54 protein-coding genes and 2 tRNA genes (1 of these 56 only partly in view) are annotated in these 56,757 nt (G+C 62.1%); 38 read left to right on the forward strand and 18 right to left on the reverse strand.

Annotated features, from left to right (window positions below; all coding sequences use genetic code 11):
• Positions 1–960: 960 nt before the first annotated feature.
• The 4 genes from AC1D10_RS32885 to AC1D10_RS32900 form a co-directional block, all read right to left on the reverse strand.
• Positions 961–1,164, reverse strand: coding sequence for a hypothetical protein (locus tag AC1D10_RS32885; protein ID WP_477279085.1), 204 nt, complete (start codon positions 1,162–1,164; stop codon positions 961–963).
• Between the two features lie 493 nt (positions 1,165–1,657).
• Positions 1,658–2,152, reverse strand: a complete 495-nt coding sequence (locus AC1D10_RS32890) for an N-acetyltransferase family protein (protein WP_477279087.1) — start codon at positions 2,150–2,152, stop codon at positions 1,658–1,660.
• 160 nt (positions 2,153–2,312) lie between these two features.
• Positions 2,313–2,525, reverse strand: coding sequence for a hypothetical protein (locus tag AC1D10_RS32895; RefSeq protein ID WP_477279089.1), 213 nt, complete (start codon positions 2,523–2,525; stop codon positions 2,313–2,315).
• Between the two features lie 11 nt (positions 2,526–2,536).
• A complete protein-coding gene (locus AC1D10_RS32900; RefSeq protein WP_477279091.1) occupies positions 2,537–2,728 on the reverse strand; it encodes a hypothetical protein in 192 nt (63 codons plus the stop codon).
• Positions 2,729–3,364: 636 nt separating this feature from the next.
• Here AC1D10_RS32900 and AC1D10_RS32905 point away from each other — a divergent pair.
• The 11 genes from AC1D10_RS32905 to AC1D10_RS32955 all read left to right on the forward strand — a co-directional run bounded on the left by AC1D10_RS32905 (position 3,365) and on the right by AC1D10_RS32955 (position 18,036).
• Entirely contained in the window at positions 3,365–3,553 is a 189-nt protein-coding gene (locus AC1D10_RS32905; RefSeq protein ID WP_477279093.1) for a hypothetical protein, read from the forward strand.
• A 161-nt stretch (positions 3,554–3,714) separates the two neighbouring features.
• Entirely contained in the window at positions 3,715–3,912 is a 198-nt protein-coding gene (locus AC1D10_RS32910; protein ID WP_477279095.1) for a hypothetical protein, read from the forward strand.
• 2,181 nt (positions 3,913–6,093) lie between these two features.
• On the forward strand, positions 6,094–6,525 hold the full coding sequence (locus tag AC1D10_RS32915; protein ID WP_477279097.1) for a hypothetical protein: 432 nt from the start codon (positions 6,094–6,096) through the stop codon (positions 6,523–6,525).
• Between the two features lie 425 nt (positions 6,526–6,950).
• Positions 6,951–7,024, forward strand: a tRNA-Cys gene (locus AC1D10_RS32920).
• A gap of 89 nt (positions 7,025–7,113) precedes the next feature.
• A complete protein-coding gene (locus AC1D10_RS32925) occupies positions 7,114–7,782 on the forward strand; it encodes a protein-L-isoaspartate O-methyltransferase family protein (protein ID WP_477279099.1) in 669 nt (222 codons plus the stop codon).
• Positions 7,783–7,958: 176 nt separating this feature from the next.
• Entirely contained in the window at positions 7,959–9,350 is a 1,392-nt protein-coding gene (locus AC1D10_RS32930; RefSeq protein ID WP_477279101.1) for a TolC family outer membrane protein, read from the forward strand.
• A 213-nt stretch (positions 9,351–9,563) separates the two neighbouring features.
• Positions 9,564–10,391, forward strand: coding sequence for a PopZ family protein (locus tag AC1D10_RS32935; protein ID WP_477279103.1), 828 nt, complete (start codon positions 9,564–9,566; stop codon positions 10,389–10,391).
• A 414-nt stretch (positions 10,392–10,805) separates the two neighbouring features.
• Positions 10,806–13,589: a valine--tRNA ligase gene (locus tag AC1D10_RS32940; protein ID WP_477279105.1), complete on the forward strand. Its 2,784-nt coding sequence runs from the start codon at positions 10,806–10,808 to the stop codon at positions 13,587–13,589.
• 357 nt (positions 13,590–13,946) lie between these two features.
• Positions 13,947–15,194 carry an outer membrane protein transport protein gene (locus tag AC1D10_RS32945; protein ID WP_477279107.1) on the forward strand — a complete coding sequence of 416 codons (1,248 nt, stop codon included), beginning with the start codon at positions 13,947–13,949 and terminating at the stop codon, positions 15,192–15,194.
• Positions 15,195–15,485: 291 nt separating this feature from the next.
• Positions 15,486–17,210: a dihydroxy-acid dehydratase gene (gene ilvD / locus AC1D10_RS32950; RefSeq protein WP_477279109.1), complete on the forward strand. Its 1,725-nt coding sequence runs from the start codon at positions 15,486–15,488 to the stop codon at positions 17,208–17,210.
• The gene (locus tag AC1D10_RS32955; protein ID WP_111547387.1) at positions 17,197–18,036 is read left to right on the forward strand and encodes a tetratricopeptide repeat protein; all 840 of its coding nucleotides are present in this window, start codon (positions 17,197–17,199) and stop codon (positions 18,034–18,036) included. Before ilvD ends, AC1D10_RS32955 begins: the two co-directional genes overlap by 14 nt.
• Positions 18,037–18,084: 48 nt before the next feature.
• On the opposite strand, the gene AC1D10_RS32960 is transcribed toward AC1D10_RS32955, so the two are convergent.
• The 4 genes from AC1D10_RS32960 to erpA all read right to left on the reverse strand — a co-directional run bounded on the left by AC1D10_RS32960 (position 18,085) and on the right by erpA (position 20,027).
• A complete protein-coding gene (locus AC1D10_RS32960) occupies positions 18,085–18,402 on the reverse strand; it encodes a hypothetical protein (protein ID WP_477279111.1) in 318 nt (105 codons plus the stop codon).
• A gap of 80 nt (positions 18,403–18,482) precedes the next feature.
• Positions 18,483–19,277, reverse strand: coding sequence for an exodeoxyribonuclease III (gene xth / locus AC1D10_RS32965; protein WP_477279113.1), 795 nt, complete (start codon positions 19,275–19,277; stop codon positions 18,483–18,485).
• A 7-nt stretch (positions 19,278–19,284) separates the two neighbouring features.
• Positions 19,285–19,677: a VOC family protein gene (locus AC1D10_RS32970; protein ID WP_477279115.1), complete on the reverse strand. Its 393-nt coding sequence runs from the start codon at positions 19,675–19,677 to the stop codon at positions 19,285–19,287.
• 2 nt (positions 19,678–19,679) lie between these two features.
• Positions 19,680–20,027, reverse strand: a complete 348-nt coding sequence (gene erpA / locus AC1D10_RS32975) for an iron-sulfur cluster insertion protein ErpA (RefSeq protein ID WP_027024881.1) — start codon at positions 20,025–20,027, stop codon at positions 19,680–19,682.
• 82 nt (positions 20,028–20,109) lie between these two features.
• Here erpA and AC1D10_RS32980 point away from each other — a divergent pair, with 82 nt between their 5' ends.
• From AC1D10_RS32980 to AC1D10_RS33040, 13 genes are all read left to right on the forward strand, one after another.
• Entirely contained in the window at positions 20,110–21,324 is a 1,215-nt protein-coding gene (locus tag AC1D10_RS32980; protein ID WP_477279117.1) for a deoxyguanosinetriphosphate triphosphohydrolase, read from the forward strand.
• 75 nt (positions 21,325–21,399) lie between these two features.
• Entirely contained in the window at positions 21,400–23,157 is a 1,758-nt protein-coding gene (argS, locus tag AC1D10_RS32985; protein WP_477279119.1) for an arginine--tRNA ligase, read from the forward strand.
• A gap of 103 nt (positions 23,158–23,260) precedes the next feature.
• Complete coding sequence (locus AC1D10_RS32990; RefSeq protein WP_477279121.1) at positions 23,261–26,659, forward strand: SPOR domain-containing protein; 3,399 nt, start codon at positions 23,261–23,263, stop codon at positions 26,657–26,659.
• A gap of 132 nt (positions 26,660–26,791) precedes the next feature.
• Entirely contained in the window at positions 26,792–27,811 is a 1,020-nt protein-coding gene (gene nagZ, locus AC1D10_RS32995; RefSeq protein ID WP_477279123.1) for a beta-N-acetylhexosaminidase, read from the forward strand.
• A 60-nt stretch (positions 27,812–27,871) separates the two neighbouring features.
• On the forward strand, positions 27,872–28,672 hold the full coding sequence (locus AC1D10_RS33000) for a segregation and condensation protein A (protein WP_477279295.1): 801 nt from the start codon (positions 27,872–27,874) through the stop codon (positions 28,670–28,672).
• Positions 28,669–29,433, forward strand: coding sequence for an SMC-Scp complex subunit ScpB (scpB, locus tag AC1D10_RS33005; RefSeq protein ID WP_477279125.1), 765 nt, complete (start codon positions 28,669–28,671; stop codon positions 29,431–29,433). The genes AC1D10_RS33000 and scpB overlap by 4 nt, the downstream gene beginning before the upstream one ends.
• 169 nt (positions 29,434–29,602) lie before the next feature.
• The gene (locus AC1D10_RS33010) at positions 29,603–29,824 is read left to right on the forward strand and encodes a twin-arginine translocase TatA/TatE family subunit (protein ID WP_095087696.1); all 222 of its coding nucleotides are present in this window, start codon (positions 29,603–29,605) and stop codon (positions 29,822–29,824) included.
• Positions 29,825–29,855: 31 nt separating this feature from the next.
• Entirely contained in the window at positions 29,856–30,659 is an 804-nt protein-coding gene (tatB, locus tag AC1D10_RS33015; RefSeq protein ID WP_477279127.1) for a Sec-independent protein translocase protein TatB, read from the forward strand.
• Positions 30,656–31,519: a twin-arginine translocase subunit TatC gene (tatC, locus tag AC1D10_RS33020; RefSeq protein ID WP_477279129.1), complete on the forward strand. Its 864-nt coding sequence runs from the start codon at positions 30,656–30,658 to the stop codon at positions 31,517–31,519. Before tatB ends, tatC begins: the two co-directional genes overlap by 4 nt.
• Before the next feature lie 349 nt (positions 31,520–31,868).
• Entirely contained in the window at positions 31,869–33,173 is a 1,305-nt protein-coding gene (gene serS / locus AC1D10_RS33025; RefSeq protein WP_477279131.1) for a serine--tRNA ligase, read from the forward strand.
• Positions 33,173–33,931, forward strand: coding sequence for a 5'/3'-nucleotidase SurE (gene surE, locus AC1D10_RS33030; protein WP_477279133.1), 759 nt, complete (start codon positions 33,173–33,175; stop codon positions 33,929–33,931). Before serS ends, surE begins: the two co-directional genes overlap by 1 nt.
• On the forward strand, positions 33,928–34,587 hold the full coding sequence (locus AC1D10_RS33035) for a protein-L-isoaspartate(D-aspartate) O-methyltransferase (protein WP_477279135.1): 660 nt from the start codon (positions 33,928–33,930) through the stop codon (positions 34,585–34,587). The genes surE and AC1D10_RS33035 overlap by 4 nt, the downstream gene beginning before the upstream one ends.
• Positions 34,588–34,703: 116 nt before the next feature.
• Positions 34,704–36,233, forward strand: a complete 1,530-nt coding sequence (locus tag AC1D10_RS33040) for a peptidoglycan DD-metalloendopeptidase family protein (protein ID WP_477279137.1) — start codon at positions 34,704–34,706, stop codon at positions 36,231–36,233.
• Positions 36,234–36,351: 118 nt separating this feature from the next.
• On the opposite strand, the gene AC1D10_RS33045 is transcribed toward AC1D10_RS33040, so the two are convergent.
• Positions 36,352–37,227 (reverse strand): ATP-binding protein, encoded by an 876-nt coding sequence (locus tag AC1D10_RS33045; RefSeq protein ID WP_477279139.1) that lies wholly within the window; start codon positions 37,225–37,227, stop codon positions 36,352–36,354.
• A 282-nt stretch (positions 37,228–37,509) separates the two neighbouring features.
• Between AC1D10_RS33045 and yajC the strand changes: the two genes are divergently transcribed.
• The 6 genes from yajC (at position 37,510) to AC1D10_RS33075 (ending at position 43,185) form a co-directional block, all read left to right on the forward strand.
• Positions 37,510–37,848 (forward strand): preprotein translocase subunit YajC, encoded by a 339-nt coding sequence (gene yajC / locus AC1D10_RS33050; RefSeq protein WP_008876289.1) that lies wholly within the window; start codon positions 37,510–37,512, stop codon positions 37,846–37,848.
• A 51-nt stretch (positions 37,849–37,899) separates the two neighbouring features.
• On the forward strand, positions 37,900–40,449 hold the full coding sequence (secDF, locus tag AC1D10_RS33055) for a protein translocase subunit SecDF (protein ID WP_477279142.1): 2,550 nt from the start codon (positions 37,900–37,902) through the stop codon (positions 40,447–40,449).
• A 28-nt stretch (positions 40,450–40,477) separates the two neighbouring features.
• Positions 40,478–40,870: an Mth938-like domain-containing protein gene (locus AC1D10_RS33060; RefSeq protein WP_477279144.1), complete on the forward strand. Its 393-nt coding sequence runs from the start codon at positions 40,478–40,480 to the stop codon at positions 40,868–40,870.
• A 1-nt stretch (position 40,871) separates the two neighbouring features.
• Positions 40,872–41,717: a phytoene/squalene synthase family protein gene (locus AC1D10_RS33065; RefSeq protein WP_477279146.1), complete on the forward strand. Its 846-nt coding sequence runs from the start codon at positions 40,872–40,874 to the stop codon at positions 41,715–41,717.
• An 83-nt stretch (positions 41,718–41,800) separates the two neighbouring features.
• Positions 41,801–42,235, forward strand: a complete 435-nt coding sequence (locus AC1D10_RS33070) for a hypothetical protein (RefSeq protein ID WP_477279148.1) — start codon at positions 41,801–41,803, stop codon at positions 42,233–42,235.
• Entirely contained in the window at positions 42,235–43,185 is a 951-nt protein-coding gene (locus tag AC1D10_RS33075) for a sterol desaturase family protein (protein ID WP_477279150.1), read from the forward strand. Before AC1D10_RS33070 ends, AC1D10_RS33075 begins: the two co-directional genes overlap by 1 nt.
• 6 nt (positions 43,186–43,191) lie before the next feature.
• On the opposite strand, the gene trmFO is transcribed toward AC1D10_RS33075, so the two are convergent.
• The 3 genes from trmFO to AC1D10_RS33090 all read right to left on the reverse strand — a co-directional run bounded on the left by trmFO (position 43,192) and on the right by AC1D10_RS33090 (position 45,306).
• Positions 43,192–44,604: a methylenetetrahydrofolate--tRNA-(uracil(54)-C(5))-methyltransferase (FADH(2)-oxidizing) TrmFO gene (gene trmFO, locus AC1D10_RS33080; RefSeq protein ID WP_477279152.1), complete on the reverse strand. Its 1,413-nt coding sequence runs from the start codon at positions 44,602–44,604 to the stop codon at positions 43,192–43,194.
• Between the two features lie 372 nt (positions 44,605–44,976).
• Positions 44,977–45,117, reverse strand: coding sequence for a DUF1127 domain-containing protein (locus AC1D10_RS33085; protein WP_379104575.1), 141 nt, complete (start codon positions 45,115–45,117; stop codon positions 44,977–44,979).
• Positions 45,118–45,165: 48 nt separating this feature from the next.
• Positions 45,166–45,306, reverse strand: a complete 141-nt coding sequence (locus AC1D10_RS33090) for a DUF1127 domain-containing protein (protein WP_013531315.1) — start codon at positions 45,304–45,306, stop codon at positions 45,166–45,168.
• A gap of 238 nt (positions 45,307–45,544) precedes the next feature.
• On the opposite strand from AC1D10_RS33090, the gene AC1D10_RS33095 reads away from it, so the two are divergent.
• The 3 genes from AC1D10_RS33095 (at position 45,545) to AC1D10_RS33105 (ending at position 48,862) form a co-directional block, all read left to right on the forward strand.
• A complete protein-coding gene (locus AC1D10_RS33095; RefSeq protein ID WP_477279154.1) occupies positions 45,545–46,663 on the forward strand; it encodes a DUF2157 domain-containing protein in 1,119 nt (372 codons plus the stop codon).
• Positions 46,660–47,244, forward strand: a complete 585-nt coding sequence (locus AC1D10_RS33100; RefSeq protein ID WP_477279156.1) for a GDYXXLXY domain-containing protein — start codon at positions 46,660–46,662, stop codon at positions 47,242–47,244. The genes AC1D10_RS33095 and AC1D10_RS33100 overlap by 4 nt, the downstream gene beginning before the upstream one ends.
• Positions 47,245–47,413: 169 nt before the next feature.
• Positions 47,414–48,862 carry an aromatic amino acid lyase gene (locus AC1D10_RS33105; protein WP_477279158.1) on the forward strand — a complete coding sequence of 483 codons (1,449 nt, stop codon included), beginning with the start codon at positions 47,414–47,416 and terminating at the stop codon, positions 48,860–48,862.
• A gap of 31 nt (positions 48,863–48,893) precedes the next feature.
• Here the strand turns inward: AC1D10_RS33105 and AC1D10_RS33110 are convergent.
• Positions 48,894–48,978, reverse strand: a tRNA-Leu gene (locus AC1D10_RS33110).
• 339 nt (positions 48,979–49,317) lie between these two features.
• Between AC1D10_RS33110 and tig the strand changes: the two genes are divergently transcribed.
• The 5 genes from tig (at position 49,318) to AC1D10_RS33135 (ending at position 54,334) form a co-directional block, all read left to right on the forward strand.
• Positions 49,318–50,793 carry a trigger factor gene (gene tig / locus AC1D10_RS33115; RefSeq protein WP_477279160.1) on the forward strand — a complete coding sequence of 492 codons (1,476 nt, stop codon included), beginning with the start codon at positions 49,318–49,320 and terminating at the stop codon, positions 50,791–50,793.
• Between the two features lie 160 nt (positions 50,794–50,953).
• Complete coding sequence (locus tag AC1D10_RS33120; RefSeq protein ID WP_477279162.1) at positions 50,954–51,478, forward strand: hypothetical protein; 525 nt, start codon at positions 50,954–50,956, stop codon at positions 51,476–51,478.
• 192 nt (positions 51,479–51,670) lie between these two features.
• Positions 51,671–52,051, forward strand: a complete 381-nt coding sequence (locus AC1D10_RS33125; RefSeq protein ID WP_477279164.1) for a c-type cytochrome — start codon at positions 51,671–51,673, stop codon at positions 52,049–52,051.
• A 150-nt stretch (positions 52,052–52,201) separates the two neighbouring features.
• Positions 52,202–53,140, forward strand: a complete 939-nt coding sequence (locus AC1D10_RS33130) for a heme o synthase (RefSeq protein WP_477279166.1) — start codon at positions 52,202–52,204, stop codon at positions 53,138–53,140.
• A 381-nt stretch (positions 53,141–53,521) separates the two neighbouring features.
• A complete protein-coding gene (locus AC1D10_RS33135) occupies positions 53,522–54,334 on the forward strand; it encodes a DUF2189 domain-containing protein (protein WP_477279168.1) in 813 nt (270 codons plus the stop codon).
• Between the two features lie 56 nt (positions 54,335–54,390).
• On the opposite strand, the gene AC1D10_RS33140 is transcribed toward AC1D10_RS33135, so the two are convergent.
• The 5 genes in view from AC1D10_RS33140 to ctaD are tightly spaced (at most 39 nt apart) and all read right to left on the reverse strand, a layout consistent with a single transcriptional unit that may run on beyond the window.
• A complete protein-coding gene (locus AC1D10_RS33140) occupies positions 54,391–54,864 on the reverse strand; it encodes an aminoacyl-tRNA deacylase (RefSeq protein WP_379104596.1) in 474 nt (157 codons plus the stop codon).
• Between the two features lie 39 nt (positions 54,865–54,903).
• Positions 54,904–55,305 carry a cytochrome C oxidase subunit IV family protein gene (locus AC1D10_RS33145; protein ID WP_477279170.1) on the reverse strand — a complete coding sequence of 134 codons (402 nt, stop codon included), beginning with the start codon at positions 55,303–55,305 and terminating at the stop codon, positions 54,904–54,906.
• An 11-nt stretch (positions 55,306–55,316) separates the two neighbouring features.
• On the reverse strand, positions 55,317–56,036 hold the full coding sequence (locus tag AC1D10_RS33150) for a heme-copper oxidase subunit III family protein (protein ID WP_477279172.1): 720 nt from the start codon (positions 56,034–56,036) through the stop codon (positions 55,317–55,319).
• A gap of 13 nt (positions 56,037–56,049) precedes the next feature.
• Positions 56,050–56,754 carry a cytochrome c oxidase subunit 3 gene (locus AC1D10_RS33155; protein WP_477279174.1) on the reverse strand — a complete coding sequence of 235 codons (705 nt, stop codon included), beginning with the start codon at positions 56,752–56,754 and terminating at the stop codon, positions 56,050–56,052.
• Positions 56,751–56,757, reverse strand: the end of a protein-coding gene (gene ctaD, locus AC1D10_RS33160; RefSeq protein WP_379104604.1) for a cytochrome c oxidase subunit I. Its footprint extends 1,763 nt past the window's final position; only the last 7 of its 1,770 coding nucleotides appear in the window; its start codon lies off the right edge, out of view; the stop codon is at positions 56,751–56,753. Before ctaD ends, AC1D10_RS33155 begins: the two co-directional genes overlap by 4 nt.

A 56,757-nucleotide genomic window follows, 5' to 3' on the forward strand; every position in this document is an offset into this window, starting at 1 on the left:
ATCGGCGCAGCTACGTCCCTTCCTGTGCTGATAGGGTTCGCGAGCCGCACGGCGGTTGGCGAACCCAATTGTACCGGGCGCAAAGCCTGCCTTTCCCGGCCGCGCGCCTTAAGAGTTGGTAACATTAGAGTTGTGTAACACTGGGAGGCTTTCTATGGATCGGCGATCCTTCTTGACAGCAATGTTTGGCATTGCAGGGGCCGCGGCCTTTGCAAGCGCGGTTCGGCCTATCAACGCAGTGGCCGGCGTTCCAGGGGCCAGCGGCATTCTCGATGAACTCGACGCGCCAGACTCACCGACCTTCGATGATGAAGGTACTCAGGCGGAAGTGGAGCCGGTCTACCATCGGCGCTACCACGACCCCTACTACGACCCCTATTACCGCCGCCACCATCGCCGTCGGGGCTGGAGAAGGGTCTGCCGTAGTTATTGGCGACATGGTCGCCGGCGCGTCCGGTGCTACCGCAGGCGGGCTTGGGGCGGCATGTATCGGTATTAGCAACTAGCCCATGGATTCTAGCGATCGGGCTCGACCCGACAGCCGCGGCCGAAGGCCGACTAGAGCTCCCAGGGGCTGGGGCGGGGACCCGTCGTTTCGCATATGGGGCGGCGGGCCTTCGATCAGTATGGAGCGGCCCGGCACCCTGCGGGGTTGGGATGTGCTAGGATACCGGGCCTAACCGAGCTGGATGCCTGTGAGGAACACCGCCGCCGGGTGGAAGCTTTATGCGCTTCCGCTAATGTAAAGTGAAGCACGCTAGTTGCCCCCTGCTCGACTGAAAATAACCGTGCCGTCGTCTTGGCGAATTTCCACCGCTACGATAGCGTCATCCCGCTTCCGAGCGGGAAAGGTCGCAAAGACGTGGTCTCTCGCAGCCTTCTCGGCATCAAATGGCGTCTTTTCAACGACGCCCTGTTTCCCATACCAAATCACTGTGTAGGCCACCGCTGCGATGCTCCTTACTCCGCCGACCCGTTGTTGACAAAGGGGGAGGCGCTCGGGACGCACTGCAGCGACCAACCGGCCGGCGTTGGCTGCTTCTGATATTCGGTGATGGCGGCGGTGCATTGTTCGCGCTTGTCGAAGGTGCTGGGCAGCACGACCATTCCGCCTTGCGGACCGGCGATTACTAGATACCAGATCAACGCTGCGGTCGAAGCCATGGGAAATTCCTTCTTCCGCTCGGGAGCCGCGATGGGTCGGACGGTGTCAATTAGACCTCGGCCGGGTGGCGAAAGCATGGCCGGCGCGCAAGCTTCGCCAACACCGCAGCGGCGGCTTGGCTGACTGATGATCACCGCGATATAAGAGACCATATGGCAAAAGGCTGGACCTTCCAATCGCTCATCGACGCAAAGATGACCGTGACGGCTGCCACTATGCACCCTGCAATCATAACCAGGTGCTTGACCTCGTGAGCCTGCGCGATCGGTTCGGCCCGGATGCGCCGGCAATGGAGATGACCTCATTCCGAAGCTAAAATGTAGCAGGTGCGGCGGTGTCGACGCGGGCCTGATCTATTCGCCGGACACGACGACGACCGGTGTCCGGGAAGGCAAGAAGCTAATCGAGGTCGCGTAGCGCCTTCTTGCGTGTCGGCGCCCAATGTTTCTCCACCTTATGGACAGCGACAATCACCAGCGGCCCCAAGGCGTGTCACGCGCGAGACAACAGTTTGCGCATTATGATCGACATGTGTCCTTCCGCGCCATGGGACGCAGGCTTGCGATCGACAATTTCAAAACCGTGCTTGCGGTAGAAGGTGAGCGCGCGCTCGTTGCCCTCAAGCACTTCTAACGCGATGCTTGGGATGCCGACATGGGCTGCAAAGACAGCATGCAGGATGTCGGCCGCCAGACCGGACCCGAATTCATTTTTTTCGATGTGCAGGCGATCCAGCATCACGTCGCCTTTCGCATCCATTTCGGCCATCGCATAGCCGGCGAGAGACCCATCCGGCCGTTCCGCAACGAACGCCATCTTGTTGGTGTCCGCCAGTTCCTCCGCCAGCCGCTGCGTGGAATGATGGACGTCCGAAATCTTGGCCGTTTCCGCCAAGCCTAAGATAGGCCCGTATGTGCGCCGCCAGGACTCGCCGAGCAGCTTCGATATCGCTGGGACGTCCTGTTGGGTCATGGTTCTTATACGCATCGCGTCACTCTTCGTCGCGGGTTTTGCGCAGCCTCACCCCGGCGCCGCCGCCGTTCCGCTATCTGGGTTAGCGCCTACAGGCCATCAATCGAGACATACGACAACAGGTAAAAGACCGCGATAGTGGCTGTGAGGAGTATGATCCACAGGCCTACGCTGGTCATGCTCCCCCACTCTGATCGCCTTCTGCCCCGGTGGTTTGGCTGATGATTTCTCCGCTAAGATCTTGGTCCGCTAGATGTTGAATGAACCGCTGGGCATGTTCTCCCCATTCCTCCTCTGTGACGTTGTTCTCGCGGACGGACTTCAGGAAAGCCTCTCGCAAAGCGTCGAGGTCGAAAATCGAAAGCCATTGGCTGTCATTGCTCGCCATCAGAGCAAGCCTTAAAACTGTACGAACTCATCAAGCCCTAGGCGTATCCGCTGGCCTTCCGCGAAGGCGAGAGCGTAGGCTTCCAGTTCGAATGACAGGGTTTTTGTTCCGTCTTCCGCCACTACGCGGACGTGCCATTCGCCGCAGGCTTCGACCACTTCAACGCAGGGGTGAACCTTGCCATTCAGCATTGCGTCATCCACTGCAATTGCCTCCCGCAATGTGGACAATCACGGATTTATATGAAGGCGAAATCAGCCTTTCAAGATCGAAAAATGTACTCTTAACCAAGGGCTATTCTGCGATTGCCGGCCAGGGCCCGCCCTAGGTACCGCGCGCGGCAAATTTGCCGCCGTGGCCGGCGCGGCTTACGCGATGGTTCTCTCATCCGGGCAGCCGCGTCGGCCATTTATTTCGATGGCTAGCGGACACTTCCTGAAGACGAGACCTGACGGCCTCAAGGAGTTGGCGTTCATTGGTATGAGCATTTCGAAAAATCCCCACGACCATCGACGCTATTATTTGAGCATCGCGGCCTAAAGGGTCGAGGTGTTCGTCTGCGCAAACCTGATCGAACACGCGTTGGCAAATAGCCATATCGTGGGGGCTAAGACAGGTGCGATTGAAACGCTGGTCCATAACGCGAACCCTCAGGCCCGCCATCATTGCAAAGCAGCGGACCTCACAGTCGACCGGAGGAGGTTGGGCGAACGTTTCGGTCGCTGAACCAAAATAACGCGCGGTCGTTCCGCGATGTTCCCAGCTGGCAAAGATTGGTTAATTTCGTACAGTGGGCGCTCACCCTCGACGTCTACCGATGCGCGATCATGGATTGCGGCATGGCCGAGAGTTTGATGCAAGCGTATCTCGATGCGCAGGCCGAGTTGAAGCGCGCCGGCATCAGCGATGAAACGCGCTTGCTGCTGCGGAAGTACCACGCTGTGATCGAGTACCACAATCTCTACGAAGAGGTACTGCCATTCACGTTCGATCTGGATGAGGACGGCAACGATATGCCGCCCAACTAACTAGCGCCCAGGAAGCGGGCTCGATGGAACATTAGCGATTTCTAAAAGTTTCCAACTAGCGGCTGGGATGCTCATTCCCTGCCGTAGATCGGGATACGCACCCACCTGATCGGCCCGCGTTCTCCGCTAGAGGCGCGGGCTTTTCAGTGACAGGGAACGTCGTGAGCGTGTTCGAAAAGCCCCATTGGCGCGCCGTGCTGACCACAAACCACGAGCAGGCGATTCGAGATGGCGAAGGAGATCGGCGACAAGGTGGGGGTCGAGGAGATCACGCCGAAGGTGAAAAGGCGCTAAGGCGAATCGTCTTCCGCTCCGGTGATTTGGCCGATGGTTTCTTCGCTCAGATCGTGTTCCACTAGACGTTGAACCGCTGGGGTAGCCGAATAGCCCGGCCTGCCTAAATCTTTGACACAGGATTCCGCAGGCCGGGCCATGCCGCGGGCATTTGGGATGGGCCGGGCACTAAACATATGCGCCTCTCGGTTGCGGGCTTCAATACAAAATCTATCTACGTCTTTAACCGAACTCGGTGTGGCAGTTGTCAGTTTCCCTCTTCGAACGGGCGTGGCCCGGCTCGCGAAATCCTGTGTCACTGCTGATAAGCAAGCCGGGCTATCTCTTATGAGCACACGCGGCACCAACTTCCTGCACAAGTGGATTTCAAACAACGTCCCCGACACCGTCGGGTCGGACGTGATCTCGGTGCCGAGCTGACCCAGAAGTTCGCCGCGGCCCGCGTCTATACGAAATCGACAGTTGCGTTAGGGCGACAGTTTATTAAATATTTAGAGGACGACGTACGAATTTTTCTGGGGAGGAGTCCCATGAATGTTCGATCTACCCCATGCGACGCGACCGAAGCAGTTCGTTCCATATTGAGCAGCCGATAACCCTATTTCGACTCGTCGACTCGTCACCACGATCAGGCAGCGGTATGCCTACCTGACCGAGACCGATGAGCAGCTTGTCGACCTTTTGTTGACAGAATGTCCTCTGACCGGCTGTGCCGTCGTCTTCGACCTGTTCGAGTAGAGGAACCATTGCCGCACCATGAAGTTGGGGCCTGCGATGCCCCGTGCAGGCCTTGACCATGGAAGAGATCGACAAGGCAGGAGGTCGTCGCTCGTTTGGTTCGCCAGTGGATCACCAATGAAACCAACCGCCGCCACCTCCGCCACTTGCTGAATCTACCGCTTGACGACGATATCCCCCCAGGAGCATCGGTCACTGCTGGACGAACTTGACCGCAAACTCAAGGAGTGACGCGGCGGCCCGCCCTCTGGCCCGCGGGCATACCGCAGGCAGTTGCCGACTCGAGTGTCGAGTGGGTAAGGTCGGGCACCAGCGCGGACGTGCGATCGCTACGCGGCGAGCCGAAACTGCGCCTCGGATCGGTGCGGAAATTGCAGATAGACGATGCCAGCTGATCGATTGAAGGTCCGCGACGCCGCAGCGGATGGTTATCAAGTCCTAGAAGACAGCGAGCCGATAGGGCTTTCGCCACCATATCCGATGCGGCTCGGTTCGTTCGCGATCGAGGCGCCCGGCTTTGGCTCGATTGGGGCAGAACAGAGATTGGCGGCCGAGGCCCGCCGCATGATCTACCTTCCTCGGCTCCGACAGCATTGGCCGCATTATAGGCGAGCAGCACGGGCCGAGCGCAGGTACCTGGTTCTGGTCGATAGCCACGCACGACAACCGCTGGCGCGGTTCACCACGTACCTTGCCGAGACGCCGCCAAAACCCTACCCTACGCGCAGACGAAGGGCGTCTAAAGCAGAAGCGGTGGTCCAACCGCGTCGGTGGTCTCCGTTTCACCGGCCGGGGCTTTCCATAGGTATAGCAGCCCGGAAATGCGCGGAACTAAGCCCATCGAAGAGCGTTTTCCTTCCCAACAATTAAAGGAGGAAATCATGCTAAGAGGCGGACTACTCTGGCTGCTCGGAATCCCGATCCCAATCATCATCATTCTGTGGCTTTTGGGCTATTTGCATTAGCTCAGATTCTTCGGTGCAAGCCTGTTTTGATCCCCATGGAATTGGGGTAGGGGAACCTTGAAACCCTATCCAATCGGGGCATGGCAGGGCAAGGACGCGCGCACGAAGACTTTCCGCCCGCCACGGCTACGCTGGGTGGGCTTTTTCTGTCGGATGTTGGGGAGGCCCGTTTGAAACTAAGCCGAGGCTGCCGCCGTCAACAAGGTGGGAGCGGAGCGCCCGCCAGGTCAGGCATTGACCTGGCTTGGACCGCATGGATAGGGCGCAAAAGGGGGATCAAAGCCAGGCCATAGCCGCTCCACTTAAACTCTCCCTTTAATCTCTACAAGCCTCAGTCCGCTGTCAAAGGTGGCGGGCTTTTTGTGCCTTTGGTGCTTTGGTTTGTATGTCAATCCACGGTTCGACGGTCGCACTGCCGCGGCCTCGCCTTCCGGAGTTGATTCAGGCAATTTTCCATCGAGAAACCCGCCTGCCGGTCTTGCCAGCGAGTCGGGGCGCGATAATTTTTGTTGGGAAGGGAACCTTCGATCACAGGAGTCGACCATGAAACACCAAACCCTAAACCAACTGCAGACAATTGCAGAAGTGGAATCTTTGTCGACGTACCCGATCATGACCAGGCAACAGCGAATCGAGCGCTGGGCAGAGCTGCTAGCGGAATATCCCGAGCGCCGCCTGGGAGCCCTGACCGGCACCGAGCATCTTAAGGGGAAAGATCGCGACGCAGTGCGCTGTGCGGGCTCGCCAATCACAGTGGCTTTCGAAGATCCAGTACTGCGTGCGTTGGGCCTGAAAGATGACACCTATGGGGAAGCAAAGCGCTTCTTCGAACTGACTGACTGGGAATTGCACGACGTCGTCTGCAGTTGCCATGCCGGGACTACGATGAGAGGGCAATGGGCTGCTGCAAGAGTCCGTCAGATAACCGGTGGCAACAAGCTCCTCAAATGGCTCAGAGAAAGAATGTGGCTCTAAGGTTGCCTACGACTGCGACTCCCGAGAGGGGCTCCCTGCGTCCGGTGTGCGCTAGTCCCCTGCCGCCCAGTTAGCGGAATAGCGCAATGCCGGGCGGTTGCCGCCTCCGGCCCATACACCTCGGTCGCCGCTTGGACGGTGCTTTTCGTGTCGACCAAGCGCGCGATTCACATGCCGGGATATTCGGTAGGCATTCCCGGACTTCCGGTTGGTTGTCTTGCTAATCTAAGTAGCGTGTTAAGCGATCCGCTTTTCAGCGGCTGCGCAATGAGGCGAGAGACCTCTGTGCGGGCCTCAAGCAATTTTCCGCAGGCCCCTTGAAGCACATAGAAAGAACCGCTATTCGGAACGGGCAGAGGGCACTTTTCAGAATGGAAAAAAGGCCTTCTGGTAACTATTGGAACTCAAACGGTTTTTTTGGTTAGGGCCTCGTGGCGGAGTGGTTACGCAGAGGACTGCAAATCCTTGCACCCCGGTTCGATTCCGGGCGAGGCCTCCAATGCCCGGGCCCCGCGCAGCAGCGCTGGGGCCTGAAGTTCCGATCGTAATGAACCGCGGTTCTGGCGCGGCAAGCGGATTGGTTGGAACATGAGCGCTGATTTCTCCGAGCTTCGCGTCAAGATGGTCGATGGTCAGGTCCGCACCACCGACGTGACCAGCGCGCCACTGCTCGACGCAATGCTTGTCGTGCCGCGCGAGGCCTTTGTCGGCGTCGACAAGCGCGATCTCGCCTATATCGATGAGGATATCCGCATTGCCGCCGGCGCGGACGGCGCGCGCTATCTCATGGAAGCCTCGCCGCTGGCCAAGCTTATCCAACTGGCCGAGATCAGCCCGGCCGATTCGGCGCTCGATGTAGGCTGCGGCACTGGCTATGCCTCGGCCATCCTGTCTCGGCTGGCCAAGTCCGTGGTGGCGCTGGAAAGCGATTCGGCGCTGGCCGAAACGGCCAGATCGACGCTTTCGTCGCTGGGCTGCGGCAATGTGACCGTTGTCCAGGGGACCTTGTCGCAAGGGCATGCCGCCCAGGCGCCTTATGACGTCATCTTCATCGGCGGCAGCGTCGCGGACGTGCCGGCGCCGCTGCTCGACCAGCTTGCCGAAGGCGGCCGACTCGTCGCCGTCGAAGGGCAGGGCAATTCCGGCGTGGCCCGACTTTTTTTTAAAGCAGGGGGGGTTGTAACCGGAAGACGCGCGTTTAATGCGGCAATTAAGCCACTACCGGGATTTGAACGTATCCGTGCCTTCGAATTCTGAATGATTTTGCCTTGCAGGATCGGCGTTGTCATGGTCGCTTGCATTTGAAATCGTTGCTGATCCGCAAACTGGGGGTGCTTTGGGGCTGAGCAGCAGGGAACATCGAACACGCGGCACCGGCTCTCAGAGGAGAAGCTGGCGCGGCGTGGTTCCCATGGAAAACGAATGAGGGATACATGGTCCTGCCTTTACGCAAGAGTCTTTTCGCCGCCGTCCTCGTTTCCGCGACCGCGCTTTCTCCCTTCTCGGCCTCGGCGGAAACCATCCTTGGTGCCCTTGCAAAGGCCTATCAGTACAACTCCACGCTGAATTCGGCCCGCGCCGGCGTCCGTGTCACCGATGAGGGCGTCGCCATCGCCAAGTCGGGCTGGCGCCCGACCATCAATGGCTCGGCGGACATCGATTACTCGAGCAGCCACGTTAACGGCACGAACCAGAGCGTGGCGCTGACCACCGGCAATTTTGGCGTCCAGATCAATCAGACGCTGTTCGACGGCTTTCAGACCAGGAACAATGTCGCTGCCGCCGAAGCGCAAGTCCGTGCCCAGGTCGAGAACCTGCGCAACACGGAAGAGAACACCCTGTTCAGCGCGGCCCAAGCGTATATGAACGTGATTCGCGACCGCCAGATCGCCGTGCTGACCGAGCAGAACCTGCAATTCCTGACCGAAACGGCGCGCGCCGCGCGTTCGCGCTTCGAGGTTGGTGAAGGCACGCGTACCGATGTCGCGCAGGCCGACGCTTCGCGGGCTGCCGCTGTGGCATCGCTGAGCGCCGCCCGGGCGCAGGCGCTGTCAAGTGCGGCGAGCTACCGCCAGATCGTCGGCGACGAACCCGGCAAGCTCAAAGCCGCTTCGCCGGTGGGAAAGCTGTTGCCGTCGAGCCTCGCCGCCGCCGTCGGGGTGGCCGCGAACGAGCACCCCGCCATCCTTGCCACCCAGCATCTGGTCGACGCCGCCGCGTTTTCGGTGAAGTCGGCCGAAGGCGCGCTGCTGCCGCAGCTCTCCGCAAGCGCGGGTGTGTCGAGCGCTTATCGCAACACCGTGCCGGGCGCCTTCGCGACGCAGGACGGTACGACCAATTCGGCCAGTATCGGGGCAACGCTGAGCATCCCGATCTATTCCGGTGGCCGTACCTCGGCGATCGTTCGCCAGGACAAGGAATCGCTCAGCCAGGCTCGCATCGAGGTCGACGTCAACCGCGACCTGGTGCGGCAACAGGTGACCGCCGCCTGGACCGAGTACACCGCCGCGCAGCAACAAGTCACCGCCAACAGGCAAGTGATCGAGGCCGCGAAACTTGCGCTGAGCGGCGTCATCGAAGAACGCAATGTCGGCCAGCGCACCACGCTTGATGTCCTCAACGCACAGGCGACGGTCATCACCGCCGAGATCAACCAGGCCAGCTTTGAACATGACGTGGTGGTGGCGAGCTATGCCATCCTGCAGGCGACCGGCCGCCTGTCCGTCGACCGCCTCGGCTTGCAGGTGACGAAATACAGGCCTGAAGAGCACTACAACGCGGTCAAGGACAAGTGGTACGGACTGCGCACGCCGGACGGCCGCTGACGGCGTTCGGCTCGGAGTTCCGTCTTCCAGCTCTGGTATGCCTTTTGGTTTCGCTGACCCTGGTTCGGGATCGCGCTCTAATCTGTTGAAATCCCACAAGTCCCCAGATTGGGGATTCTCGTGCGGCGATCCGTCGGTTACGCTGTCGTCATGATTCGTTCCGGCTTTGCCGGGCGGAACTCCACAGGGGTCACAAGGGCGGCGGATGTGACGATGGCAACGGCAAGCAGCGCACAGCGCGAACCTTCCATGGAAGAGATACTGGCTTCCATCAGGAGGATCATCGAGGACAGCGACGGCGGCCGCAAGCAGCCGGGCGACGCCGATGAGCTGCGCCAGGATCTGGAGCCGGCGTCGAGCGCCGACCCAGTTGCCGACGTTGAGGCATTCCGTGCCGACCTGCATGCCGCCCCCGAGATCAAGAAGCCCATTACGCTGGCGGAAGTCCAGGCACAATTGCCGGCCGCCGAGCCGGTGATTGCGCGCATGGAAACGCCGGTGCGCCCCGATTCCGCTCCGGCAAAGCCATCCATGACACTTGCAGAGGTCAGCGCCCGGGTTACCGCAGAGCCGACCTTGCCGGCCACGGCCGACGCGCCGGCAGCAGGCCCTCTAGCCGATGCTCCCGTTGCCGATTGGCGGCGCGAGATCGCCGCGGTTGGCGAGCAGGCGAGGGCGGTGCCGGACAAGGGCGAGGTACTCAAGCCAGTCGCCCTGCCGCCGGTGGAGACGCCAACGGACGAGCCGACAGAGAAAGCAGCCGTCGAGCCGTCTCGTCCAGACGCAAGCGTGGTGCGACCGGTGGCCGCCAGCGATTCGCCGCGTCCGGCAATCGTCTCCGAGCACACCGGCCGGCAGGTTGCCGCCGCCTTTGGTGAGCTTTCCGATGCGTTTGCCAGCCGCAGCAAGAAGACATTTGACGAAATGGCCGAAGAGATGCTGAGGCCGATGCTGCAGGATTGGCTCGACAACAATCTGCCGACACTGGTCGAAAGGCTGGTGCGCGAGGAAATCGAGCGCGTGGCGCGCGGGGCGCAGTAGCCTCCGATATCGGCATATCCATCAACCTTGAAACGCCGCCGGTGAGGCGGCGTTTCTGTTGGCAGGATCAGTTCGCGTCGGCGGTTCGTTTCCAAGAATGGCCTTTGGAAAGAAATCAGGTATCCGGCTACCGACCGCTGTCGCGAATGCATCGGAGCCACACTCGGCCGTACATCTCGGCTCCTGCGTGTTCGCCACTCCGACCGCCACCCTGGCTGCCCGGCCTGCGCAAAGCGATACCGCACGCCAAGGGCGAAGTTTTGTGCCGGGTGCGGACACGGCCTTACGTTGAAATGAACAGGGCCACGCCTATTTGCCTGTAGTGACCCGAGGCAGCCCTTGCGGTTGACTTGATCAAAACCTTCCGATTTACACCGGACCAGCAAAAATCCCGACAGCGCGGACCATTTTCCCATGCTTGAAAAGACCTACGACGCAAAAACCGTCGAGCCGAAGATCGCCAAAGTCTGGGAGGAGGCCGACGCGTTTCGCGCCGGTGCCGGGGCCGAGGAGGGGGCGGAAGCCTTCACCATCGTCATCCCGCCGCCGAATGTGACCGGCTCGCTGCATATGGGCCACGCGCTCAACAACACGCTGCAGGACATATTGGTGCGCTTCGAGCGCATGCGTGGCAAGAATGTGCTCTGGCAGCCGGGCATGGACCATGCCGGCATCGCCACCCAGATGGTGGTCGAACGCCAGTTGATGGAAAAGCAGATCCACCGCCGCGACCTGACGCGTGAGCAGTTCATCGAAAAAGTGTGGGAGTGGAAGGCCGAATCCGGCGGCGCTATCTTCAATCAGCTGAAGCGCCTCGGCGCCTCGGCCGACTGGTCACGCGAGCGCTTCACAATGGACGAGGGCCTGTCCAAGGCCGTCCTCGAAGTGTTCGTCACGCTCTACAAGGAAGGGCTGATCTACAAGGACAAGCGGCTGGTGAACTGGGATCCCAAGCTGCTCACCGCGATCTCCGATCTCGAGGTCGAGCAGCAGGAGGTCAACGGCAATCTCTGGCATTTCCGCTATCCCATCGAGGGCCAGGTCTTCGATCCGGAGAACCCAAAAACCTTCATCACCGTGGCGACGACACGCCCCGAGACGATGCTGGGCGACACGGCCGTCGCCGTGCACCCGGACGACGAGCGTTTCCGGCATCTGGTCGGCAAGAACATCGTTCTGCCGATCGTTGGCCGCAAGATACCGGTGGTGGCGGATGAGTACTCCGATCCGGAGAAAGGCTCCGGCGCGGTCAAGATCACGCCGGCGCATGACTTCAACGACTTCGAGGTAGGCAAGCGCCACAAGCTGCCGGCAATCAACATCCTCACCGTCGAGGCGGCAGTAAGCCTCAAGGACAATGAGGATTTCCTTGCCGGTCTCGAGGTGACGCCGGAGCGGGAGGCGGTCTGGGATGAACTCGACGGCCTCGACCGCTTCGTCGCGCGCAAGAAGATCGTCGAGCTGATGGAAGAAGGCGGCTTCCTGGAAAAGGTCGAGCCGCATCGCCACGCGGTGCCGCATGGCGACCGCGGCGGCGTGCCGATCGAGCCGTTTCTGACCGAGCAGTGGTATGCCAATGCTGCTGAGCTCGCCAAACCGGCGATCGCCTCGGTGCGTGAAGGCCGCACGAATATCGTGCCGAAGAACTGGGAAAAGACCTATTTCGACTGGATGGAAAACATCCAGCCCTGGTGCATCTCGCGCCAGCTGTGGTGGGGTCACCAGATTCCGGCCTGGTACGGGCCGGACGGACGCGTCTTTGTCGAGAAGACCGAGGAAGAGGCGCTGGGTGCTGCGATCGAATATTATCTGGCGCTCGAAGGACCGTGGAAGGCCTGGGTCGAGGACAAGCTCGAGAATTTCAAGCCGGGCGAGATCCTGGCCCGCGACGAGGACGTGCTCGACACATGGTTCTCCTCTGCGCTGTGGCCGTTCTCGACATTGGGCTGGCCTGATGAGACGCCCGAACTGAAGACGTATTACCAGACCGACGTGCTGGTCACCGGTTTCGACATCATCTTCTTCTGGGTCGCCCGCATGATGATGATGGGCCTGCATTTCATGGACGAGGAGCCGTTCCACACCGTCTATGTCCATGCGCTGGTGCGCGACAAGAACGGGCAGAAGATGTCGAAGTCGAAAGGCAACGTCATCGATCCGCTCGACCTGATCGACGAATACGGCGCGGATGCCTTGCGCTTCACCCTGACGGTGATGGCGGCGCAAGGCCGCGACGTGAAACTCGACCCGGCGCGCATCGCCGGCTATCGCAATTTCGGCACCAAACTGTGGAATGCGACGCGTTTTGCCGAGATGAACGAGGTCGCGCGCAATGACGATTTCTGGCTGAACGACGCCAAGCTGGCGGTCAATCGCTGGATCCTCACCGAACTGACGCGGGCTGCGCGCGAGATCACCGACGGCATCACCTCATACCGCTTCAACGAGGCGGCGGGCGCAGCCTACCGCTTCGTCTGGAACCTGTTCTGCGACTGGTATCTGGAACTGCTGAAGCCGGTGTTCATGGGCACGGACGAGGCGGCCAAGGCCGAAAGCCGCGCCTGCGTCGCCTTCGTGCTCGACGAGATCTACAAGCTCTTGCATCCGATGATGCCGTTCATGACCGAAGAACTGTGGGCGCAGACAGCTGGCGAAGGCAAGGAGCGGCCGTCGCTGCTGTGTCATGCCGCATGGCCGGCGCCGGACTTCGAGGACGCTGACGCCGCCGCCGACATCAACTGGCTGGTCGACCTCGTCTCCGGCATCCGGTCGGTGCGCTCGGAGATGAACGTGCCGCCGGCGGCAATCGCGCCGCTCGTCGTGGTCGGCGCCAACGACGTGACACGCGAACGGCTGGTTCGCGAGGACTCGGCGATCAAGCGGCTGGCGCGGGTCGGCGACATCTCGCTCGCCGATGTCGCCCCAAAAGGCTCGGCGCAGATCGTGCTCAACGAGGCGACGATCTGCCTGCCGCTTGGCAGCCTGATCGATCTCGCCGCCGAGGCGGCCCGGCTGCAGAAGGAACTGGCCAAGGTCACCGAGGAAATCGCGCGCCTGCACAAGAAGCTGTCGAACGAAAGATTCGTCGCCAGCGCGCCGGCCGAAATCGTCGATGCAGAGCGTGAAAAGCTCACCGAATATCGCGATGCGCAAGACAGGCTGTCGGTGGCGTTGACCAGGGTTCGCGACGCGGGTTGAAGGGAAGATTCGTGGCGCTTGATCCGTCTCGAAATCGGGGTTTTTTGCCTCGAAAATAGGCATTCCGCTGCGTTAATTTTGACGTAAACGGAAAGTTTTGGCCCCATTGTTGCCATAATGTAACAATGGGGCCCTGGAACCCCAAAACCTGCTTTTTTTGAGCCCTTTAGGCTGGCTTTTCTCCCGTTTTGAGGGCGACACACGCGCCAGAGGGTGTTTTTCGGCCTAACGGCAGCGGCTGCATTATATCGAAAATGCGCTTGGCAAACATGTACATGTACGCCCCATAAATTCGTTATTGCACCGTTAACCTGAATTGGTTCTAGCTGGCTGCACTCGAATTCGGGGAGGACATTCATGACTATTTTGCGACTGAAAGCACTGCTGGGGGCGGGGTGCTTTTCGCTGGCTTTGATCGGGACGGCGATGAACTCGGCGCATGCCGGCGGCATTGAGCGCGGCGGCTACGACATCGACCTGCTGTTTGATCCGGCACCTTTCGCTACGGAAGCCGAATCGACCTTCGTGATGCCGCAACGCAAACTCAAGAATGCCGTGGACACCGACCCAAGCGACGGCGATTTGACGTTCCTGGGCAGCACGGCAAAGGACAGCAAGAGCTACTGGGTGCCGCGCATCGGCGCCAAGGCGGAGCTCGTCAAAGGCGTCGACTGTATGTTCGACTATTCCCAGCCTTGGGGCGCGCACACGAATCCGGGTCTGTGGGCCGGTGCCGAGTCCAACATGGAAACCGACATCAAGAGCAACAACTACGCTGGCACCTGTTCCTACAAGATGGATGCCGGTAAAGGTCAGCTTCGCTTCATCGGTGGTGTCTACTACCAGGAAGTCTATGGCTTCAAGGAAGACCTTGTGTCGCCGCTCGTGCCGGGTTTCCAGGGAACCGGTCGTGTTGATCTCAAGGGCACTGGCTGGGGCTGGCGCGCCGGCCTTGCCTATGAAATCCCCGAGATCGCGCTGCGCGCCAGCCTCGTCTACAATTCGCGGGTCAAGCTCGACAATATCTCGGGCACGCTGGACCTGACGCATGTTGGCATGCCAGTGCTGCCGATCTATGGCTCAACGCAGTACATGCCGGACACGGTCGAACTGAAGTTGCAGTCAGGCATTGCGCCCGGCTGGCTCGCCTTCGGCTCGCTCAAGTGGGTCAACTGGAGCCTGCTGCAGAGTGTTCCGATTTGCGTCCAGGGCACTCCCTCTGCGCTATGCGTTACCGGTGATGCCCTGCATTCAGGCCAGATCACCTCGCTGGACCTGATGTATCGTGACGGCTGGACCGTCACCGGCGGCATCGGCCACAAGTTCAACGATGAGTGGAGTGCGGCTGGCCAGCTTTCCTGGGATCGCGGTACTTCGCACGGCTACGGCTCGCAGACCGATACCTGGACCGTGGGCGGCGGCGTCGCCTACACGCCCAAGCCCAACATCGAGGTTCGTCTGGCCGGCGCGATCGGCGTGCTGACCAGCGGCCACTCGGGAACGGTGGCTGGTGAGAACGGCTATGTGGCCGGCGAGGAAGTCAGCTACGACTTCGGCAACGATCTGGTCACGGCGATTTCGGGCGGCCTTAAGATCAAGTTCTAAGCCTCTGGAAAATCGAGTTAAAAGGCCGGGCAATGCCCGGCCTTTTTCGTTGAGCGGCTGTGGCCTGGGTGTCTGAGCATCCAAGCCGCGTTGCATATAAGCCGCACCGCTTTGGCCTCGTGCGATTGTGACGTTTTGGCAACACTTTCTGAACAACCCCTGCGCTAGAAGTCAGGCCAAGGAAATTGCCCATTTCCCGCCATAAACCCGGCGCACCTCGATCTTGTCTCGGGACACGCGCCAAAAGGCTCGGCGATGAGACAGGCCGCACCGCCCGCGGCAAGGAAGAGTATGGACGCCAAAGTCATTTCCAAGGCCAAGCTCCCGAGCCGCCATGTGACCGTCGGTCCGGCGCGTGCGCCGCACCGTTCCTATCTCTATGCCATGGGTTTGTCGGCGGCCGAGATCGCGCAGCCGCTGGTCGGCGTCGCATCCTGCTGGAACGAAGCGGCTCCCTGCAACATCTCGCTGATGCGCCAGGCGCAGGTGGTCAAGAAGGGCGTCGCGGCCGCCAGCGGCACGCCGCGCGAATTCTGCACCATCACCGTGACAGACGGCATCGCCATGGGCCACCAGGGCATGAAGTCGTCGCTGGTGTCGCGCGAGGTCATCGCCGATTCAGTCGAGCTCACCATGCGCGGCCATTGCTACGATGCGCTGGTTGGGCTGGCCGGCTGCGACAAGTCGCTGCCCGGCATGATGATGGCCATGGTGCGTCTCAACGTGCCGTCGATCTTCATCTATGGCGGGTCGATCCTGCCAGGCAGCTATCGCGGCAGGCAGATCACCGTACAGGATGTGTTCGAGGCGGTCGGCCAGCATTCGGTCGGCACGATCGGTGATGCCGAGCTGCTTGAAATCGAGCAGGCCGCCTGTCCGTCGGCCGGCTCGTGCGGCGCCCAGTTCACCGCCAACACAATGGCAACCGTTGCCGAGGCCATCGGCCTGGCACTGCCCTATTCCTGTGGCGCGCCGGCGCCTTACGAGATGCGCGACCGTTTCAATTTCGCCTCGGGCGAAAAGATCATGGAACTGATCGCGAAAAACATCCGGCCGCGCGACATCATCACGCTGAAGGCGCTGGAAAATGCGGCGACCGTGGTTTCGGCCACCGGCGGCTCGACCAACGCAGCACTTCACCTGCCGGCGATCGCGCATGAGGCCGGCATCAAGTTCGACCTGTTCGACGTGGCGAAAATCTTCGAGAAGACGCCTTACATCGCCGACCTCAAGCCGGGCGGCAAATATGTTGCCAAGGACATGTTCGAGGCCGGCGGCATTCCGCTGCTGATGAAGACGCTGCTCGACCACGGCTATCTGCATGGCGACTGCCTGACGGTGACTGGCCGCACTTTGGCCGAAAACATGCAGCACGTTGCCTGGAATGAACACCAGGATGTGGTCCGCCCGGCCAACAGACCCATTACTCAAACCGGCGGTGTCGTGGGGTTGAAGGGAAACCTTGCCCCCGAAGGCGCGATCGTCAAGGTCGCCGGCATGTCGGAGCTGAAGTTCTCCGGCCCGGCGCGCTGCTTCGATTCGGAAGAGGAATGTTTCGAGGCGGTGACACATCGCAACTACAGGGAAGGCGAGGTTCTCGTCATCCGTTACGAGGGTCCGCGCGGCGGCCCAGGCATGCGCGAAATGCTGTCGACGACGGCAGCCCTCTACGGCCAGGGCATGGGCGGCAAGGTGGCGTTGATCACCGACGGCCGCTTCTCGGGCGCGACGCGCGGCTTCTGCATCGGCCATGTCGGGCCTGAGGCAGCCGTGGGCGGCCCGATCGGGCTGCTCAGGGATGGCGACGTGATTTCGATCGACGCGGTGAACGGCACGATCGAGGTGGCGTTGTCGGACAGCGAACTGGCGGCGAGGGCAAAGACATGGAAGGCGCGCACGACCGACTATCAGTCGGGCGCGATATGGAAATATGCACAGACGGTTGGGCCGGCGCGCGATGGCGCGGTCACCCATCCGGGCGGTGCGAAAGAAACACACTGTTATGCGGACATCTGAGTTGTTGAGGTCGTCTGTCTTTTCGGCACTGGTCGTGTTCGCCACTTTTGGCGCGACCTTTGGCGCCGTGGGCCAGGCTATGGCCTTCGACGACAAGGTGTTCGACGACAAGACGGGCGTGAAGCCGCAATCCAGCCCATGGGCGGTGTTCCAGTTCGGCTTCTCCGCCTACAAGAACGGCCACAAGGAACAGGCCGCCGAGGCCTATAAATACGCCGCCGAAAACGGCCAGATCGGCGCCACGTGGAAGCTTGCCCGCATGTATGCCGAGGGCGATGGCGTGGCGCGCGATGACTACGAGGCGTTCAAGTTCTTCTCCGAGATCGTCGACCAGGATGTCGAGCCCGGCTCGCCCGAGGAAAGCTACGTCTCCGACGCGCTGGTGGCGCTGGGCGATTATCTGCGCAAGGGCATTCCCGGCAGCCCGGTCACCGAGAACGAGGTGGCGGCCCAGGAATATTACATGCGCGCCGCCGCCAACTACCGCAATCCGAACGCGCAGTTCGAGATGGGTCAGATGTTCCTGAAGGGCGAGGGCGGCGTGAAGGCCAGCGTCAAGCAGGCCGGGCGCTGGTTCCAGCTTGCCGCCGAGAAGGGCCATGCCGGCGCGCAGGCGACGCTGGGCCATTTGTTGTTCCAGAGTGGCAAGATCGTTCGCGGCCTGGCGATGATGACCGCCGCGCTGGAGCGCGCTTCGCCGGCCGATCAGCCGTGGATCCGCGGCATGCAGGAAGAGGCATTTGCCACCGCCGGCGAAGCCGACCGCCGCACCGCGATCTCGCTGGCTGACGACATCCTCACCAAGGGCGGCAACGCAGACCAGTAGTCTCGCGGCCGCGCCGGCCTCACCAACAGCATTCGATTTCGATGTTGATCAGTTCTCGGTCGGTTCCGTCGGCACCATGCTGGGGGCCGGCGTCGAAATCGGCGTCACATGCAGATGCGGCGCCATCGTATTTGCGGGGCAGCTATCCCCGACCTTCGTCCACGACGTGTTGTTGAGCACCATGTCGCAGCGGGCCAGATGGCTCTGGTCGGCAATCGTCAGGCAGGCGACCTGGCCGACCTGGTAGGATTTTCCGTTGGCCAGGCATTCCTGATCGGCGAGGGCCGCTGCAGGAGCGGCCATGGCAAATGCCAAGCCGATCGGACAAAGAGCAATACGAATGGTCATGGGAACCCCGGCCGCCATGATGATCTCCCATCATGCGCCGGAATGTGGCTATATGAGGTCCAGCGCCGGCGGGTCCGGGGTCAGGAGGTGGCTCTCCCTCAGACAGGCTGGAGCGCGAGATCGATCGCCACCGGCACGTGATCGGACGGCTTTTCCCAGGCGCGCACATGCTTTTCGATCGAGGCGGAAGAAAACCGGTTGGCGGCTTCCGGGGACAGCAGCAGATGGTCGATGCGGATGCCGTTGTTCTTCTGCCAGGCGCCGGCCTGATAGTCCCAGAACGTGTAGGTGTCTGACACGTCGGTGACCGCGCGCACCGCCTCGGTGAAACCAAGATTGAGCAGCCGGCGGAAGGCTTGCCGCGTCTGCGGCTGGAACAGTGCGTCGCCCAGCCAGTTTTCCGGAAACCGTGCGTCGATCGGCTCGGGAATGACGTTGTAGTCGCCGGCCAGAACCAGGGCCTCTTCCAGCCTCAATCGTTCCTGCGCCCAGCGCTCCAGCCGCGCCATCCAGGACAGCTTGAAGGGGAACTTCTTCTCGTCATCGATCGGGTTGCCGTTCGGCAGATAGAGCGAGACGACGCGCAGCGCGCCCTTGTCGGTCGAGAAAACGCCTTCGATGAAACGCGCCTGCTCGTCGGCATCGTCGCCGGGCAGGCCGCGATTGACCTCGTCGAAGCGCAGTTTCGACAGGATGGCGACACCGTTGAAGCCTTTCTGGCCGTGGGTTTCGACATTGTAGCCAAGCGCCTCGATCTCGGCGCGCGGAAACTGGTCGTCGACCGTCTTGATCTCCTGCAGGCAGACGATGTCGGGCGAGCTCTCGGTCAGCCAATGGGTGAGGTTCCCGATGCGTGCGCGCACGCCGTTGATGTTCCAGGTGACGATTTTCATGACAGTCTCATTGTTCTTGCGGCGGGTGGCGTTCGACCAGGCCGATCGTATTGCCAGCCGGGTCCTTTAGGAAGGCCATCCATTCGCTTTCCCCCGCCGGACCGAACTGGCCTTCGGTGTCACGATGGACGAGCGTCGGCGGCGCGGTGAAGGGGACGCCTGCGGCTTTTGCCTCGGCGTGGAAATCGTCGAGGCCCGATATGTCGAGATAGACGGTTCCGGCCGGTATGCCGTCGGTGAACAACAGCCGCACATCGCCAGCCATGATGAAAGCGATGCCCGGCGGATCGAAGCGCGCATGCACGTTCATGCCGAGCACATCGCGCCAGAAGGCCAGCGTGGCGTCAAGGTTGCGCCCGGCCGACAACGCGATCTGACGGACCGCGCCGATTGCAGGCATTTCTATATGGAAAAGCTCGTGCCGCAGCCGCAGGAGGCGACGGCATTCGGGTTCCTGATCTGGAACGACTGGCCCATCAGGTCGTCGACGAAATCGATCACCGAGCCGCCCATATAGACCAGCGACAGATCGTCGATCAGCACCGTGGCGCCATCCTTCTCGATGGCGACGTCATCGTCGTTGCGCGTGTCGACCAGGTCGAACTTGTAGGAAAAGCCGGAGCAACCGCCGCCTTCGACCGAAACGCGCAGCGCCGTCTTGCCGGCTTCGCCAGAGACAATCTTGGCGATCCGCCTGGCGGCGGCCTCGGTCATGTCGACTTTCATGGCAGTCTTGGCATCCGCGCCCATGGGCGTCACCTTGCTTTCGGTTTCACATGATAGGTATGAAGCGCGAGCGGCCAAGTCAACCTAGTCAACTGCGGCATCGATCATGACCAACGAGTTGGGCGACATCGGATTCGGCTATCGGCCACGCGCGGCCTATGCCTGCGATCCGGCAAAGTCGCGCGGGCGGCTTTTCGACGAGGTCGAGAGCCCGACCCGCACGCCATTCCAGCGCGATCGTGACCGCATCATTCATTCGACGGCGTTCCGGCGGCTCAAACACAAGACGCAGGTCTTCATCGCGCACGAAGGCGATCATTATCGCACCCGCCTGACCCATTCGATCGAAGTGGCGCAGATCGCGCGTGCGCTGGCGCGAGCGTTGCGCGGCGACGAGGATCTCGCCGAGGCGGTGGCGCTGGTGCATGATTTCGGCCACACGCCCTTCGGCCATACGGGCGAGGACGCGCTGAACGAGAAGATGGCCGCCTGGGGCGGCTTCGACCACAATGCGCAATCACTGCGCATCGTGACAAGGCTGGAGGCGCGCTATGCCGAGTTCGACGGGCTCAACCTGACCTGGGAAACGCTCGAAGGCCTGGTCAAGCACAATGGACCGCTGACGGACGCCAACGGAAAGGGTCTGAAAGGGCCGGTGCCGCAGGCGATCCGTGATTATTCCGAGCTGCACGACCTCGAGCTGGCCCGGTTTGCCGGCATCGAGGCGCAATGCGCGGCGATTGCCGACGATATCGCCTACAACACGCATGACATCGACGACGGGCTGAGGGCAGGGCTGCTGACGCTGGACATGCTGGAGACTGTTTCGCTGCCGGGAACGATCCTGAAGGGCGTGCGCGCACGCTATCCGGCGCTCGACGACGTGCGCACCGGCCATGAACTGATGCGGCGCCAGATCACCGCGATGGTCGAGGATGTCATTGTTTCCACCACTGCCAATCTGGAGCGGATCAGGCCGCGGAGCGCCGACGCGGTGAGGTCGGCCGGGGAGACGATGGTGACTTTTTCGACTGAAATGGCTGCCTTCGAGAAAGAGCTGAAGGCCTTTCTCTACAAGCATCTCTACCGGCACGAGGAGGTGATGCGGGTGCGCGCCGACGCCGAGCAGATCGTCAGAGACCTGTTCGATGCCTATTTCGCCGATCCGCGCGCCATGCCGGACGGCTGGCGCGAAGGGCTGGATCGGGCCGACGATCGCATCAAGGCGCGCAGCGTGACCGACTTCCTGGCCGGCATGACCGATACCTACGCGCTCAAGGAACATCGGCGCTTGTTTGACCGCACTCCGGATTTGAGCTAGGGCGGGCTCGATTTTGCCGGCCAACAAGCCGGATTCGCTACAAAGCCGCCAGAGTCAGTCCCCAGAGTCACACAAATGAACATCTTCGCCGATTTCACCGCGCGAATCATAAAAGCCGTCGAAGCGCTTGATTTGAAAGACAATGATGGCGTTTCGCCGGACCTGTCGCGCATTGCCGTCGAACCGCCGCGCGACGCCAGCCATGGCGACCTGGCGACCAATGCGGCGATGGTGCTGGCCAAGCCGACCGGCCAGAATCCGCGTGCGCTGGCCGAAAGACTGGCGCAAGCGCTGCGTGAGGACAAGGACGTTGCCGCCACCGAGGTTGCCGGTCCCGGTTTCGTCAATCTCAGGCTCAAGGATGGATTCTGGCAGGCGCATCTGACCGCGCTGCTTGGCGAAGGCCGCAACTATGGCCGTTCGACGGTTGGCGGCGGCAGGAAAACCAATGTCGAATATGTCTCGGCCAACCCGACGGGCCCGATGCATGTCGGCCATTGCCGGGGCGCCGTGGTTGGCGATGCGCTTGCCAACTTGATGGCCTTCGCCGGCTACGACGTGACCAAGGAATACGTCATCAACGACGCCGGCTCGCAGATCGACGTGCTCGGCCGTTCGGTCGTGCTGCGCTACCGCGAGGCGCTTGGCGAGGATATCGGCGAGATTCCGGCCGGGCTCTATCCCGGCGATTACCTGGTCCCTGTCGGCGAGGCGCTGGCCAGGGAGTTCGGCCGCTCGCTGCTGCAGATGCCGGAAGACGAGGCCCTGGCCATCGTCAAGGACCGCACCATCGATGCGATGATGGCGATGATCCGCGAGGATCTGGCGATGCTCAACGTGCATCACAACGTGTTCTTCTCGGAACGCACGCTGCACGCCGACAATGCGAAGAAGATCCGCTCGGCGATCAACGACCTGACGCTGAAGGGTCATATCTACAAGGGCAAGCTGCCGCCACCCAAGGGCGAGAAGCCAGACGACTGGGAGGATCGCGAGCAGACGCTGTTCCGCTCGACCGCCGTCGGCGACGACATGGACCGGGCGCTGGTCAAGTCGGATGGTTCGTTCACCTATTTCGCCGCCGACGTCGCCTATCTCAAGGACAAGATCGATCGCGGTTTCGTCGACCTGATCTACGTGCTCGGCGCCGACCATGGCGGCTATGTCAAGCGGCTGGAGGCCTTGGCGCGCGCGATTGCCGGCGATAAGGTGAAACTTACCGTGCTGCTTTGCCAGTTGGTGAAGCTGTTTCGCGAGGGTGAACCTGTGCGCATGTCAAAGCGGTCGGGCGATTTCGTGACGCTGCGCGAAGTGGTGGAGGAAGTCGGCCGAGACGCGATCCGCTTCATGATGCTCTATCGCAAGAACGATGCGCCGCTCGACTTCGACTTCGCCAAGGTGACCGAGCAGTCCAAGGACAACCCGGTGTTCTATGTGCAGTATGCCTCGGCGCGCTGCCATTCGGTGTTCAGGCAGGCCAGCGAGCAGCTGGGCGAGGCCAATTTCGATCGCAACAGCCTGGCGTCCGCGGGTGCTTTGCTGACTGACGAGGGCGAGATCGGCCTGATCCGCAAGCTTGCCGAATACCCGCGCCTGATCGAGTCGGCGGCCCTTGCGCTCGAGCCGCATAGGCTGGCATTTTACCTCTATGACCTGGCTTCCAGTTTCCACGGACACTGGAACCGTGGCACAGATAATCCGGACTTACGTTTTGTTAAGGTTAACGACCGACAATTGACGCATGCCAGACTAGGGCTGGTGCAGGCTGTTTCGGACGTTCTCACGTCCGGCCTGACGTTGATCGGAGCCGCTGCGCCCACCGAAATGCGTTAGGTTTGACTAAAAAACCTGTCACCTTTTGCCCACATTGCGCTGGTAAGGGCCAACCCTACGCGACGTCCATGGCGTCCGAATGAGTGCGAGTTCGGGAACAATAATGGCAGACAGAACCCAGCTGAGAGTAGCCGACAACAACGACATCGCTGACGATGATCCGTTCGCGGAGCTGACCAGGATCATGGGATTCGACCCGCGCCAGCCGGTCAAGCCGCAAGCGCCTGTCCCGCCGAAGGCACCCGTCGCCGATCAGTCGGCGCAGGAGAGTGATTTCGATATTGACCTCGAGAAGGAACTGATGGGCGAGTTCGGCGCTGACGACAGCGACGCTGCTCCGGTTGCCGAGGCTCATGAGCCGACGTCCGAAACGACTGATGCCGGCGCGGCGGACAACGGCCTTGCGGTGTCGTTCGACGACGATTTCCATCTGGACATTGCGGATGTCGACGACCACGCAGCCGTCGCCAGCCATGCAGATGTCGCCGGCCATGCGGATTTGGGCGCTGCCGAAACCGCACCAGCCGTCGAGCCGGCTTTCGGTTCTGATTTCGACAATGCCGTTGCCAGTTCGCTCGAAGATGTTTCGCCCTTCGAAGACGATCAGCCGATGGAGGATGAGCTTGCCGCGTCGCTCGATCAGGACTTCCGGACTGACGAGGAAGCCGACGAGGTCCAGCACGCCGCGGCCATTGCCGACGCGCCTGCTTCGGTCGAGCCGGCCGCCGATCCTGAATTCAACGATGCGGTTTCGATCTCGCTCGAAGACGAGCTGATGCTCGACGACCATTGGGCGGCGGAACAGTCCTCCACCGCTGCAGATCCGGTCGAATATTCTGTGCCGGCGCAAGCGGCTGCGCCTGACGTCGAGGCGATCTCCACCGAGCATTTTGCCGGTGATCTCGACGACGCCATGGCTGATGTCGACATGGATTTTGACAGTCGCGCGGATGAGCCGGTCGCATTCGATGAGCCGGAAGCGCACGAGCGGGAAGCGGATGAGCCGGAAGCGCATGATGTGCTCGCCGATGCAGTGGACGCGAAGGGCGAGATTTCCAGCCCTGAAGGCGCGTCGGATGACGGGTTTGACCTGGACTTCGGCGACACGTTTGCCGAGACGGCCGAGGAACCGATCCCAGAGGTTGCAGCCGCTACGGTCCAACCGGCGGCGCCAGCTGCCTTTGTGGCCGAGCCGGTGCACGCCCCGATCGCGGATGAACGAAGCCTGGAAGACGAGTTGAATGCGCTGCTGGGTGCCATGACCACGCGCGGGGTGCCGCTGGCCAGGGAGCCCGTCACGGCTCAGCCGGCTGTCGCCGCCCAGCCGCCGGTCGCCGCAGTTGCAAAGACCACCGAGGAGCCGGCCGATATTGTTGGCGACCTCGAATGGAGTCTCGACGAACACGCGCCTGAGGAACAGCATCGCCTTGATGTTGCCCAAGCAGCCGATCCCGATCTCGACGATCAGCAGCTCGATGACCTTCAGGATCTGGATCTGGGCGCGGATGTCTCCGCGCAAGGTGATGTCGATTTCGACAATGATGCGTTCGACGCCGCTTTGGCCAAGAGCTTGGATGATTCCGCCGCTTCCCGGCACGATCAGGGCGGGTCCCCCGATTGGCTGGCAGAGCGTTCGACGTCGCCGGAGCCAACCCGCTCGTGGAGCCGCGTGACGCCGGTTCCGCAGCAACCGGCATTCAGCGCTCAGCCGACCGCTTCGATAGCACTAGGGGCCGCGGCGCCGGCAGTCACCGCAGCGCCGTCCTACCGTTCGACCGAGCCGGCCGAGACCGTCGCCTATGCAGCCCCTGTATCCGAGCCGCAGCCGCGACAGTCCGCTCGCTACGAAGACGTGCCCGATGTCGAGACAGTCGACGTGCCCGAGCGTGTCGTGGCGCTGGCGGACGATCTCGACATTCCGGAACTGCACTTCGAGGAAGACGAGCCGGCGGCGCCTGGCTATGACGATCTCGACGCGGAATTCTCCAGCCTTCTCACCGAGATGAATTCAGTGGAGGTCGCTCCTGCTCCGGCAAGCAGCGCCTCTTATAGCGATGAATCCTACAATGCCGGGTTCAATCCTGGCCATGAGGAACCCAAGCCGGCCTATGACGCGGTCAAGCCGGGCTATGACGGGGTCAAGCCGGGCTATGACGCGGTCAAGCCGGGCTATCAGCCGGAAGCACGGACCTACACGGCGCGGCCGATGGAAGCGTCCGCCCGCGCGACAGCATCGGGCGCCTATGCCGATGCCGCTGAATTCGACCTCGATAGTTTGCCTGGCAGCCAGCCGGTTTCACAGGCGGACGATTTCACTGTCGACGACCTGGACTACGATCCCGACCTGGACGAGGCGATGGCTGTTCCGGGTCTCGGAGAGCGGGCGGCCGCGAAGCCTTCGCGCGGACGTGGCCTGTTCATTGCCGCCATTGTCGGCGCGGTGGCGGTCGCTGGCGGCCTCGGTGCCTTTGCGCTGTCTTTCGGCGGCAAGGGCGGCAGCGAAGCACCGGTAATCGTCAAGGCCGACAACGCACCGATCAAGGTCAAGCCGGAAAATCCGGGCGGCACGGTGGTGCCGAACCAGGACAACAAGGTCTACGACGCGGTGGTCAAGGGGACGAAGCCCGCCGAACCGGTCCAGGAAAAACTGCTCACCAACACCGAAGAGCCGGTGGATGTGCAGGCGAAGGATCCTGCCCGCGCCATCGATCTTTCGACTGACCAGGATGCCGCGGCAGCTGGAGAGGACGGCAACGCCGCGGCGACCGCCAGCGCGGCGCCCGCCGACGCCGCGGCGCCGGCGCCGAAATCCGAGGATCGCATCGCGCAGGTGCTGCAGGAAGCCGACAAGGGCACCAACGCCGATGTCGTCGCCGTCGCGCCGCGCAAGGTGAGGACCATGGTGGTTAAATCAGATGGTTCGCTGGTGCCGCGTGAGGACCCGGCGCCCGCGGCACCGCAAGTGGCGGCCGCTGAACCGTCCGACCCTGCGCCGCAGCATGTTGCTCCGGCGGCCCAGGCCGACGCGGACCAGACCGGCACCGTGGCGCCGGCCACCGCCCAGGCGGACGATGAGCCGGCCCTCAAGCCGGCAGCGACAGCCAAGCCCAAGGCAGAGGCCAAAGCGCAGTCGGCCAACACGCCGGCCAAGGTTCCAGTCGCGCCGCAGCGCCCGTCCGACCAGCCGGTGGATGTCGTCGGTGAGGTCAAGCCCGACCAGGTTGCATCCATCGATCCGGCTTCGACCGCGGTCGGTGGTGGTTCGTGGTCGATGCAGATCGCTTCGCAGCCGACGGTCGAAAGCGCCAAGTCGACCTACCAGGATCTGCAGCGCCGCTACGGCAGCGTGCTTTCCGGCCGCACCGCCAACATCGTCAAGGCGGAGATCGCCGGCAAGGGTACGTTCTACCGTGTGCGCGTGCCAGCACAGTCGCGTAACGACGCGATCAACCTGTGCACCAGCTACAAGGCTGCCGGCGGCAACTGCTTCGTCTCGCGCTAGCAGCCGACCCAACCAATCAAAGCCGGCGCTGTCCCAGACAGCGCCGGCTTTTTCATGTGGAAGAGATATGTCTTCAACAGCATGCGACCGGGGGCGATTCCCTTTAATCGCGCGAAGCCCTAAACTCCCGGCATGACCGAATCAAAATCCATGATCCTCGGCTGTGCCGGGAAATCGCTCACTCGCGAAGAAATCAATTTCTATCGCAATGAATGCCCGTGGGCGTTCATCCTGTTTGCGCGCAACATTGGCGAGACCGAGCAGATCCGCGATCTGGTCGCCGAGATGCGCGACTGCATCGGGCGTCCGGACGCGCTGGTGTTCATCGACCAGGAAGGCGGCCGGGTGCAGCGCCTGCGCCCGCCACTGGCGCCGAATTATCCGGCCGGCGGCGCGCTCGGCGCGCTATGGCGCGACGACCATGACGCCGGCGCGCGCGCGGCGTGGCTGATGGCGCGGCTGCATGCCTTCGACCTGCTGCGCTACGGCATCACGGCGGATTGCCTGCCGGTGCTCGACGTGCCGATCGAAGGCGCCAGCGACGTCATCGGCGCGCGCGCCTATGGCAAGGATCCGCGACCGGTGATCGAACTCGGGAGCGCTGCAGCCGAAGGGCTGATGTCGGGCGGTGTGCTGCCTGTCATGAAGCACATTCCGGGCCACGGGCGCGCCTTTGCCGACACGCATTTCGAATTGCCGACGGTGGACGCATCGCTCAGCGATCTGCAACGGCATGATTTTGCCCCGTTCCGGGAGCTCAACCATCTGCCGATGGCGATGACGGCGCATGTCGTCTACAGCGCCATCGACCCGAAGAACCCGGCGACCACCTCCGGCAAGGTCATCGACGAGATCATCCGGCGTGAAATCGGCTTCGATGGGCTGCTGATGAGCGACGACACCTCGATGAAGGCACTTTCTGGGGATTTCCCGACAAAGGCGGCCTCGATCCTTGCGGCGGGCTGCGATCTGGTCCTTCACTGCAACGGCGTTTTCGAGGAGATGGCCGGCATCGCATCGCGGACCACGGGGCTTGAAGGCAAGTCGCTGGAGCGCGCCAAGCGGGCGCTGACCTATATCAGGAAAAGCGACGCGGCTGAAGAAACCGAGATACGTGCAGAATTCGCCACCTATTTCGATGCGGTGGCCTGACAAAGGAAGCGAGAGGACGTGGCGGAAACATTGGAAAGCAAGGCCGCGAAGGCCGCACCGATGGACCGTCTGTGGGCCGAGAACGACGATTCGCGTGTCACCGGCGATCCGTCGCTGGTCGTCGACGTGGCCGGCTTCGAAGGTCCGCTCGATCTGCTGCTGCATCTTGCCCGCACCCAGAAGGTCGATCTGGCGCGGATCTCGATCCTGGCGCTGGTCGAGCAATATCTGACCTTTGTCGAGACGGCGAGGGCGCTCAGGCTCGAGCTTGCTGCCGACTATCTGGTGATGGCGGCGTGGCTGGCCTTCCTCAAGTCAAAGCTTCTGATCCCCAAGCAGCCGGGCGACGAGGGCGAAAGCGGCGAGGAGCTGGCGGCGGTGCTGCAGTTCCGGCTGAAGCGGCTGGAGGCCATGCGCGACGCCTCGGCGCGCCTGGTCAACCGCAACCGGCTCGGCCGCGACGTGTTCGCGCGCGGCATGCCGGAAATGGTCATCGTCGAAAAGCGCAACGCCTATTCGGCGTCGCTCTACGATCTTTTGACCGCCTATGCGCAGCAGCGGCAGAAGCAGGCGATCAACAATGTGACGATCGCCAGGCGTGGTGTCTGGTCGCTCAAGGATGCGCGCGACATCCTGACCCGCCTTGTTGGGTCGCTTCGCGACTGGGCGACGCTGGAAAGTTTTCTGATCGAATACATGACCAGCCCCGAGGAGCGGCGCACGGCGATCGCGAGCTCGTTCGCGGCCACGCTGGAACTGGTGCGTGAAGGCAGCATGGACATGCGGCAGGACGAAGTGTTCGCGCCGATCTACCTGCGCGGTCGCGCGCAGGCAATCAAGGCAGTCGAGGTGGCATCATGAGCGAACGCGCCAACGCTTCGGTTATCCCGTTCAAAGTCGACGACGAACCGGAAGGGGAGCTGTTTTCCCAGGAACTGGGCGAGCAGGTCCAGAACCCGGCCGAGCGGCTGCATATGGCGGAAGCCGTGCGCATGGCCGAGGCGATCGTGTTCGCCAGCGCCGAACCTGTTAGCGAAAAGCAGCTTGCGGCACGTCTGCCCGACGGCATCAACATTGCCGCGGCGATGGCCGACCTGCAGCAGATCTATGCGCGGCGCGGCGTCAATCTGGTCCGCGTCGGCGATGCCTGGGCGTTCCGTACCGCCGGCGACCTGGCTTTCCTGATGAGCCGCGACACGGTGCAGCAGCGCAAGCTGTCGCGTGCGGCGCTTGAGGTGCTGGCAATCATCGCCTATCACCAGCCGGTGACGCGCGCCGAGATCGAGGACATCAGAGGCGTCGAAACCTCGAAGGGCACGCTCGACACGCTGCTGGAAACAGAATGGGTGCGCATGCGCGGCCGGCGCAAAACGCCCGGACGCCCCGTTACCTATGGCACGACCGAGACCTTCCTCGACCATTTCGCGCTGGAGGAGATCCGCGACCTTCCGGGCATGGAGGAACTGAAGGGTGCCGGACTGCTTTCCGGCCGTATGCCGTCGAATTTTTCCATTCCGCAGCCGCCGTCCGATCCCGATGCGCTGACCGACGACGAGGATGCGCTGACCGATATCGATCTCGAGGAACTCGGCCTGCTGACGCCGCGCGTCACGGAAGATTGACTGGCAATGGCGGCCATTCTGTCGAGGATGCGCGGATTCGTAGCGGGCCATCACGCCGAAAATGCGTGACATCCGCCACCCTTTCATAAACTCTGTCGCAGTTGTGTTTGAATCCCAACGCGAAAACGCATAGATCATCGCCAGGGAAAACATTCGAGAGAGATTTGCTATGGGTTCATTTTCGATTTGGCACTGGATGATCGTGCTGGTGATCGTGCTGCTGGTGTTCGGCCGCGGCAAGATTCCCGAGCTGATGGGCGACATGGCCAAAGGCATCAAGAGCTTCAAGAAGGGCATGGCTGACGACGACGTTGCCGAAGACAAGCGCACCGTCGAACATCGTGCCGACGAGACCGTTTCGGCCGCGAAGGAAAAAGCCAGCAAGAGCTGAGCCAAAAAGGTTCTAGTCGGAACAGAGTGCCATGTTTGAAGTCGGCTGGACCGAAATGCTGGTCATCGCGATCGTCATGATCGTGGTCGTCGGGCCCAAGGATTTGCCCAATATGCTGCGCACCTTTGGGCGCACGACGGCGAAGCTGCGCGCCATGGCGGCCGATTTCCAGAAACAGTTCAACGAGGCGCTGAAGGAAGCCGAGCTCGACGACGTCAAGAAATCGGTCGACGAGCTCAGGGGCCTCAGTCCGATGGCCGAGATCAAGAAGCAGCTCAATCCATTCGAACAGGCGGCAGCCGACGTGCGCTCCGGCGTCGACGCGGTGATGAAGCCGAAGCCGGCCGATGATCCTGCAACGCCTGCCGCTTCGACGCTGCAGGCGGCCGAACCGTTGAAAAACGGGGCAACCACCATGCCTGGCGTCAACGGGCCGGACGCCGCACCAGCAGCGCCGATTTTCCCGGCAATGACTGATGAATCGGTGCTGACGGCGTCGGTGCCGACGGAACCAGTTGTGGCGGCGAAGAAAGTGGCCAAGGCTGCGCCGGCGAAGGCCACGCCGGCCGCAAAAGCGCCTGCCAAGGCGTCGGCAAATGGCGCAAAGGCTGCCGCGCCGGCGAAAGCGGCGATCGTGAAGACTACGCCCGTATCCAAGGCGCCCGCGAAGGTGGTGCCGGCGGCAAAGCCTGAAACGACCAAAGCCGCGAAGCCGGCCGCAGCCAAGGCGGTTGCGACCAAGACGATGGCGACCAAGACGGGGCCGAAAGCCGAACCGAAGCCTGCCGCGGCGAAGAAGCCGGCGGCCAAAAAGACGGCGGGAGCCGCCAAGTGAGCGTTTCGGACAAGGAAAAAGACGAGATCGAGAAATCGTCGGCGCCGCTGATGGAGCATCTGATCGAGCTGCGCCGGCGGCTGATCTGGTCGCTAGGCGGCTTCTTCGTCGCCTTCCTGGTGTGTTTCTTCTTCGCCAAGAAGCTGTTCAACCTTTTGGTCGTCCCGTTCAAATGGGCGACGAAGTGGGCAGGGCTTGATCCGCACAAGGTCGAGCTGATCTACACCGCGCCACAGGAATTCTTCTTCACCCAGGTCAAGCTCGCCATGTTCGGCGGCATGGTCATCGCCTTTCCGCTGATCGCCACGCAGATCTACAAGTTCATTGCGCCTGGCCTCTACAAGAACGAACGCAATGCCTTCCTGCCGTTCCTGATCGCATCGCCCGTCCTGTTCCTGATGGGCGCCTCGCTGGTCTATTTCTTCTTCACGCCGATGGTGATGTGGTTCTTCCTGGCCATGCAGCAGGCCGGCACCGACGATCAGGTGCAGATTTCGCTGCTGCCGAAAGTGTCGGAATATCTCAGCCTGATCATGACGCTGATCTTCTCCTTCGGCCTTGTGTTCCAGCTGCCGGTGGTGACCAGCCTGATGACGCGGGTCGGCATGCTGTCGTCCAAGGCGCTGGCCGAGAAGCGCAAATGGGCGATCGTCATTGCCTTCGTCGTGGCCGCAGTGCTGACGCCACCTGATCCGATGAGCCAGATCGGCTTGGCCATTCCGACCATCCTTCTCTACGAGGTCTCCATCTGGGCCGCCCGACTGATCGAGCGCGATCAGGAAAAGCAGCGGGTGGCGCGCGAGAAGCAGGACGCGGCGGAAGAGGTGGCCGAAAAGCCAGCGGACGTGTCCTCCACATAGCTATTGCGCGGCGCCCCGTCGGGGGCGGCGGGCCTGGAATCATTGCTTTGTGACGGCAACTATGCTATGGATTTGGGTATGGTGCTGATTTGCGCCAGCGACCCGCCGCAGAGGCGGGTTTTTTGTTTCAGGCTCTCGCCATCCCCGGTCGAAAGCGCGCCAAAGCAAGCTCGAGCCCTGGCTTCACCACGCCCGATCTTGCATCGATCAAAGATGCGGTTTACGCCCTCTGGCCTGAAACGCGTCGAGAAAATCGACGATGTGTTTCAGACATTATTCTTGAGCGTATCGTAGCGCAAAAACCGCCATGCGCTTTTGGGCGACATGCCATCGCAGGAGCTTCCAGACCATGCTTGACATCAAGTGGATTCGCGACAACCCGAAGGCCCTTGCCGAGGCGCTGATCAAGCGCTCGTGGTCGGCCGACGATGCGCAGTCCACGGTCGACGGTCTGATCACCAGCGACGAGGCGCGGCGCGAACACGTCACCGAGCTGCAGACCAAGCAGGAGCGCCGCAACGCCGCCTCGAAAGAGATCGGCAACGCCATGCGCTCGGGCGATGCAGCGCTTGCCGAAAGGCTGAAAGCCGAAGTCGGCGAGATCAAGACCTTCATCCAGAATGGCGAGGCGCGTGAACGCGACCTCGACAAGGCGCTGAACGACGCGCTGGCAGTGCTGCCCAACGTGCCGTTCGACGATGTGCCGGTCGGCAAGGACGAGCACGACAATGTCGTCAAGCACATCGTCGGCAAGGTGCCGACGCGCCCGAACTGGGTGAAGGAGCATTTCGAGATCGGCGAAGCGCTCGGCATGATGGACTTCGAGCGCGCGGCAAAGCTGTCGGGCTCGCGCTTCACCGTACTGAAAAGCGGCCTGGCGCGGATGGAGCGTGCGCTCGGCCAGTTCATGCTCGACCTGCACACGACCGAGCATGGTTATGAGGAAGTCATCCCGCCGCTGATGGTCAAGGACGACGTTCTTTTCGGCACCAACCAACTGCCGAAGTTCGAGGAGGATCTGTTTTTCACGCCCCATGGCGACGGGCGACTCGGGCTCATCCCCACCGCCGAGGTGCCGCTCACCAACCTGGTGCGCGAAGAGATCACCGCACATGAAAAGCTGCCGCTGCGCTATACCGCGCTGACGCCGTGCTTCCGGTCGGAAGCAGGCTCGGCCGGGCGCGACACGCGCGGCATGCTGCGCCAGCACCAGTTCTACAAGGTCGAGCTGGTGTCGATCACCGACCAGGAATCGTCGCTCGCCGAGCACGAGCGGATGACGCAATGCGCCGAGGAAGTGCTGAAGCGGCTCGGCCTGCCGTTCCGCACCATGACGCTGTGCACCGGCGACATGGGCTTTGGCGCGCGCAAGACCTATGACATCGAGGTCTGGCTGCCGGGCCAGAACGCCTATCGCGAGATCTCGTCCTGTTCGGTCTGCGGCGACTTCCAGGCACGGCGCATGGACGCCCGCTACAAGGACAAGGACGGCAAGGGCAACCGCTTCGTCCACACGCTCAACGGCTCGGGCACCGCGGTTGGCCGCGCGCTCATAGCCGTTATCGAAAACTACCAGAACGAGGATGGCAGCGTAACCATTCCTGAAGTGCTGCGGCCTTACATGGGCGGTCTGGAAAAGATCGAATCGAAATAATGCGGATTCTCCTGACCAACGATGACGGCATTCATGCCGAGGGCCTGGCGGTGCTCGAACGCGTCGCGCGGACGCTGTCCGACGATGTCTGGGTGGTGGCGCCGGAGCAGGACCAGTCCGGCTACGCGCATTCGCTGTCGATCTCGGAGCCGCTGCGGCTGCGCAAGATCGGCGAGAAGCATTTTGCCGTGCGCGGCACGCCGACCGATTGCGTTATCATGGGCGTCAAGAAGATCCTGCCGGGCGCGCCCGACCTGATCCTGTCAGGCATCAATTCCGGCGCCAACATCGCCGACGACGTCACCTATTCGGGAACCGTCGCCGGCGCCATGGAAGGCGCGCTGCTCGGCATCCGCTCGATCGCGCTCAGCCAGGGCTACAGCTATGTCGGCGAGGATCGCGTCGTTCCCTATGAGACGACAGAGGCGCTGGCACCTGCTTTGCTGAAGAAGCTTGTCGCCACGCCGCTGCCGGACGGCGTGCTGCTCAACGTCAATTTTCCCAACTGCCTTCCCGAAGAAGTCGCCGGCACGGTGGTCACCTCGCAAGGCAAGCTCGTGCACAGCCTGTGGGTCGACGAGCGCCGCGACGGGCGCGGCCTGCCTTACTACTGGCTGCGCTTCGGCCGCGAGCCGGTCGAAGGCAAGCAAGGCACCGACCTCCATGCCTTGCGCAACAGGCTTGTGTCGGTGACGCCATTGCAACTCGACCTCACCGCGCATGAAATCCGTGACCAACTGAGCAAGGCGCTTGCATGAACCAGGGCCTCCCAATCGATGACCGCGAAGGTTTTGCCGCCTTTCTGCTGCGCTTGCGCGGCAGGGGGACGGTGCCGAAGGCGCTGATCGCCGCGTTCGAGGCGACGCCTCGGCGCGGTTTCCTCGGCGCCCAGTTCCATCAGATCGCCTGGTCGGACCGCATGCTGCCCATCGAATGCGGCGAGGCGATCGAGGGTGCCGACTTGCAGGCGGCGGTGATCGCGGCACTCGCCATCGAGCAGGGCAATCGCGTGCTCGAGATCGGCACCGGCTCCGGCTATACGGCGGCGGTGATGTCGCGGCTGGCGGCGCGGATCGTCACCGCCGATCGCTACAAGACGCTTGTCGAGCAGGCCAGGCAGCGTTTCGAGGCGCTCGGCATCGGCAATGTCATCGTGCGCCAAGCTGATGGTTCTGGCGGGCTGCCGAACGAAGCGCCGTTCGATCGCATCGTCGCCTGGGCTGCCTTCGACAGCTTGCCGCGCTTCCTGCTCGACCAGTTGTCGAGCGGCGGCATCGTCATCGCTCCGATCGGACCCGAAGAGGGCGAGCAGGTGCTGGCCAAGCTGACCAAGGTCGGCAGCCGTTTTGAACGCGAGGACATTGGCCTGGTGCGCCTGCAGCCGATCCTGCGCAGCCTCGCCGCCGTCATTTAGTCCGCCCCCTAATATTTTAAGAAAAATTGCATCGGATTCCATGAGGTTAACCGACGAGTAACATTAACGCGCTTTAATCATACCTAGTTTGTACCGGGTATGTGCGGGTCAGTGCGATGCAACTCAGTGTTTTGAAGACAAATGGCCGCAATCTGATGCGTGGTTGCGCCGTCCTCATGGTCGCAGGTGTTGCGGCGGGGTGCAGCTCCCAGGCTTCACGCTTCAACAGTGTCGATGACGTCTTTACCTCATCGACCAACAATCAGCGCGCCATCATCAACAAGCAAGAGCAGGACGCCGTGCAGCCCTATCCGGGCGATGTCGCGGCCGCTCCGGTCGACGGCAGCCATACGCAGTCGGTCAGCCGCTCCAGTCTCGAGCCGGTCTCGACGCCGCCCCTGCCTCCGCCCGTTGCCCAGGCACAGCCGGCTCCCGCACTGGCGCCTGCTTCAAAGCCGGTACGCACCGCATCGGCCCCGGCGCCGCACCTCGACCGGACCACCACGACCGGCACCGTCGCTCCGGCGGCATCGCCGTTCAAGGTCGCGCAGCCCGACGCACCGCGCGTCGCCGCGGCTGGCAAGCCGCACGCGACCGAGATCGTCGTCAGTGATGGCGAGACGATTTCCGGCCTGGCGCAGCGCTACAAGGTGCCGGCCGACGTGATCATGAAGGTCAATGGGCTGAGCGCGACCAAGGGGCTGAAGACCGGCCAGAAGCTGGTCATCCCGGCCTATGCTTACTCGAGCAAATCAGAACCGAAAGTCGCCGATGCCAAGCCGGCGAAAAACGGCAAGCACGACCTGCCGGCCACCGCACCGGACAAGGTCGCAGTCCTGCCGCAGCAGCCGAAGCTCAAGGAGGGCAAGTCCGCCGCTCAGGTTGATGCTTCGGCCGCCGCAAGCCAGCCCAAGGCCAAGCCCGCGCCGCAGATGGCCGCGGCCAAGGCGACCGGCGCTGCCGGCACCTATACGGTCCAGTCAGGCGATACGCTTTCCTCGATTGCCAGGAAGACAGGCGTCGGCACCGTTGCGCTGAAGCAGGCCAATGGCATGCAGAACGGCCTGCTCAAGATCGGCCAGACCTTGAATGTGCCGGCCGGCGGAGCCGCGACCGTCGCCAGCGCCAAGCCGGCGAAGATCGATCCGGTGACCACGGCCACCACGCCGCCCGCGGCAAAGACGACGCCGTCGGAAACGCTGGCGTCCTACACGCCGCCGAAGAAAGATTCGAAGGTCATTCAGCAGGCCGAGGACGACGACGCTGTCGCGCCTGACGCCACCGGCATCGGCAAGATGCGCTGGCCGGTGCGCGGCCGCGTGATCTCCGGTTTCGGGTCCGGCAAGGACGGCGTCGACATCGCCGTGCCGACCGGCACGCCGGTCAAGGCAGCCGAGAACGGCGTCGTCATCTATGCCGGCGATGGCCTCAAGGAATTCGGCAACACGGTGCTGGTGCGCCACGAGAATGGTCTGGTCACCGTCTATGGCCACGCCAGTTCGATCGAGGTCCAGCGCGGCCAGAAGGTCAAGCGCGGCCAGGAAATCGCGCTGTCGGGCATGAGCGGCACGACGGACTCGCCGAAGCTGCACTTCGAAGTGCGCAAGAATTCCGCCCCGGTCGACCCCTCTGGCTATCTCGAATAGTCGGGCGATCTCGAATAGAAGAAAAGAAGCGATTTTGCGGGCCGCCTGACCTCCAGTCCGGCCCGCCGGCTTGGCCCGCCCCGCAAGGAGCGGGCTTTTTCAGTTGCTTGCGTGCACGTCAATCCTTGAGCGGCTTGCAAAGACGGCCAGCCAGGTCCTGGGTGAACTGCCAGGCGACGCGGCCCGAGCGGCTGCCGCGCGTCGTCGCCCACTCCAGCGCCTCAGTGCGCAACGTCTCGGGGTCGATGGCGAGGTCGTGATGGCGGATATAGCCGTCGATCATGTCGAGATACTCGTCCTGCGAACATTTGTGGAAGCCGAGCCACAGGCCGAACCGATCGGACAGCGACACTTTTTCCTCGACCGCTTCGGACGGGTTGATTGCGGTCGAGCGCTCATTGTCGATCATGTCGCGCGGCAACAGGTGGCGGCGGTTCGAGGTGGCGTAAAAGATGACATTGGCCGGGCGGCCCTCGACGCCGCCTTCAAGTGCTGCCTTCAGCGACTTGTAGGAGGTGTCGTCGTGGTCGAAGGAGAGGTCGTCGCAAAACAGGATGAAGCGGAACGGAGCTGACTTCAGCAGCCCCATCAGCTTCGGCAGCGTGTCGATGTCCTCACGGTGGATTTCGATCAGCTTCAGCGGCAGGTCGGACCTGGCCCTGGCGTTGATCTCGGCATGCACGGCCTTGACCAGCGACGATTTGCCCATGCCACGCGCGCCCCACAACAACACATTGTTGGCCGCATAGCCGGCGGCGAAGCGTTCGGTGTTGTCGACAAGGATGTCACGGACGCGGTCGACGCCACGGATCAGGCCGATGTCGACGCGGTTAACCCTGCGCACCGGCTCCAGATAGCCCGGATCGGCCTGCCAGACGAAGCAGTCGGCCTCACCGATGTCCGTTTCAGGCACCGGCGGCGGGGCGAGGCGGCCAACCGCTTCGATCAGGCGGTCGAGCTTCTTGTTGAGGGCATCAATGCTGCTGTCGGTCATGTCAGTCTTTTGTTTTTCGCGTTTTGACGTGGGAGCGTGTCGATTCCGTCGGGTTCGAAACCGGTTGCAACCTTTTGTTCGAGCGTGATCTTTTCCGAAAACCGGCTCGTGCTGTTGGCGATCATGCTCTAACACGGCTCAACAGGCCGGAAAAGCAGCCGATTTGGCCGGCCACGCAGTTGCATTGGCAACTTTACCGACTATATTCCGGCCAAATTTCAAGGGGCCGCCAAATCTCACAGGACGGTTTGGCGGCTGTTTTCAAAATTCAGGAGTACCTCGATGTTCGTGACACCGGCATACGCCCAAGGCGTTGGGGCCTCTCCCGACATGTTCATCAGCATTTTGCCGTTTGTCCTGATTTTCGTGATCATGTATTTTCTGATCATCCGGCCGCAGCGTACGCAGCTGAAGAAGCGCGGCGAGATGCTGGCCGCGGTTCGTCGTGGTGACACGGTCGTCACCGGCGGCGGCTTCGTCGGCAAGGTGACCAAGGTGATCGACGACAACGAGCTCGAGATCGACCTCGGCGGTGGCACCAAGGTGACCGCACTGCGTTCGACGATCGCCGATGTGCGCGTCAAGGGCGAGCCGGTGGCGAACCAGAACGCCAAGAAATAACCGAATTTCAGGCGGAGCGATCCGCGGACACGCTCTGACGGACGACGCCATATGCTGTATTTTTCGCGCTTCAAGATGATCCTGATCTGGGTGGCCGTGGCCATCACAGTGATCCTCGCCGCGCCCAATCTGTTCTCCGCCAGCACGCTGGCGCATCTGCCCAGCTGGGTGCCGAAGCGGCAGATGACGCTCGGCCTCGATCTGCAGGGCGGCTCGCACATCCTGCTGGAGATGAACCAGAACGATCTGATCAAGGATCGGCTGGAGACGACGCGCGACGAAATCCGCACGCTGCTGCGTGACGCCAAGATCGGCTATACCGGCCTTGCCGGCACGGGGCGGACCTTGCAGGTCCGCATCACCGATCCCGCTCAACTCGATGCCGCCAAGACGGCGCTGAAGCCGCTGACCGATCCAGTCGCCGCCGGCCTGTTCACCGGTGGCTCCATCCAGGAAATGACGCTCGACGATTCCGAGCCCGGCCTGCTCAAGTTCAACGTCACCGACGCCGGCATCAAATACCGCACATCGACCGCATTGACGCAGTCGATCGAGGTGGTCGAGCGCCGCGTCAACGAACTCGGCACGACCGAACCCATTGTGCAGCGGCAGGGCGACGACCGTATCCTTGTCCAGGTGCCGGGTCTTCAGGACCCGCAAAGGCTGAAGGAAATCCTCGGCCAGACGGCCAAGCTGACGTTCCAGATGGTCGACCAGTCGATGCCGGTACAGGACGCGCTCAACGGCCGCCCGCCAGCTGGCTCGTCGGTGCTGTATTCGCAGGACGATCCGCCGGTCCCCTACCTGATCGAAAACCGCGTCATCGTCTCGGGTGAAAACCTCGTCGATGCGCAGGCGACATACAATTCGCAGAACAATGAGCCGGTGGTTTCGTTCCGCTTCGATTCGAAGGGTGCTGCGCGCTTCGGCCAGGCGACCTCGCAGAATGTCGGCAAGCTGTTCGCCATCATCCTCGACAATCAGGTGATTTCGGCGCCGCAGATCCGTGAGCCGATCCTCGGCGGCACCGGCCAGATCTCCGGCAATTTCACCGCCCAGAGCGCCAACGACCTCGCCGTGCTGCTGCGCGCCGGCGCATTGCCGGCGACGCTGACGGTGATCGAAGAGCGCACCGTCGGTCCGGGTCTCGGCCAGGATTCCATCCATGCCGGCAAGGTCGCCGGCATCATCGGCTCGATCCTCGTCGTCGTGTTCATGTTCGTGGCCTACGGCTTCCTCGGCTTCCTCGCCAACATCGCGCTGGCGGTGCACGTGGCGATGATCGTCGGGCTGTTGTCGCTGCTTGGCGCGACGCTGACCTTGCCGGGTATCGCCGGTATCGTGCTGACCATCGGCATGGCGGTCGATTCCAACGTGCTGATCTACGAGCGTATCCGCGAGGAGCGGCGAAACGGCCGCTCCGTGATCCAGGCGATTGATACCGGTTTCACCAAGGCGCTGGCGACCATCGTCGATTCCAACGTCACGTCGTTGATCGCCACGGTGGTGCTGTTCTATCTCGGTACCGGGCCGGTGAAGGGCTTTGCCATCACCTACGCCATCGGCATCCTGACCACCGTCTTCACCGCCTTCACCTTCACCCGCCTGCTGGTGTCGATCTGGCTGCGTCGTGCCCGCCCGAAGGAATTGCCGCGTGCACCGGTGACCTTCATTCCGCCGGGCACGAAGATCCCCTTCATGGGCATTCGCCGCTGGACGTTTGCGCTGTCGAGCTTGCTGTCGGTGCTGTCGGTCGTGCTGTTCATGACCGTCGACATCAATTATGGCATCGACTTCAAGGGCGGTTCGTTGATCGAGGTGCAGTCCAAGAGCGGCAATGCCGATCTCGCCGACCTCCGTGCCAGATTGACGGAACTCAATATCGGCGAAGTCCAGGTGCAGCAGTTCGGCGAGCCGAACGACGTGCTGATCCGTGTCGGTACGCAGGACGGTGGCGAGAATGCCGAGCAGACGGTCATCGACAAGGTTCGCGGCGAGCTGCAGGACAATTATGATTTCCGCCGCGTCGAAGTGGTGGGGCCGACGGTTTCCGGGGAGTTGGCCAAGCAGGGCACCATTGCCATGCTGGTGGCGCTGCTCGGCATCCTGATCTACGTCTGGTTCCGCTTCGAATGGCAGTTCGCGGTCGGCGCCATCATAGCGACGGTGCACGATGTGGTCATGACCATCGGCTTCTTCGTCATCACCGGGCTCGAGTTCAACCAGTCGTCTCTGGCGGCGATCTTGACCATCATCGGCTATTCGCTCAACGATACGATCGTGGTCTATGACCGTGTCCGCGAGGATCTGCGAAAATACAAGCGGATGCCGCTGCCGCAACTCCTGAACAACGCTATCAACGAGACGCTGTCGAGAACGACGCTGACCTCGGTGACGACGATCCTGGCGCTGCTGGCGCTGGTGCTGTTCGGCGGCGAGGTGATCCGCTCGTTCACCATGGCGATGCTGTTCGGCGTCGTGTTCGGCACCTATTCGTCGATCTTCATCGCGGCACCGCTGCTGATCCTGTTCAAGCTGCGGCCTCAGGCTGCAGCCGACGAGGAGAAGCCGGTCGGCGGCAGCAAGGCGGTCGCGACCTGACGGGCGGCTCCGAAGGGGTGACAGAACGGTGACCGGCAAAGGCATCGTCATCCGCGAGGCGCATTACCCCGGCCGCGCGCCGATCGAGGCCTATGGCAATGGCGGCTTCCGCTTCGCCGACATGTCGCATCGCGGTTCGCTGCTTTGTCTGCCGTCCGGCATCCATGGCTGGGAACCGGCGAATCCATTGGCACTGACTGTGGCGGATTTCGACAGACTGCTGGCCGAAGCCGACAAGGTCGAGATCCTGCTGGTTGGCATGGGCAGGAACCTCCGGCCATTGCCGGCGGCACTGCGGGCCGCGCTGAAGGCGGCAGGCATTGCGTCCGACCCGATGTCGACGGGTGCAGCGGTGCGGACCTACAATGTCCTTCTGGCGGAAGACCGCGCCGTCGCCGCCGCGCTCATTGCCGTCGATTGACATGTCTGAAAATGCCAAAATCGTCATGGACGCGGTGCGCGCCGCCGACCACGACCGGTACCTCGCCGCGCTCTACGCGCCGGCTGACAAACGTGACGCGCTGTTTTCGCTCTACGCCTTCAACGCCGAGATCGCGGGCATTCGCGATCGCATCCATGAGGCGCTACCGGGAGAGGTGCGGCTGCAATGGTGGCGCGATGTCCTTGCCGCTGAAGATGACGGCACGGGCATCGGCCACCCTGTCGCCGACGCGCTGAAGGCGACCATTTCCGCTTGTAGCCTGCCGAAGCCGGCGTTCGACAATATGCTCGATGCGCGCATTTTCGACCTCTACGACGATCCGATGCCGTCGCGCACCGATCTGGAAGGCTATTGCGGCGAGACGGCAGCCGCGCTCATCCAGCTTGCGGCCATGGTGCTCGATCCCGTCGAGGCGCCGCGTTTTGCCGAACTGGCGGGCAGGGCAGGCTGCGCACAGGCGATCACCGGTCTGCTGCTCCTGCTGCCGCTGCACCGCAAACGCGGGCAATGTTTTGTCCCGGCCGATATCCTGGCCGCCGCTGGATCGTCGCCCGAGGAGTTTGTTACCGGCGATGGTGGCCCTGGTGCGAAGCGCGCGGTGGCGGCGATGATCGCGCTGGCGCGGGACCATCTTTCCGCTTTCGAACAAGGCGCATCGGCTCTGCCGGTCTCGTTGTACCAGGCGTTCCTGCCGCTGGCCCTGTCGCGTGCCTATCTCGCGAAAATGGAGAGTGGCTCGCCGCTGGACGGTGTCGCGCGGCTGTCGGCCTTGCACCGGCATTGGCTGTTGCTGCGTCGCGCGAGCAAGGGTTGGCCTGCACTTTGACGTAAACGTCAACCATGCTAAGGAGTCCCCGGGCCAAAACTGTTGCCATAGACGATAGGCCGGCCCGGAGGAGATACCCATCGATGAGCTTGCCTTTGCTGGTCGCGATCGTCGCCCTTGGCATTGCGCTGTCGGTCGCCGCCGTGCATTTCACCGGCGGCAGCAAGACGGCCACGCTCACCGGCACGGATCAGGCGCTGAGCCGTTTCGCCGAGGATTTTCCCGACGACGTGGCGACGGTGGTGCGCCTGACCGCGGATGCCAGGACGGCGTTCCTCGATCTTGGCCGAGGGCGCATCGGGATCGTGCACAGCATCGGCGACCGCTTTTTGACCCGCGTCGTGACGCCTCGGGACGCCACCGCTTTGACTGCTGACAATGCAAATACGGTCTCGTTTCGGCTTGCCGATTTCACCTGGAAAGGCGGCCGCTTCAGCTTTGCCAGTGCAACTGATGCGCAGGGCTTGCTGAAAGCGCTTGAGCCGCAACATTCGAATTCCGCCGGGGAGGCGGCGTGATGGACAGCTACAATTTTCCGCAGGTCACCCAGCTTGCCATCCCGTTCTTCGTTGCCGCGATCCTGATCGAACTCTGGCTGGTGCGCAGCGGCCGCGCCAAGGGCTCGTTCGAGACGCGCGACACGCTGACCAGCCTGATGATGGGAACCGGCAATGTCGTCGCCGGGCTGCTGCTTGGCGTGGTGTCCTACTGGGCGCTGCTGTGGCTGTGGCAATTCCGCGTCTTCAATCTCGGCCTGTCCGTCTGGGTGTTCCTGGCCGCCTTCCTGCTCGATGATTTGCGCTACTACGTCTACCACCGCATTGCGCACAGGGTGCGCTGGGTGTGGGCCGAACACGTCAACCACCATTCCAGCCAGCACTACAACCTGTCGACGGCGCTGCGGCAAAGCTGGACGGGGCTGTTCACCTTCATGTTCGCGCTGCAGGCGCCGCTGGTGCTGCTCGGCTTCCATCCGGCGGTGATTGCTTTCACCTTCGGCTTCAACCTCGTCTGGCAGTTCTGGATCCACACCGAGACGATCGGCAAGATGTGGGGCTGGTTCGAGTTCATCTTCAACACGCCGTCACACCACCGCGTCCACCACGCCACCAATCCGCGCTATCTCGACGCCAATTATGCCGGCACGCTGATCATCTGGGATCGCATGTTCGGAACCTTCGTCGCGGAGTTGGAGGAAGACCGGCCGCGCTATGGGATTGTGAAAAATCTCGGCACCTTCAATCCGCTGAAAGTGGCGTTCCATGAATGGATCGGCATGTTCAGCGATGCCTTTGCACCCGGGCTGAACTTGAGCGACCGCCTGAATTATCTGATCAAGCCGCCCGGCTGGAGCCATGACGGATCGCGCGAAACCTCGGAGAGCCTGAAGGCCGCCTATGTCAGGCGAAATCCGGGCGAGGCCGGCAAGCCGGGACTGCCGGCGGCAAGTGCCGAGGCTGCAGAATAGAGCTCTTTATTCCGCCGCTTCGGCTGTTTGCGCCGGAAGCCCCAGCCATTGCCGGCAGTCGGCGCGCGCACGTGCGGTGATCCCCTGCCGCTTGGCGACGGTCTTGTCCTTGCCGCGCAGGCGCTTGCCTTCGATTTTCGGTGCTTCCATTGGTGGGAACAGGCCGAAATTGACGTTCATTGGCTGGAAGGAGCGTTTTCCCGGCTCGTCTTCGGAGACGATGTGGCCACCGGTGATGTGGTTGAGCAGCGCGCCAAAGGCCGTGGTCAGCGGCGGCAGCGACGGTGCCTGGCCGAGCCGCTCGGCGGCGGCGAACCGGCCGGCAAGCAGGCCGATCGCGGCACTTTCGACATAGCCCTCGCAGCCGGTGATCTGGCCGGCAAAACGCAGGCCCGGACGCGACTTCAGCTGCAGCGAGGCGTCGAGCAAGGTCGGCGAATTGATGTAGGTGTTGCGGTGCAGGCCGCCGAGGCGGGCGAAGTCGGCGTTTTCGAGGCCTGGAATGGTGCGGAACACGCGCACCTGCTCGGCATGCTTCAGCTTGGTCTGAAAGCCGACCATGTTGTAGAGCGTGCCCAGCGCATTGTCCTGCCGCAACTGGACGACGGCGTAGGCCTTTACCGTCGGATTGTGCTCGTTGGTCAACCCCATCGGCTTCATCGGTCCGTAGCGCAGCGTCTCGACGCCGCGCTCGGCCATGATCTCGATCGGAAGGCAGCCGTCGAAATAGGGCGTGCCTTCCCATTGCTTGAATTCGGTTTTCTGGCCGTCGACCAGCGCCTGCACGAAGGCAAGATACTGGCCCTGGTCCATCGGGCAGTTGATGTAGTCCTTGCCGGTGCCGCCGGGCCCGACCTTGTCGTAGCGCGACTGGAACCAGCAGATATCCATGTCGATCGTGTCGAAATGGACGATCGGCGCGATGGCATCGAAGAATGCCAGCGCATCGGCGGCGGTCGCTTCGGCGATCGACTGGGCAAGCGAAGGCGCGGTCAGCGGACCCGTGGCGATGATCGCCTGGTCCCAATCCGCCGGTGGCAGGCCCGGCACTTCCTCGCGCTGGATGGTGATCAGCGGGTGCGCTTCGAGCTTCTTCGTCACCGCGTCGGAGAAACCGTCGCGGTCGACCGCAAGTGCGCCGCCGGCCGGCACCTGGTTGGCATCGCCGGCGCTCATGATCAGCGAGCCGGCCAGCCGCATTTCCGCATGCAGCAGGCCGACGGCATTGTTTTCGGCGTCGTCGGAGCGGAAGGAATTGGAACAGACCAGTTCGGCCAGGCCATCGGTCTTGTGCGCGTCGGTGCCGCGAACGGGGCGCATTTCATGCAGCACGACCGGAACGCCGGCTTGCGCCGCCTGCCAGGCGGCTTCGGAACCGGCGAGGCCGCCGCCGATGATGTGGATGGGATTTTTGTTCATGAGCGCCGGAATAATCGCTTGGTGCGGCGATTGCAATTCCCGTGCGCGGCGCAGGGCAGACAGATGCGGGTGCAACCAAACCCTGAAAACGACAACACCCGCCGGGGGAGGAGGTCCGGCGGGTGTCGTTTTTGGGGTCGACCCTCGGGAGGAGGTGAAGGCCGACCGTATTCGTCATCGCCGGGGAGGAGGTCGGCTTTGACGAAATCTCTTTCGCCATTTTTAAAAGGGGCGAAACCCTTTTTGGGAAACAACGCCCGCCGCGGGAGGAGGTGCGGCGGGCGCCGTTTTGGTGGTCAACCCTCGGGAGGAGGTGAAGGTTGACCGGATCCGTCAGGGTCGGGGAGGAGGTCGACCCTGGCGAAATTCTGGTTAGATCGCCCGGCGGGCGATGATCTTGATTTCGTCGCGGACGATACCGAGATCATGCAGCTGACGGTTCGAAAGGCGACCCAGCTCGGAAACCGTCTCGCGATAAACGCGCCAGTTACGATAGTTGCGGATCAGGTTCATTGTCGTTCTCTTTTCAAAACTTGTTCGGACCATTTGCGGTCCGAAGAATTAGACCGCCTTGCGAGCGACGTAAGGAATGTCGCTGCGGCTGATGCCGAGGTCGGTCAGTTCACGGTTGCTCAGGCGGCTCAGCTCGGACACGGTGTCCCTGTAGCGGCGCCAGTTGCGGTAGTTGCGGATCAGGTTCATGGTATTTCTCGTTTCGTCTTTCTTTCGGATCATTCCGTCTTTGTGTACGACCGATAGATAGGCGGGCCTATATCGATTTAAAAGCGCTATGGCTGCATGGCAGCAATGCAAATTGTGCAATGCAGCATTAACGCGCGTTCACGGACCTGACACAAAGAAGCCCGAATCGGAAAATGCCGTAACGTCAACGGTTTGACCGGGTCGGCTGAAAAAAAGACCAAGCTGGGGGAGAAGCGGTATGGCGGGCTATTCGTCACGAGTGAGGGCGGATATCGCGCGCTGGCGGCAGGCCGGCCTGATCGACGCCGCGACCGCCGATTCCCTGACGAGCGATGTCGAGGCCAACGAGCGCAAATCGCTCAGCTTCGGATCTATCCTGGCGATGATGGCCGCCTTGCTGTTCGGCGCCGCTATCCTGATTTTCGTCGCCGCCAACTGGGACGCCATTCCGCGCCTGGCGCGGGTGGTGGCACTCTTTGCCATCATTCTTGGCGGCTATGTTGGCGGTGCGCTGTTGAAGACGCGCGACCACGCGGCGGTCGGCGAAGCGTTGTGGTTCGTGGCCGCGGCGGCTTTCGGCGGCTCGATCGCGCTGATCGGCCAGATGTATCATCTCTCGGGCGACGAGGCGTCGGCCCTGGTCACCTGGGGTGCCGGCACGGCACTGGCTGCGGTCGCGCTGCGTTCGAACCCGCTGACCGTCGCTTCGGTCGGTATCGCCGATGCCTGGCTGTTCCTGAAAGGCTTCGACTACTACAGCCGCAGTGAATTTCCGCATCTCTTCGTGGTTATGGCGATCGTGCTGTTTGCCGTATCGTTCTGGACCCGCAGCCAGCCGGCGCGGCACTTGATCATCCTGTCGCTGCTTTTCTATCTGGTGCTGCTGGTCACGAACCACGACACCCTGCAGGTGGCGATCCCGCTGGTCGCCGTATCGGCGCTGCTGTTCGCCGCCTCAGTGTTCGCGCCAGAGCCGGTCGACAGGATCGTGCAACTCGGCGGCCGCTTGCCCTTGCACGCGCTGCTAGGCTTCCTGACGGGCCTGGCGATGATCCAGTTCGAACTCGCGGATGAGAGCACCTACAACAGCGGATTCGCCATAGCATCGGTGATTGCGTTGGCTGGCATCGTCGCTGCAATCGTGCTGGCCGGGCGAGAGAGCCGCGGGTTGCGCTGGCTTGCCTATGCCGGCTTCGCCTTGGAAATCGCCATCATCTATGTGGTGATGTTGCAATCGATGCTCGATACGGCCGGCTTCTTCCTTGCCGCCGCGGTGCTGCTCGGCATCCTTGCGCTCGTCATCATCCGCATCGAAAAACGCATGAAGAGCCCAGTCGCCAAAGGAGCCGCGGCATGATGACCGGAAAGAGGCTGATCATCTCGGCGCTGGTGCTGGCGCTCGTCCAGATCGGATTTCTGAGCTGGATCATCGCCGGCCGCGCGGCGATCCTGCGCAACGGCAAGGAAGTGCTGCTGAAGATCGAACCCGTCGATCCACGCGATCTCCTGCGCGGCGACTACATTATCCTCGGCTACGAGATTTCGCGCATACCGGTGAAAATGATCGCCAACATCCCCGCCGACAAACTCTCCAGCGATGATACATCGATTGTCGTCCGCCTGAAGAAGGGCGCCGATGGCTATTGGCAGCCGGCCACCGCCTGGTTCGGCAAGGCGCCGACGCCGGCAGCTGCCGACGAGGCCGATATATCAGGCCATGTCGCCGAGGGGTGGGACCTTCGCAGCGAAGGCATGACCATCGCGCCGGACTACGGCATCGAGCGTTTCTATCTGCCGGAAGGCGAGGGGGCGGCGATCCAGGACGACATGCGGGTGCGGCCGTTCGGTATCCGTCTTGCGCTCGCCGGTGACGGCACCGCGCAGATCAAGGCGCTGGTGGACGGTGACAAGACGCTGTTCGAGGAACCGCTGTATTAGGATAGAGCGGTTCATTATTTCACGGAAACGCCGAACCGTTCTATCTCTTTGTTTTTGACGCAATTCCGGACGGAAAACCGTTTCACGCTTTTCCTGGAATTGCTCTAGTGATGTCGACCGTGATGGTCGACGGAAGCCCTTCGCGGTCTCCCTCTTGGACGGTAGAAGCATGCCAATTACCCTGTCGACGCGTGGCGACATCAACCTCGACACTGTTTTTCGCGTCGCCTGGATGAAGGAGACAGTGGAGATCGGCGAGACGGCCTTGCAGCGCATCGCCGAATGCCGTGCCCTATTCCTGAAGCTGATTGAATCTGACCCGCCACCGGTCATCTATGGCGTAACGACCGCCATGGGGGAGCTGGCGAGCCGCAGGCTCGAACGTGACGAGCGGGATCGCCATGCGCGCATCAAGGCGTTCGCCGCCGCCACCTCGTTCGGCGATCTCTTGCCCGATCGTGTGGTCCGGGCGATCACGCTGGCCCGCCTGACAAACTTCATCGAGGGCAACGCTGCCACCACGCCACGCATCGCACTCGCCGTTGCCGCGATGCTCGACGGCGGCCCGATGCCAACGGTACCGGCCTCCGGCCAGGGCGGCGCCGGCGAGATCTTGGCGCTCTATCTGTTGTTTGCCGAACTCACGACGCGCTTGGACCTGGAGGTCAAGGAACGGGGCTCGTTGATCAACGGCTCGCCCTGCGCCGCGGCGCTGGTGGCCGACGCGGCGCTCGCGGCACGACGCCGCGTCCGCATGGCGCACAAGGTGTTCGCACTGTCGATCGAAGCGTTTCGCGCCCCGCTCGAGCACTATGACGCGGCGCTCGACATGCTCTGGGGCGATGAACATGAAGCGGCGGCCCTCCAGGGGTTGCGGGAATTTCTGGTTGGCGCCGGAGACGGGCGGCGCAATTACCAGGCGCCGGTCAGCTACCGGATCGTGCCGCGCGTCCTCGGCCAGGCGCATCGTGCGCTGGCAGGCGCCGAGCGGGCGGCCACGGTCTCGCTGGCCTCGATTTCGGACAATCCGGTCTATGTCCCGCCGGACGATGCACATCCGCTCGGCCGCTGCATCAGCACTGGCGGCTATCACAATGCCATGGCGACGCCGGCGCCGGACGATCTGGCAGCGATATGGGCCGATATCTGCCTGCTCTGCGACCGTCATGCCTCCAAGCTTCTGAACGGCAAGGTGTCGCTGCTGCCCGATCTCTTGATGACCGGGCGGCATTGGGCCGACAGCGACGGCCATGGCAATGTCGGCTATGTGCCGATGGCGATCACCGGCTATCTCGAGCAGGCCAAGCTGGCGGCGCAGCGCACCTTCATTCCGGGAACGGAATCGGCGGGTGCCGGGCAGGACGACGTCGCCACCACGGCGTTCTTCGCATGGACCAAGGAGGCGACCGCCGGCCGCTGCGTCGATGCGGCGATGGCGATGCTGGCGATGATGGCGTCGCAGGCGCTGCACGTCACCGAACGCGCCCCGCCGCCGGCGCTTCAGTCATTCGTCGATGAAATCAGAGCCATCGTGCCGCCTGTCGGCGACGATCGGGTGCTGGGGCTGGAGCTTGCAAAGCTGGCCGAGTGGTTCACAGGGAGAGTGTTCGAGGCGTAGGCAGCGATGCCAGGAAGAAAAGCCAGTGAATTGGTGCGGATGAAGGGACTCGAACCCCCACGCCTTTCGGCACTGGAACCTAAATCCAGGGCGTCTACCAGTTCCGCCACATCCGCATGGACCGGCAATCCCATGTAGCCATCATTCTGTCAATGTCGGAGCCAAAATGTTGGTTGTTCGCCGAAATGCGAAGAAGGTTGAAAAATAGCCTCGCCTGTGACAAAAGGCGTGTCGAATGTGACGGAACGCGACGATCCGCTTCTACAAAATGTGATAAGAAGTAGGAAAAACAAGAACTTATTCACATTTTGGAACGCATTTTGGGAGAGTTTGAGCCGTATTTTCGGTCAAATCGCCAGGTTCCGTACCAAAAGCCATTCCCGGCAAGATTATACCGGCAGGCTGTGAACGGCAGAGGCCGTGGCAGTCTCATTGGTGAAAACAAAGGTTTTACGATGCAGGTCACCGAAACGCTCAACTCCGGTCTCAAGCGCGAGATCAAGATCACCGTGCCGGCCGGTGACATGGAAGCCAAGCTGATGGCGCGGCTTTCGGACGCCAGGAACAAGGTCCGCATCAACGGCTTCCGTCCCGGCAAGGTACCGGTGCAGCACCTGCGCAAGGTCTACGGCAAGTCGTTCATGGCCGAAGTGGTCAACGAAATCCTCAATGATTCGACCCGCACGATCATTACCGGGCGCGGTGAAAAGGCGGCCATGCAGCCCGAAGTCATCATGACCGAGGACGAGAAGGAAGCCGAGAAGATCCTGGCCGGGGGCGCCGACTTCGAATTCCGCCTCAACTACGAGATCATTCCGACGATCGAGATCAAGGATTTCTCCGACATCAAGGTGACGCGTCAGGTGTTCGACGTTCCGGACAGCGAGATCGACGAGCAGGTCCAGCGCGTTGCCGAATCGGCGCGCAGCTACGAGCCGAAGACCGGCAAGGCCGCCAACGGCGACCGCGTGACCATCGACTATCTCGGCAAGATCAACGGCGAGGCCTTCAATGGCGGCGCCGGCACCGATCAGCCGCTGGTGCTGGGTTCGAAGGAGTTCATCCCCGGTTTCGAGGATCAGTTGGTCGGCGCCAAGGCCGGTGACGAAAAGCAGGTCACCGTGACATTCCCGCAAAACTATCAGGCGGCGCATCTTGCCGGCAAGGAAGCGACCTTCGACGTCACCGTCAAGGAAGTGTCCCAGCCCGGCGCGCTGGAAATCAACGACGAGACCGCCAAGAACCTGGGCCTTGAGTCGCTGGAGCGCTTGCGTGATGTCGTTCGTGGCCAGATCGAAAACCAGTTCGGCGCCATGACGCGCCAGAAGGTCAAGCGCCAGCTGCTCGACCAGCTCGACGCGTCCTACTCGTTCGAGGCGCCGTCGAAGCTCGTCGACGCCGAGTTCAATAACATCTGGGCGCAGGTCAATCGCGACCTGGAAGCCGCCGGCCGCACTTTCGCCGACGAAGAGACGACGGAAGAAGAGGCACGCGCCGAATATCTGCGTCTTGCCGAGCGCCGCGTGCGTCTTGGCCTGGTGCTGGCTGAAATCGGCGAGAAAGCCGGCGTCACCGTATCGGACGAGGAACTGCAGCGCGGCCTGTTCGAGCAGGTGCGCCGCTATCCGGGCAATCAGCAGCAGGAAGTCTTCGAGTTCTACCGCAACAACCCGGAAGCGTTGAACACGCTGCGGGCGCCGATGTTCGAGGAGAAGGTGGTCGACCACCTGCTCGGCCAGATCTCGGTCACGGACGTCAAGGTCAGCAAGGAAGAGCTGATGGCCGACGACGAGGAGGCCGAGACCACAACCAAGGCGAAGCCGGCGAAGAAAGCCGCCGCAAAGAAGGCTGACGACAAGAAGGCCGACGACGCGGAAGAGCCAAAGAAAAAGGCGGCGCCGAAGAAGAAGGCTGCCAAGGACGCCGAATAAGCGTCTGAAAACGGAATTTCAAAAGGCCGCCCATGAGGCGGCCTTTTTCGTTGTGGCGTTGTGGCAACAGACTCTCCGGCAAATGGCGGCTGGCGGCTGGCGGTACGAACTCTTGATGATTATCTGTTGTGTTGCAGAACGCAGGCCGTTGGAGGCATCGTTGAGACTGTTCGTCCAGATGGGTGGGGTGGTTGCCACGGCGCTGCTTGTCGCTTCGGTCTGTGGCGCCGCCCGAGCTGACAGCGTTCTGGACAACTGGCGCTTCGACACCGGCAGCGACGGCCTGGTCACCGCCTCGCTCTATGCCACCAACAAGCTTTTTACCGGCGGCGGCGCTCTGGGCTACAGCCCGGTGTTGACCATCGCCTGCCGACCCGGCGGCCAACCGCGCTGGAGCGAATGGCTGCAGCTCAACGATGCCGTGTCCGCCAGCCGGAAAATTACCATGTCGGTTTCGGTCGACCGGGGTGACAAGGTCAATGAAAGCTGGTCCGTCGGTGGCCGTGGCAGAATGCTTGTCAGGGATGGCGCGGACGGCGTCAAGCAGTTGGTGTCGGCGAGCCGGTTGGGGCTTTCCTGGCGGTTCGGCCTGCTGTCGGGCCGCGGCGAGGCGGACTTCGACCTTGCCGGGCTTGGCGAGGCGCTCGCGCAAATTGCCGGCACCTGCAACACGGATGTGCCCTGAGCCGCTGCATACCACCTAAACCTTTGTACGGGCGACCTCTTCTACCTGTCGGCCAGATTCTGTGGTATAGAGGTGCGGCAATTCCATAGGGGGAGAAGCAAAAAATCTGTTCTGCCGTACAAGGTGCATTGCCGGTGGTGCCGGCATGCGCAGATCGTCTCAGGCACATTTGACAATCAGGGAGGAAAAGTCATGCGCTTGGTCGCGTTTTTGGCCGTCGTGTCTGTTGCAACCTTCGTCGCCAACCCATCGCAGGCCCAGGATACTGCGGCCGGCGAGAAGGTCTTCACCAAATGCAAGGCCTGCCACGTCGCGGACGAGGACAAGAACAAGATCGGTCCATCGCTGCACGGCGTCATCGGCCGTATTGCCGGTACGCATCCGGATTTCAAATATTCTGATGCGATGATTGCGGCCGGTAAATCCGGCGTCAAATGGGACGAACCAACACTGGCGACCTATCTTCACGATCCCAAGGCCATGGTCAAAGGGACCAAGATGGCTTTTCCCGGCCTCAAGAACGATGCGGACGTGGCCAACGTCATTGCCTATCTGAAAACGTTCTCCAAGTGACCTGGCTCCTCCGCCCTGCGTCTAGCCTCTTGTTTTACCGTGATCTTGTCCGAACCGTGGGCAGCGTAAGCAAAAACCGGGTTTCCGTTTTCGCTCGCATGCCTTCAGTTCGGGATCATTGCCCGCATTGCCTGCTTCCATCGGTCTGAGATGTCGACCAGGGAAAACCGCCTCAAGGATACCGGCATCCGCCTCTCGGAAGCGACGGCGGGTGATTTCTTCGCGCTTTTGAAGCCGAGGGTCATGGCGCTTGCGGTATTCACCGCTTTTGTCGGCCTGATCGTGGCGCCCGGCGCGATGAATCCGGTCATCGCCGTGATTGCAATCGGTGCGATTGCGATCGGAGCGGGAGCGGCGGGGGCACTCAACATGTGGTACGACGCGGACATCGACGCGTTGATGTCGCGCACATCAAAGCGGCCGATCCCGTCGGGCCGCGTCACGCCGGGCGAGGCTCTCGGCTTCGGCCTGGTGCTATCCGCGCTTTCGGTCATGACGCTCGGCGTGCTGGTGGGCTGGCTTGCCGCATCGTTGCTGGCCTTCACCATCTTCTTCTACGTCGTCATCTATACGATGTGGCTGAAGCGCTCGACGCCGCAGAACATCGTCATCGGCGGCGCGGCGGGTGCGCTGCCTCCGATGATTGGCTGGGCGGCCGCCACTGGCGCCATCGGCGTTGAAAGCCTCATCCTGTTTCTGATTATCTTTCTGTGGACGCCGCCGCATTTCTGGGCGCTGGCGCTGTTCAAGGTCGGGGACTACGCCGCTGCCGGCATCCCGATGATGCCGAACGTGGCCGGCCAGGCCTCGACCAGAAAACAGATGTTCGCCTATTCACTGCTCCTGGCGCCAATCGGCGTCCTGCCCTGGGCGTTCGGATTCGCAAGCGCGTTCTATGGAATTGTTTCGGCTGCATTGGGCGCGGGTTTCATCTGGCACGCCTGGAGGGTCCTGGTTGTCGCTCCAGACAAGGAGATGAAGCCTGCAAAGGCGCTGTTTGCCTTCTCGATTTTCTATCTTTTCGCGATCTTTGCCATACTGCTTGCCGACACCATCGCAATGCGGGGGTTCATGTCAGCCGGAGGTTGACGGCATGATCGCTGTTGTCGGAAGACTCAACGGCTCGAAGCGGCCAGCCTGGTTGCTGAATTGAAGACGTTGCAGACCAGAATCGGCTCGAACATCACGATGGTATTGCACAGAATCCCAGGATCAGCAGGGCGACTATGCCAAGGCCGAGTATAAGAAGCGTCCTTCCGTCCATGACCTTCCCCTCTAATCCCAAGAGAATATCGAAAAAAGACCACCAGAGCTAGCCAGACCGCTGGATCTCTTCTGACAAAGGGCGACAAGTCTCTGGCAAGAGAGTATGTTGATTGCGGTGCAGGTCGCGGTTTGCGTGGCCAGTCACGCAAAACGGATGCACCGTGAAACCGCGACCTTGCCGGACTTGGGTCTGGAGGAATGGTCATGGCAAGCTTTCACGTGATAGCAGGCGCCAGCGAGACGCTGGAACATACCAAAATTCGAAAAATCGGCGTTTCCGACCTTTTCGACGCGCTCAAGCGGGGCGTCGACGACTTCATGGTCAAACCATCGCACATCGTTTTTCTCTGCCTGATCTATCCGCTCGTCGGCGTCGTGCTCGCCGCCTGGACTTCGGGCGCCAATGCGTTGCCGTTGTTGTTTCCGCTGGTCTCCGGTTTTGCGCTGATTGGCCCGTTCGCGGCGATAGGCCTCTATGAAATCAGCCGCAGACGGGAAGACGGACTCGACACCTCCTGGAGGCACGCTTTCGAGGTCAGGAATTCTCCGGCGCTGCCGGCCATCGCGGCGGTCGGGATCATGCTGTTTGCAATCTTCATCACCTGGCTTTTGACGGCGCAGATGTTCTACCAATATCTTTTCGGCCCGGCTCCGCCGGCATCGATATCCGGCTTCATCAATGAAATATTCGCCACCGGACGCGGCTGGACGCTGATTATCCTGGGGCACGCCATCGGCTTTGTGTTCGCCGTTGTGGTGTTGTGCACAACGGTCATCGCCTTCCCATTGTTGCTCGACCGCGACGTCGGCGCCTACGAAGCCATCCACACCTCGGTGCGTGCGGTGCTGGCGAACCCGATCACCATGGCTGTCTGGGGACTAATCGTCGCCGTCGCCCTGATCATCGGCTCGCTGCCGGTGTTCGCCGGCCTGGCCGTCGTGTTGCCGATCCTCGGTCACGCCACCTGGCATGTCTACCGCAAGGTCGTGGAGTCGCCCGCCAGACCGGCAACTTGAGGAAGTTCGACCTCACCGCACCGGCAAGGGGGCCGGTGCAAGTTTGAACGAAGCCGTCAGTAGGCCGGGTGACTGAAGCGGGCTTGGTATGCGCCCATGGTCAGGTTGCGGAAATCCTTGCCGCTGACATGCACCAGCGTTCGATGGTCGCCGCCTTCGAAGTAGACGTCGGCGACATCGCCGAGGCTTTCATCGACAATCACCGGCACATCATAGGCTGCACCGATCGGTGGGATAGCGCCGGTGTCGCAATCACCGAAGAGAGAAATCACCTCGTCTTCGGAGGCAAGTCCAAGACGCTTGTTCATGACGTCTTGCAGCCTGCCAAGTTCGATCCTGTGAGTGCTCGGAACCACGGCCAGCGTATAGCCAAGCTCATGGTGAACAACCACGGATTTCGCCATGATGCTGCCGGGCACATGCGCGGCTATCGCCGACTGCCGGCTTGTTGAAGTGCGATGATGAGCGACGGTCTCGTAGGAAATTCCCTTGCCGTCGATGAAGTCCTTCAGTCTGGTTGCGATCGTCATCTTGGCCTCCCTTGCCGGACTTCGCGACGCCGAGCGGCGTCAGGGCCCGGATCCGAAAAACGCCAGCCGGGTGAAAAGGGTGTAGTCGGCTTCGAAGACCATCATTGCCACGAACACCAGCACCAGTATCGGCGGCAGAATGATCGCATAGGCCAGCGCCAGCCGTTCCCAGGCCATGTGCATGAAGACGGCGACGATCAGCCCTGCCTTGAGGATCATGAAGATCAGGATCAAGGACCATCTGAGATAGCCGTGAAGGCCGAAATAATCGACCATGTAGGAGCATGCGCTGAGGATGAACAGCCATGCCCAGACCACCAGATAGAGCTTGATCGGATGTTCCTGATGCACGTCGGCATGCGCGGCGACCGCCGGCGCTTCATGGGCATGAGCAGCATGAAGTGCGTGTTGTCCGAGGCCGTTTGCGGTTGCTTCAGCCATGTCCCTGCCTCTCACCAAAGATAGAAGAATGCGAAGATAAACACCCAGACCAGATCGACGAAGTGCCAATACAGCCCCATGATCTCGACGTTCTCGTAGTGGCCCGTGCGGCTGGTGAAGAAGCCGCGCCGTCCGGTGTCGTAATCTCCGCGCCAAACCTTGCGCGCCACGATGATCAGGAAGATCACGCCGATTGTCACATGGGTACCGTGGAAACCGGTGATCATGAAGAAAGACGATCCGAATTGTGCGGCACCCCAGGGGTTGCCCCAGGGCCGCACCTCTTCAGTGATCAGCTTGGTCCATTCGAAGGCCTGCATGCCGACAAAGGTCGCGCCGAGTGCCGCGGTCAGAAGCATGAGGATCGCTGTTTTGCGGCGATCGCGGCGATAGCCGAAATTGACCGCCATGGCCATGGTTCCGCTGCTTGAGATCAGCACGAACGTCATGATGGCAATAAGGATCAGCGGGATATCCGAGCCGCCGATACGAAGTGCAAAGACTTCGCTCGGATTGGGCCACGGCACGCGTGTCGAAATGCGCGCGCTCATGTAGGAGAGCAGAAAGCAGCCGAAGATGAAGGTGTCGCTGAGCAGGAAGATCCACATCATGGCCTTGCCCCAGGACACGTTCTTGAACGCACGCTGATCCGAAGACCAGTCGGCGGCGATGCCTTGCCAGCCTGTGGGCCTTGGCTCCGTCTGGCCGATATGCGTCAGAGTCTCTGCCATCCGCTTGATCCTCTCAGGTCAGCAACTGTCGGCAAATGTCGATGAAGGTCGCCGCCCAGCCGGCGAGCAAGGCAAAGATGGCGAGCCAGACGAAGAGCAGGAAATGCCAGTACATGGCGCACAGTTCGACGCCGAGGCGAAGCCGTTCTGGCCGCGCTGCGTTCCAGGCGCCTGCGGTCGTTCTGCCGAGGCCCACCAGCCCGCCCAGTATGTGCAGGCCATGCATGCCGGTGATCAGGTAGAAAAAGCTGTTGGCCGGATTGGAGCTCAGCAGATAGCCATCTTCGGTCATTTGCCGCCATGCCATCAACTGTCCGATGAGGAAGGCAAGCGCCGTGACCCCGGCCGTCGCAAGGCCGAGCCTGACCATGTCGATCTGACCCCTGCGTGCCGCCACCACGGCGCATTGCAGCGCAATGCTGCTCAGGACCAGCACGCCTGTGTTCAGCCAGAGCAGGCGCGGCAGCGGCAGGGGTCGCCAGTCCGACAGGCCCATGCGCATGAAGTAGGCACTGGTAAACAGCGAAAACAGGCAGCCGACGACGGCGAGGAACACGCCGAGGCCGACCTTGGCGGTGGGCAGCGCCGACCGGTCGAGGCCGACAAAATCGCCGGCCAGACCTTGTTCGAGCCATGGTTTGGTCATCAGCCTCTGGTGCGAAAGCCACCATCCGGCGAAACCGGCAATGACGAGCAGGAAGACGAGGATGACGCTCATGCC

The sequence above is a fragment of the Mesorhizobium sp. P2_A8 genome (genome assembly GCF_056404935.1).

Excerpts from the sequence above, each read along its gene's own strand:
- AC1D10_RS32885 (WP_477279085.1), bottom strand. The coding sequence starts at position 1,164 with ATGGCTTCGACCGCAGCGTTGATCTGGTATCTAGTAATCGCCGGTCCG.
- AC1D10_RS32890 (WP_477279087.1), bottom strand. The coding sequence starts at position 2,152 with ATGCGTATAAGAACCATGACCCAACAGGACGTCCCAGCGATATCGAAG.
- AC1D10_RS32895 (WP_477279089.1), bottom strand. The coding sequence starts at position 2,525 with ATGGCGAGCAATGACAGCCAATGGCTTTCGATTTTCGACCTCGACGCT.
- AC1D10_RS32905 (WP_477279093.1), top strand. The coding sequence starts at position 3,365 with ATGGCCGAGAGTTTGATGCAAGCGTATCTCGATGCGCAGGCCGAGTTG.
- AC1D10_RS32915 (WP_477279097.1), top strand. The coding sequence starts at position 6,094 with ATGAAACACCAAACCCTAAACCAACTGCAGACAATTGCAGAAGTGGAA.
- AC1D10_RS32925 (WP_477279099.1), top strand. The coding sequence starts at position 7,114 with ATGAGCGCTGATTTCTCCGAGCTTCGCGTCAAGATGGTCGATGGTCAG.
- AC1D10_RS32930 (WP_477279101.1), top strand. The coding sequence starts at position 7,959 with ATGGTCCTGCCTTTACGCAAGAGTCTTTTCGCCGCCGTCCTCGTTTCC.
- AC1D10_RS32935 (WP_477279103.1), top strand. The coding sequence starts at position 9,564 with ATGGCAACGGCAAGCAGCGCACAGCGCGAACCTTCCATGGAAGAGATA.
- AC1D10_RS32940 (WP_477279105.1), top strand. The coding sequence starts at position 10,806 with ATGCTTGAAAAGACCTACGACGCAAAAACCGTCGAGCCGAAGATCGCC.
- AC1D10_RS32945 (WP_477279107.1), top strand. The coding sequence starts at position 13,947 with ATGACTATTTTGCGACTGAAAGCACTGCTGGGGGCGGGGTGCTTTTCG.
- ilvD (WP_477279109.1), top strand. The coding sequence starts at position 15,486 with ATGGACGCCAAAGTCATTTCCAAGGCCAAGCTCCCGAGCCGCCATGTG.
- AC1D10_RS32955 (WP_111547387.1), top strand. The coding sequence starts at position 17,197 with ATGCGGACATCTGAGTTGTTGAGGTCGTCTGTCTTTTCGGCACTGGTC.
- AC1D10_RS32960 (WP_477279111.1), bottom strand. The coding sequence starts at position 18,402 with ATGGCGGCCGGGGTTCCCATGACCATTCGTATTGCTCTTTGTCCGATC.
- xth (WP_477279113.1), bottom strand. The coding sequence starts at position 19,277 with ATGAAAATCGTCACCTGGAACATCAACGGCGTGCGCGCACGCATCGGG.
- AC1D10_RS32970 (WP_477279115.1), bottom strand. The coding sequence starts at position 19,677 with ATGCCTGCAATCGGCGCGGTCCGTCAGATCGCGTTGTCGGCCGGGCGC.
- erpA (WP_027024881.1), bottom strand. The coding sequence starts at position 20,027 with ATGGGCGCGGATGCCAAGACTGCCATGAAAGTCGACATGACCGAGGCC.
- AC1D10_RS32980 (WP_477279117.1), top strand. The coding sequence starts at position 20,110 with ATGACCAACGAGTTGGGCGACATCGGATTCGGCTATCGGCCACGCGCG.
- argS (WP_477279119.1), top strand. The coding sequence starts at position 21,400 with ATGAACATCTTCGCCGATTTCACCGCGCGAATCATAAAAGCCGTCGAA.
- AC1D10_RS32990 (WP_477279121.1), top strand. The coding sequence starts at position 23,261 with ATGGCAGACAGAACCCAGCTGAGAGTAGCCGACAACAACGACATCGCT.
- nagZ (WP_477279123.1), top strand. The coding sequence starts at position 26,792 with ATGACCGAATCAAAATCCATGATCCTCGGCTGTGCCGGGAAATCGCTC.
- AC1D10_RS33000 (WP_477279295.1), top strand. The coding sequence starts at position 27,872 with ATGGACCGTCTGTGGGCCGAGAACGACGATTCGCGTGTCACCGGCGAT.
- scpB (WP_477279125.1), top strand. The coding sequence starts at position 28,669 with ATGAGCGAACGCGCCAACGCTTCGGTTATCCCGTTCAAAGTCGACGAC.
- AC1D10_RS33010 (WP_095087696.1), top strand. The coding sequence starts at position 29,603 with ATGGGTTCATTTTCGATTTGGCACTGGATGATCGTGCTGGTGATCGTG.
- tatB (WP_477279127.1), top strand. The coding sequence starts at position 29,856 with ATGTTTGAAGTCGGCTGGACCGAAATGCTGGTCATCGCGATCGTCATG.
- serS (WP_477279131.1), top strand. The coding sequence starts at position 31,869 with ATGCTTGACATCAAGTGGATTCGCGACAACCCGAAGGCCCTTGCCGAG.
- surE (WP_477279133.1), top strand. The coding sequence starts at position 33,173 with ATGCGGATTCTCCTGACCAACGATGACGGCATTCATGCCGAGGGCCTG.
- AC1D10_RS33035 (WP_477279135.1), top strand. The coding sequence starts at position 33,928 with ATGAACCAGGGCCTCCCAATCGATGACCGCGAAGGTTTTGCCGCCTTT.
- AC1D10_RS33040 (WP_477279137.1), top strand. The coding sequence starts at position 34,704 with ATGCAACTCAGTGTTTTGAAGACAAATGGCCGCAATCTGATGCGTGGT.
- AC1D10_RS33045 (WP_477279139.1), bottom strand. The coding sequence starts at position 37,227 with ATGACCGACAGCAGCATTGATGCCCTCAACAAGAAGCTCGACCGCCTG.
- yajC (WP_008876289.1), top strand. The coding sequence starts at position 37,510 with ATGTTCGTGACACCGGCATACGCCCAAGGCGTTGGGGCCTCTCCCGAC.
- secDF (WP_477279142.1), top strand. The coding sequence starts at position 37,900 with ATGCTGTATTTTTCGCGCTTCAAGATGATCCTGATCTGGGTGGCCGTG.
- AC1D10_RS33065 (WP_477279146.1), top strand. The coding sequence starts at position 40,872 with ATGTCTGAAAATGCCAAAATCGTCATGGACGCGGTGCGCGCCGCCGAC.
- AC1D10_RS33070 (WP_477279148.1), top strand. The coding sequence starts at position 41,801 with ATGAGCTTGCCTTTGCTGGTCGCGATCGTCGCCCTTGGCATTGCGCTG.
- AC1D10_RS33075 (WP_477279150.1), top strand. The coding sequence starts at position 42,235 with ATGGACAGCTACAATTTTCCGCAGGTCACCCAGCTTGCCATCCCGTTC.
- trmFO (WP_477279152.1), bottom strand. The coding sequence starts at position 44,604 with ATGAACAAAAATCCCATCCACATCATCGGCGGCGGCCTCGCCGGTTCC.
- AC1D10_RS33085 (WP_379104575.1), bottom strand. The coding sequence starts at position 45,117 with ATGAACCTGATCCGCAACTATCGTAACTGGCGCGTTTATCGCGAGACG.
- AC1D10_RS33090 (WP_013531315.1), bottom strand. The coding sequence starts at position 45,306 with ATGAACCTGATCCGCAACTACCGCAACTGGCGCCGCTACAGGGACACC.
- AC1D10_RS33095 (WP_477279154.1), top strand. The coding sequence starts at position 45,545 with ATGGCGGGCTATTCGTCACGAGTGAGGGCGGATATCGCGCGCTGGCGG.
- AC1D10_RS33100 (WP_477279156.1), top strand. The coding sequence starts at position 46,660 with ATGATGACCGGAAAGAGGCTGATCATCTCGGCGCTGGTGCTGGCGCTC.
- AC1D10_RS33105 (WP_477279158.1), top strand. The coding sequence starts at position 47,414 with ATGCCAATTACCCTGTCGACGCGTGGCGACATCAACCTCGACACTGTT.
- tig (WP_477279160.1), top strand. The coding sequence starts at position 49,318 with ATGCAGGTCACCGAAACGCTCAACTCCGGTCTCAAGCGCGAGATCAAG.
- AC1D10_RS33125 (WP_477279164.1), top strand. The coding sequence starts at position 51,671 with ATGCGCTTGGTCGCGTTTTTGGCCGTCGTGTCTGTTGCAACCTTCGTC.
- AC1D10_RS33130 (WP_477279166.1), top strand. The coding sequence starts at position 52,202 with ATGTCGACCAGGGAAAACCGCCTCAAGGATACCGGCATCCGCCTCTCG.
- AC1D10_RS33135 (WP_477279168.1), top strand. The coding sequence starts at position 53,522 with ATGGCAAGCTTTCACGTGATAGCAGGCGCCAGCGAGACGCTGGAACAT.
- AC1D10_RS33140 (WP_379104596.1), bottom strand. The coding sequence starts at position 54,864 with ATGACGATCGCAACCAGACTGAAGGACTTCATCGACGGCAAGGGAATT.
- AC1D10_RS33145 (WP_477279170.1), bottom strand. The coding sequence starts at position 55,305 with ATGGCTGAAGCAACCGCAAACGGCCTCGGACAACACGCACTTCATGCT.
- AC1D10_RS33150 (WP_477279172.1), bottom strand. The coding sequence starts at position 56,036 with ATGGCAGAGACTCTGACGCATATCGGCCAGACGGAGCCAAGGCCCACA.
- AC1D10_RS33155 (WP_477279174.1), bottom strand. The coding sequence starts at position 56,754 with ATGAGCGTCATCCTCGTCTTCCTGCTCGTCATTGCCGGTTTCGCCGGA.